Origin of the sequence: Cupriavidus sp. U2 (assembly GCF_009663685.2) — a bacterium.
Lineage (GTDB): Bacteria > Pseudomonadota > Gammaproteobacteria > Burkholderiales > Burkholderiaceae > Cupriavidus > Cupriavidus necator_C.
Map to the genome: position 1 here is coordinate 1 of NZ_RCOG02000034.1, position 47490 is coordinate 47490.

Below are 47490 nucleotides of genomic sequence, written 5' to 3' on the forward strand. Positions count from 1 at the left end.
AGGCCTTCGCACACCACGCGCAGCACTTCCTCCAGCGGCGCTTCGCGCCACAGCGCCAGCGCCATCACGTAATACACCACTGCCGGCGCGGGCAGCAGCCGCTCCCGCTGGCTGGCCTTGCCGGTCTCGGCCAACACTTCTTCGATCAACGTCCGTGGACACACGCTGGCCAGCACCCCGGCGCTGATCAAATGCGCAACGTCAACTCTCGACGGCAGCGTCTTGCGTGTTCTGGCCATCACCCTCATCCATTGAAGCTTCGATGGATGAGGATTATGGCTTTAAAAATACTATCTGAACAGTATTGGGGCAAGGAGTCGATCGCGTTGGAGATACGCACGCCGGCCGGGCGCGCGGTGCTGGAGCGGCTGATTTCAAAAGCCCAGGTGCTGGTGCACAATTTTCGCCCCGACTTTGCCGAGGCCCATGCGCTGAACTACGACGCGGTGCGGCGCATCAACCCGACGCTGGTGCATTACATGGTCAGCGCCTTCGGTGAGCAGAGCGACTACCGGCTCAGGCCCTCGGTCGACAGCGTGGTGCAGGGCATGACGGGGGCCTTTTATGCCAGTGGCGAGGCCGGGGACCCACCGGTCCGCATCGGCTTGCCGATCATCGATGTGGCGTCCGGCATGTGCGGCGCTTTGGGCGTGCTGGCCGCGGTGATGCACCGGCAGCAGACCGGCCTGGGGCAGCGCGTGGAGCTGTCGCTGGTGGACACCATGTTCAATTTCATGGCGAGCAAGGTGGGTGAATATGCGATTGAGCAGCGCGAGCCGATTCGCTCGGTGAACCTGCCGATTGCCGTGCCGAGCCGGCACTTTCGCGGCACCGACGGTGCCTGGTTCAGCGTGTCGGTGGTCAATGAAGCGGCGTTCAAGCGGTTTTGTGGCGTCATCGAGCGGCCCGAGTGGCTCACCGATCCGCGTTACCAGCGCAACGCCGCGCGCATTGCCAACCGGCCGGCGCTGCTGGCCGAACTGGAGTCGATTTTCATCACCCGTCCGGCGGCCACCTGGTTGGCCGCCTTCGCGACGGCCGACGTTCCCTGTGGCCCGGTGAACACGGTGTCCCAGGCCATGGCCGACCCGGTGCTGGCCGCCCGCTTTGTCGAGCATCCGGCGCTGCCGGGCCTGCCGCTGATCCCCTTTCCAGCGCAGCTCGCCGCGGGCATGCGCCGACCCGACGCCATGGCGCCACCGCCCAAGCTGGGCGAGCACAGCCGGAACATTCTCGGCGAGCTGGGTTACAGCCCGGCCGAGGTGGATCAATTCGTGAAAGACGGCGTGGTGGCACCCGAATTGAACCATCGTCATCAGTAGATCCCCCAACTTTTACAGGAGCGCCAGGCATGTCGGACCAGGAAGTCATTTACGAAGTCAAGAACTTCGTCGCCACCATCACCATCAACCGGCCCAAGACGCTCAATGCCTTCACCGGTGACACGATCAAGGACATGGAGCGGCTGCTGGCCCAGGCCGGCAACGACCCGAAGGTCGGCGTGATCGTGCTGACCGGCACCGGCGAGCGCGCCTTTTGCGTCGGCGGCGATGTCAACTGGGAAAAGGGCGAAGGCGGCAAGAGCGGCCTGCAGGACCTGGAGTTCAACTTCAACCGCCAGATCGCCGAATGCCCCAAGCCGGTGATCGCGCGGGTCAACGGCTATGCCATTGGCGCCGGCCACCACATCGCCTACTTTTGTGACTTCACGATTGCCGCCGAGCACGCGATCTTCGGTCAGAACGGGCCCCGCGTCGGCTCGCCGGCGGGTGGCTACATCGTCGCGCACGCGGCCAACGTGCTGGGCCACAAGCGGGCGCGCGAGCTGTGGATGCTGTGCCGCCGCTACAGCGCGCAGCAAGCCTTTGACTGGGGTCTGGCCAACGCGGTGGTGCCGATGGCTCAGCTCGACGCGGAGGTGCGGAAGTATTGCGACGAACTGCTGTCGCTCTCCCCCACCTGCCTGAAGATTGTCAAGCGTTCGTTCTACCACCACATGGCCCCGATCATGGGCCGGGACATGAACGACCTGATCCAGGAAGTGGCGCCCAACTATTTCAACACCGGCGAGCAACAGGAAGGGGCCAGCGCTTTTCTGGAAAAACGCAAGCCCGATTTCAGCAAATTCCGTTGAAGGATATGCGCACTCCAGCCGGCGCTGCCCGGCTGGATCTCTAGAGATTGAACATGACGAACCAAGAACGCCATCCCGAGTTGCGCCAGGCACTGCGCGATCTCTTCAAACGCTTCCCCGATGAGTATTTTCGCAAGATAGACGACGCCCGTGCCTACCCCGAGGCGTGTGTCGACGCGCTGACCCGGGCCGGCTGGCTGGCGGTGATGATTCCGCAGGAATACGGCGGCGCCGGCCTGGGTCTGGCCGAAGCCTCGGTGGTGATGGAAGAGGTCAACCGCTGCGGCGGCAACGCCGGCGCCTGCCACGGCCAGATGTACAACATGGGCACCTTGCTGCGCCACGGCTCGGAAGCACAAAAGCGCCTCTACCTGCCCAGAATCGCCAGCGGCGATCTGCGGCTGCAGTCCATGGGCGTGACCGAGCCGACCACGGGCACCGACACCACCAAGATCAAGACCACCGCCGTCAAGCGGGGCGACCGCTATGTGGTCAATGGCCAGAAAGTCTGGATCTCGCGCATCCAGCACTCCGACCTGATGATTTTGCTGGCGCGCACCACCCCGCTGGCCGAGGTCAAGCGCAAATCCGAAGGCATGTCGATCTTCATCGTTGACCTGCACCAGGCGATTGGCAAAGGCATGACGGTGAACCCAATCCGCAATATGGTCAACCACGAGACCAATGAGCTGTTTTTCGACAACCTCGAAATCCCGGCCGAGAACCTGATCGGCGAGGAGGGCAAAGGTTTCAAGTACATCCTGGACGGCCTCAACGCCGAGCGCACCCTGATCGCCGCCGAGTGCATCGGCGACGCCCGCTGGTTCGTCGAGCGCAGTGCCCGCTATGCCCGCGAGCGCCGCGTGTTTGACCGCCCGATCGGGCAGAACCAGGGCGTGCAGTTCCCGCTGGCCGAAGCCCACATCGAGACCGAAGCCGCCGACCTGATGCGCTGGCGTGCCTGCGAACTGTTCGACGCCCACCAACCCTGCGGGGCCGAGGCCAATATGGCCAAGTACCTGGCAGCCAAAGCCTCCTGGGAGGCGGCCAACACCGCCATTCAGACACACGGCGGTTTTGGCTTTGCCTGCGAATTTGACGTCGAGCGCAAGTTCCGCGAAACCCGGCTGTACCAGGTGGCGCCGATCTCCACCAACCTGATCCTGAGCTACGTGGCCGAGCACGTGCTCGGGCTGCCACGTTCATTCTGAAAGCCATGACCATGCGCCCATTGGAAGGAATGTTGATCGTCACGCTGGAGCACGCGATTGCCGCGCCGTTCTGCACCCGTCAGCTCGCGGACCTCGGCGCGCGGGTCATCAAGGTCGAGCGCCCGGGTGAAGGCGACTTCGCCCGCGCCTACGACACCCGGGCCCACGGCCTGGCCTCGCACTTCGTCTGGTGCAACCGCTCCAAGGAAAGCCTGACACTCGACCTCAAGCATCCCGGCGCCCGTGCCGTGTTGCAAAAGCTGGTCGAGCGGGCCGACGTGCTGGTGCAGAACCTGGCGCCCGGCGCCGCCACGCGCATGGGACTGGACCACGCCAGCCTGGCGCCGGTCCATCCGCGCATCGTGGTGTGCGACATTTCGGGCTACGGCGACGGCGGGCCCTACACCGAGAAAAAAGCCTACGACCTGCTGATCCAGAGCGAAGCCGGTTTCGTGTCGGTGACCGGCACGCCGGAGCAGCCGTCCAAGGCCGGCCTGTCGATTGCCGACATCGCCGCCGGCATGTACGCCTACAGCAGTGTTCTGGCCGCCCTGCTGGAGCGCGGCCGCACCGGTCGTGGCCAACGGCTCGAAATCTCCATGCTCGAAGCCATGTCCGAATGGATGGGCTTCCCGCTCTACTACACGCTGGACGGCCAGCCGCCGCCGCCGCGCGCTGGCGCCTCGCACGCCGCCATTTACCCCTACGGCCCCTTTACCTGCGGCGACGGCAAGCAGGTGGTGCTGGCGGTGCAGCACGACCGCGAATGGGCCACTTTCTGCAACCAGGTGCTGCAACTGCCCGATCTGGCCACCCGGTACCTGGGCAACGCCAAGCGACTGGCCCAACGCGAGACATTGCGCGGCATCATCGAAGGCGTGTGCACCACCTTGACGGCGGCGCAATTGGTCGAACGGCTCGATGCGGCGCAAATCGCCAATGGCCAGCTCAATGAGCTGGCTGACCTGTGGAAGCACCCGCAATTGGCGGCGCGCGGGCGCTGGACCGGGATTGACTCGCCCGGCGGCCCATTGCCGGCGCTGTACCCGCCACACCATCTCAGCCACGGCGAGCCACCGCCCATGGGGCCGGTGCCCGCCCTGGGAGAACACACCGAAGCCATCCTCACCGAACTCGGCTACGGCGCGCCCGACATCGCCCGGCTGCGAGCGGACAAGGCCATCTGAGAAGAGGTGTGAACGAATCATGACCCAAGACAAAACCCCGAGCGCGACGCTGGCCGCCTTTGCCGCCGGTCTGCAATTTGACGCGATCCCGACGCCGGTGCTGCGCCGCGCCGAAGACCTGTTCCTCGACTGGTACGCCTCGGCACTGGCCGGCAAGGGCGCGCGGCCGGTCGAGGCCATCGAGGCTTACGCCCGCGCCATGGGACCGGACTCGGGCCGCGCCGAAGTGTTGATCTCGCGCCGCGCCACCTCGCCCCATTTCGCCGCGATGGTCAACGCGGCCGCCTCGCACTTCGCCGAGCAGGACGACGTGCACAACGGCTCGGTGTTCCATCCCGCGGCCGTCGTGTTCCCGGCGGCGCTGGCCATGGCGCAAGACATCGGCGCGAGTGGCCGTGAGTTTCTGGCCGCCGTGGTGGCGGGCTATGAGGTCGGCATCCGCGTGGGCGAGTTCCTCGGCCGCTCGCACTACCGCATCTTTCACACCACCGCCACCGCAGGCACCCTGGCCGCCGCTGCGGCCGCCGGGCGGCTGCTCAGGCTGGACGCGCCGACCATGCTGCATGCCTTCGGCAGCGCCGGCACACAAGCCGCCGGCCTGTGGGAGTTCCTGCGCGACGCGGCCGACTCCAAGCCACTGCACACCGCGCATGCGGCGTCCAGCGGTTTGGCCTGCGCCTGCCTGGCACGAAGTGGCTTGACCGGCGCGCGCCAGATTCTGGAAGGGCCGCAAGGCATGGCCGCGGGCATGTCCAGCGATGCCGATCCGGCGCGGCTCACCGACCGGCTGGGGCAGCGCTGGGCCACGGCGGATACCTCGTTCAAGTACCACGCCTCGTGCCGTCATACCCACCCCAGCGCCGACGCGCTGCTCGCGCTGATGCAAACGCATGGGCTCAAGGCCGACGATATCGCCGCGGTGACCACCCATGTGCATCAGGGCGCCATCGACGTGCTGGGCCGCGTCACCGTGCCCGCCACCGTGCACCAGGCCAAGTTTTCGATGGGCACGGTGCTTGCGCTGGCGGTCGAGTACGGCCACGCCGGGCTGAACGAATTCGAGCAGCATTTCCTCGCGCCGCGCGTGGCGGCCCTGCGCGATAGGGTCACGATGCAGCTGGACGCCGAGGTGGACCGGGCCTATCCGCAGCGCTGGATTGGCAAGGTGAGCGTGGCGACGCGCGATGGCCGCACGCTGAGCGCGCGCGTCGACGAGCCCAAGGGCGATCCCGGCAACACCCTGACACGCGGCGAACTGGAAGACAAGGCACAGCGCCTGGCGGCCTACGGCAAGGGCGCCACGCCGCAAGAAATGGAGGCGCTGATCGCGCGCGTCTGGACCGTGGCCGAGGCGCCGCGCATGGGCCGCTGGCTGGAAGCGCGCGCATGACAGCCAACACCGCCGCCCCGCGCGCCGTGCCACGCGCCTACCTCTTCGTGCCCGCCGATCGACCCGAGCGCCATGCCAAAGCCCGTGCCAGCGGAGCGGACGTGGTCATCGTCGATCTGGAAGACGCCGTGCCCCCCGAGGCCAAGGTGCGCGCGCGCGAGGCGCTGGCGGCGCAACTGGACGAAGCCACGCCGCTGGTGGTTCGCATCAATGCCGCTGGCACCCCCTGGTTTGAGGACGACCTCGAACTGTGTCGTCATCCTGGCGTGGCGGCGGTGATGCTGCCCAAGGCCGAGGGCATCGACGCCGCCTGCACCGTGGTCGAGGCCACCTACAAGGACGTGTTGCCGATCATCGAGTCGGCGCGCGGTCTGCAGGACATGCACAGCATTGCGCGCGTGCCGGGCGTGATTCGCCTGACTTTTGGAAGCGTCGATCTGGCGCTCGATCTGGGCATCGACTGCGCGCCCGATGGCGGGGAGACCGAGCTGCTGGCTTTCCGCTCCCAAATGGTGCTGGCTTCGCGGCTGGCCGGGCTGGCCGCGCCGGTCGATGGCGTCAGCACCGCGATCGACGACCTGCACCGCTTGCAGGCCGACACCGAACGCGCGCGGCGACTCGGCTTTGGCGCCAAGCTGTGCATCCACCCGAAGCAGGTGCTTGCCGTTCAGGCGGTGTTCACGCCCACCCCCGAGCGGCTGGACTGGGCGCGCCGCGTCTGCGAAGCATTTGCATCGGCTGGCGGCGCCGCCGTGGCCGTGGACGGCCAGATGGTGGACCTGCCGGTGGTCCAGCGCGCGCGCGCCGTGCTGCGCAGCGCCGGCTTGAAAGCCTGATTTTCATTGACCCGACTGGAGCCCCTCATGGCCCGCAAAAACAAGCCCATCCGCTCCGACATCGCCTGGAGCACCCCCGACCGCATCGAAGTGCACGGCAAGAGCCTGCCCGACGAGATCCTCGGCCATCTCAACCTGGGTGACATGGCCTTCCTGCAGATCCTCGGGCGCATGCCGACGCCGCAGGAATCAAACGTGTTCAACGCCATTGCGGTGACGCTGGTCGAGCACGGCATCACGCCGAGCGCATTGGCCGCGCGTCTGACCTACGCCGGTGCGCCCGAATCGCTGCAGGCGGCGGTGGCGGCCGGCTTGTGCGGCCTGGGCAGCGTGTTCGTCGGCAGCACCGAAGGCACCGCCAAAATGCTGTACGAGGCACTTCCGCCGGGCACCCAGGGCGCCGATCTGGAACGCATCGCCCGCGACACCGTGGCCGCCTTTCGTGCCCGCGGCCAGATCATTCCCGGGCTCGGCCATCCCTTGCACAAGCCGGTCGATCCGCGTGCCCCGCGCCTGTTCCAGATCGCCGCCGACAACGGCTTTTCTGGGGACTACATCCGGCTCGAACAACTGATCTGCGCCGAGGCCGAACGCGTCGCTGGCAAGTCGCTTCCCGTCAATGCGACCGGCGCCATCGGCGCCATCAGCTGCGAACTCGGGCTGCCATGGAAAATCGTGCGCGGCATCGGCGTCTTCGCGCGCGCCATCGGGCTGGTGGGCCATATCCTCGAAGAGAGCCACAACCCGATCGCGGTCGAGATCTGGCAACGTGTCGAAGACGAGGCCACCCAGCACATCAGGCCACAAGGCGCCTGAAGCGCCGCGGCTAGCGGCCGCGCTTGCCCTGCGTGGGGCGTACCACTGCATGCCACGGTCCAGCAAGATGGTCAGTGACTCTCGGGATTTGAATGCGGCGTTGTACTCGCTCCAGTTGGTGGTCTTGTCGTGGGGCTGGACTCGATTGGGCTGAAGTGACACTCAACCACAGATCAAGCGGATTCAACGTGGACGGTGTACCTGCCTTGGGCTGGGGATTTGTTCAACAAAACCCTTTCACAAAAAAAAGTTAGATCCCGGCCCGAACAGCGCGGCGATTCTGTCTCTGAACCAACGATGACGGGGGTCCTTGTCATAGCGACGGTGCCAATGTTGCTGGATCGGAAATTGAGGGATGTCGTAGGGCGGAGGGACGAGTTCAACCTGACCAAGCTTTGCAAAGTGTGCGCCGACTGCGGTCGGGACTGTCGCGACAAGATCCGTGGCGGCAACAATTGCTGGAAGTGTGAGATAGTGCGTGGTGCGCATGCGAATTCTCCGGACAACGCCGCGACGATCCAGAAAATTGTCCACGAGTTCCTGACTCCTGATCGGTGTATCGACCAGCACGTGGTCGAGTTCCGAGTACCTGGACTTGCTCATTTGTTGAGCCGCAGGATGTCCTTTGCGCAGCATGCATGAGAAGCCGTGCATCCTCAGCCGCTGCTTGAAAAAGCGGTTGCTTTTGAGGTCAGGAAAATAGCCGAGCGCAATGTCCACCTGCCCCGACTCCATAGCCTGTTCCAGACTTTGCGGATCGTACGAAGAGGTGCGCATTGAGGCATGAGGTGTTAGCTGCTGCAAGGCTTGGATGAGCCCTGGCGCAAAGATCATTTCGGCCACGTCTGGCATCGCTAGGCAAAACTCCGTGGTCGTCTCGGCCGGCGTGAATCGCGGGGCGTCCAGTACGTTCTCATAGACGCGCTGCAGGATGTGGCGAGCCTCCTTTGCTGCTGCCACACCGCGTGGAGTCGGCTGCATACCTTCCGGAGTGCGAACGAACATCGGGTCGTCGAAGTGCTTACGAAGGCGCCCGAGCGCCGTACTGAGGCCCGGCTGACTCATGCCTAAACGCAGCGCGGCGCGGGTAACGCTGCGGCAGTCGTCCAAAGCGACCAAAAGAGACAGCAGATTCAAGTCGAAGGTCTTGGTCATAAGCCCAGCAAAAGCATCCTCATCTGTAGAAACAATACTTGAAATTCTTCGTATTGTATTGGCGGATAAAGCAACGAATCCTACACTGCTTCCAATCAGCATGCGACAGACGCTGCAGATGCCAGGAGACTACGATGAGTACAACTGAAATGATGGCCAGACCCACTGCGCCCGGTAGCAGGTTCGACCTATTCAACCTGCCGGACGCGTATTACCGCGACCCGGCCCCGTTCTATAAAGCCTTGCGTGATAACGAACCGCTTCTCTGGAACAGCGATGGCTCGGTATTGCTGACGCGCTACGACGACGTCAAGACGGTGTGGCGCGACCTGAGCGGTCGGGTGAACCGCGCCGAAGCCTATGCGAAGAAGTTCGGCGAGGGGCCGCTTCTTGAGCATCACACCTCGTCGATGCTGTTCCGCGACCCGCCCGATCACGACCGGTTGCGCGACATCGTCAATCCGTTCTTCACGCCGTCATCGATAGAGCGGCTGCGCACGGCGGTTCGAGAGATCGTCGAACGGCTCATCGAGGAGGTGCGCGAGAAGCGCGAGATCGACTTCGTCGCCGAGTTCTCGTCACGTATCCCGATCCAAGTGATCTGCGACATCTTCGGTGTGCCGCGCAGCGACGGCCCATTGATCCGGGACCTCGGCGCGCAGGTACTGTTTCCCCTCAATCCAGCCGTCAGCGCCGAAGCGATCGCCGCCGGCCACGAAGCGACTCGCAAGTTCAAAGACTACCTGTCCGAGCACTTTAACTATTGGCGCCGACAGCCAGTGGAAGACATGCCGACGAACATTATCAGTGCACTGGTCGCCGCCGAGAAGCGCGGCAACCCGCCAATCAGTGAAGTGGAAATGGCACACATGTGCATCCTCGTTCTCAATGGAGGGCACGAGACCACGACCAACCTGATCGGGCTTTCTACTCTGGCATTGATGAAGCATCCCGACCAAATGGCCCTGCTGGCCAAGGAGCCGTCCGTCATTGGCCCGGGGGTGGAGGAGTGCCTGCGCTACACCACGCCGCTGCAGTTGCAGGGGCGGCGCACGACGCAAGAGGTACAGGTGCCTTCTGGGACGATCCCTGCCGACACTGAAGTCATCTTCGCGCAAGTGTCCGCCAATCGCGACGAGCGTGTGTTCGCCGATCCGGACCGCCTGCAACTCACGCGGCAACCCAACGCCCACTTGGCCTTCGGTGCGGGTATCCATGTGTGCCTCGGCCGACCGCTCGCCCGCATGGAGGCGGCCGAGGCATTGCCGGCGCTCGCACGGCACTTCCCGAGCATGCAGCTCATCGATGAGCCCGTCTTCGCCCGAAGCGCGCGGTTCCGCGGCATCCAGTCGATGCGCGTGCGACTCTATTGACTGCGCCATGAGTGCCGGGATAGTGGTGGTGGGCGCAGGGCAGGCAGCCTGCCAGTTGATCGCATCGCTGCGGCAGCTGGGCCATGCCGAGCCGCTGACCCTCGTGGGGGCCGAGCCTTATTTGCCGTACCAGCGGCCGCCTTTGAGCAAGGACTGTTTGCGCCGCGGAGCGACCTTGGCGGATCTGTTGCTGCGGCCCACGTCCTTCTACGATTCGCAGCGGTGCCGGCAGATTCTCGGCCGCCGCGCTATCGAACTGGACCGCGCCGCGCGCGTTCTGCGACTCGACGATGGTCAGGCTATCGAATATGAGCACTTGGTGCTGGCGACGGGTGCGCGCGCGCGTCGCTGGCCGGGCTTGGCCGACGTTTCGCCACACGTGTTCACACTGAGGAGTTGGGACGATGCGCAGGCCCTCGGCGAGCGGCTCACGAACGTGCGGCGACTTGCCGTGCTCGGTGCGGGTTATGTTGGACTGGAGGTGGCGGCATCAGCGGCGCAGCGGGGCATTGAGGTAGCTGTCTTCGAAGCCGCTCCACGCGTGCTCCAGCGGTCGGTCGGGACAGCCATGTCTGTGGCCGTGCAGCGGCTGCACGCGCAGCATGGCGTGCGGCTGTGCCTGGGGGCCACCGTGCGGGCCGTCGAGGTCTCCGCTGCGACCAATGCCAGGAACCCTGTCCGTTTGACGACCACCGACGAAAGCTTCACCGCCGATGCGCTCGTGGTGGGTATAGGCGCCGCGCCGCGCATTGAACTGGCGCAGCAGGCAGGAATTGCATGTGGGCAAGGAATACGCATCGACGCTGCGTGCCGTACGAGTGATCCGCATGTCTGGGCCATCGGTGACTGCACCGAGCAGGTTCTTGGTGATGGCGAGCCTCCGATAAGGCTGGAATCCGTGCAAAACGCGACGGATCAGGCCAAGTGCGCTGCCGCTGTATTGGCCGGCAAGCCGATTCCCCCAGCCCCGGTGCCATGGTTCTGGTCGGATCAGTTCGGCTGCCGGATCCAAGTAGCAGGCCGCTCGGCTGCCGGCGACGAGATCATTCTTCGATCCGTCGCAGAAAAGCGGTTGGCGTTTGCGGCTTGGCACCTTCGGGATGGGCGCGTCACCGCGGTCGAGACACTTGACGCGCCGGAAGACTTCATGGCCGCTCGACAGCTCATCCGCAGCGGCCGTTTCATCGAACGCGCGACCCTGTGCGACGACCGTGTGTCGCTGCGCGAGCTCGTTACTCAAACTTGACAAGGATCATCCACTCACATGACGACTCTTTACTTTCAAACGGCCGAGGGCGAGACCATTGAGTTGCAGGCCAAGGACGGCGCTTCGGTGATGGAGGCTGCCGTAGCCGCGAATGTGCCGGGCATCGACGCCGAGTGCGGCGGCGCCTGCGCCTGCGCCACCTGCCATGTCTACGTTGACGAAGCGTGGACCGAACGTCTGCCGGCCAAAACAGAACTTGAAATCAAGATGCTTGATTTCGCGGTCATGGTCAAGCCCACCAGCCGTCTGAGCTGTCGTCTCATCGTTGGCCCCGAGATCGACGGCCTTTCGATGTCTATTCCTGAATCGCAACATTGACACACATCCCATGAAGATTTGCCGCTTCGATAACGACCGCCTGGGCTTGGTAGACGGGGACACAGTGCGCGACGTCACTGCCGCGCTCGACGTTCTGCCAAATCACCGCTATCCGCTGCCCATTTTCGATCCCCTGATCGCGCACCTGCCCGAGGTACTCCAAGCAATTCGCCGAATCGCCCCGTCGTCGCCCACGCTGCCGCTCGCGGGGCGCCGGCTGCTGGCTCCGGTTGCGAATCCCGGGAAAGTCATCGCGGCGCCCGTCAACTACAAAAAGCATCTCGAAGAAGCCCGCGAGCAGGCCGAGATCCACCACAACGGCCAGGTCGCCGAAATCCAGAAGATCGGACTCTTCCTCAAGGCGACAAGCTCCGTTGTGGGGCCGGGTCACGGCATCGAGATCCAGCATCCTGACCGCCGAAACGACCACGAGGCCGAACTCGTCGCTGTCATTGGCAAGGCCGGACGCAACATTCCGCGCGAGCACGCGTTCGATCACATTGCGGCCTACATGATCGGCCTGGACATGACAGTTCGCGGCCCGCAGGAGCGCAGTCTGCGCAAGTCCATCGACACGTATTCCGTGGTGGGGCCCTGGCTCGTCACTGCTGACGAGATTGACGACCCGCAGGCGCTCGATTTCTGGCTCACTGTCCAAGGCGAGCCGCGCCAAAAGGCCAACACGCGCGATCTCGTGCTGGACATCCCAGCGTTGATCGAAATGGCCTCGTCCTATTACACGTTGCAACCAGGTGATCTGCTGTTCACCGGCACGCCCGAAGGCGTTGGGCCGGTGGTGCACGGTGACGTGATCACGGTCGATATCGAAGGCATCGGTCGCATGACGGTCGACGTCCGCAACGCCAGGAGAGACACGTGAACACACTAAACCTCCCGACGTCTGCTTATGCAGGCGGCGCAGCAACAGCCGACGTCGCTACCCAGCGCGAGGCCTTCTACGAACGCATCGGACGGGCCCATTGCACGCCGCTGTGGGAAGTTCTGCATGACATCGTCACCAAGGAGCCGATCACGCCGTGCTTGCCCCACCTGTGGCAATGGAAGCAAGTTTGGCCGTGGCTGCAGGAAAGCGGCCAGTTGATTTCAGCCCTGGAAGCGGAACGCCGCGTACTCGTGCTGGAAAACCCAGGCCTTCGCGGAAAAACGCGCATCACGCACAGCCTCTATGCCGGTCTGCAGTTCATCCTACCGGGCGAGATCGCACCGTCGCACCGTCACTCGCAATCGGCCCTGCGTTTTATCATGCACGGCGCGGGTGCCTACACGTCCGTGGATGGCGAGCGCGTCACGATGAACGTAGGCGATTTTGTGATCACGCCATCGTGGACATTCCACGAGCACGGCAACGACAGTGGCGAGCCGATGGTATGGATGGATGGACTCGATCTGCCTATTGTAGAGTTGCTTGATGCCCAGTTCCGTGAGGACGGCCCGCGCACCACCGTGCAGGCGGTTGACCGCGAGGCGGGCCTCACGCTGTCCCGCTTCGGCAACACGATGAAGCCTGTAGGCTATAAGAGCCGGACACGCACGTCACCGCTGTTCTGGTATCCCTACGAACGCACGCGAGGGGCGTTGGAGACGCTGCGCCGCAGCGAAGCACCGCACCCGTGCTGGGGTCACAAGTTGCAATACACCAACCCGGTGACGGGCGACTGGGCGATGCCCACCATTGGCACCTTTATGCAGCTGCTGCCCGCAGGCTTCGTGGGCGAATCCTATCGCGCCACGGACGCCACGGTCTATACCGTAGTGGAGGGCTCTGGCCGCTGTGTGGCCGGTGACAAGGTGCTGACGTTCGGACCGAAGGACGTGTTCGTCTGCCCCTCCTGGCTGCCTTACCGGCTGGAGGCATCGGCCGATACCGTGCTCTTTAGTTTCTCGGATCGTCCCGTCCAGGAGGCGCTGGACCTCTGGCGCGAGCGGTTTTGATTCTTGATCGAACCACCAACACAAACACACCAGGAGACACCAAATGACTTTCACGATGACTTCGGTCAAGACCGTGCTGCTATGCGCCAGCCTGGCCGTCGGCCCCTCCCTGCAAGCACAAACTCCCATCAAGATCGGCTTCCTGGCCGAACTGTCGGGCCCACAAAGTGCGCTGGGGCAAGACCAATATGACGGATTCATGATGGTCGTGCAGCGCAACGGCGGGAAGCTTGGCGGCGTGCCGGTGGAGTTGTTCAAGGAGGATTCGCAACTCAAACCCGACGTGGCGGTGCAGGCCACGCGCAAGCTGATCGATAAAGACAAGGTGTCGATCATCACCGGCATCACCTTCTCGAACATCATGATGGCCGTCCACAAACCCATCACCGAAAAGGGCGTCTTCTTGGTCGGCTCCAATGCGGGACCAGCGCCCATCGCTGGCGCGCAGTGTTCGCCCTATCAATTCATAGTCTCGTGGCAGAACGATATGTTGTCGGAGGTGGTGGGCAAATATGCCGCCGACAAGGGCTACAAGCGGGTCGTCGCGCTGGCACCTAACTACCAGGCCGGCAAGGACTACATCGCCGGCTTCAAGCGCTTTTACAAATCTGAACTTGCCGACGAAGTCTATACGCCGCTGAACCAGCTGGACTTCTCGGCCGAACTCACGAAGCTTGAAGCTATTCGGCCCGATGCCGTGTTCGTGTTCTACCCAGGCGGACTCGGCGTCAACTTCGTACGCCAGTACCAACAGGCGGGCCTCATGGGCAAGATACCTTTGCTGTCCACGGGCACCACCGACGGGGCAACTCTGCCAGCGCTGCGCGACACTGCGCTCGGCGCGATCTCCGGCTCGTTCTGGGGGCCCGATTTCGACAACGCCGAAAGCCGGCGCTTTGTCGAGGAGTTCGAGGCCAGCTACAAGCGCATCCCATCGCAGTACGCGGCGCAAAGCTACGACGCCGCCATGCTGCTCGACGCGGCAATCGCCAAGGTGCGAGGCGACGTAGCCGATAAACCGGCATTCATGGCGGCCCTCAAGAACGCGGATTTCAAATCAGTACGAGGAGCGTTTCGGTTCAACAACAACAACTTCCCGATCCAGGACATACCCGTTTTCGAGATCGCGAAGGATGCAAAAGGCCGCGTCAGCATGCGGACGCTGACGTTTCCCTTGCGCAATCACAAGGATGCGTACCACCAGCAGTGCCCACTGAAGTAGGAGTGATGCGATGAGTGTAAACCTGCTGCTCGCGCAGTTGCTCAATGGGTTGCAGTACGGCGTCCTGCTCTTCCTGCTGGCTGCCGGACTCACGCTCGTGTTCGGAATCATGAGTTTCGTTAATTTGGCCCACGGTTCGCTTTACATGTTGGGCGCCTACTTCTCTGCGACCGTATACAACGCGACGGGCTCGTTCGCGCTGGGTCTGATCGCAGGGTTGGCCGGCACACTTCTCCTGGGCCTTGTGCTCGAGTGGGTGGCCGTCTCGCGGCTCTATCTGCGTGACCACCTAGACCATGTTCTGGCCACCTTCGGCCTGGTACTCTTCTTCAACGAAATCGTGCAGATCATCTGGGGCGCACAACCCTATTTCACGCAGGTCCCCGAAACACTCGACCGTACGATCAACCTGTTCGGTTTTTCCTATCCGGCCTATCGCTTCGCAATCATTGTGGTTGGCGTTTCGGTTGCGGTCGGCGCCTACCTTCTGATCCACAAGACGCGAATCGGCATGTTGATCCGCGCCGGCACAGTGAACCCCAAAATGGTCGCGGCGCTCGGCGTGAACATCAAGCTGCTCAACGCCATGCTGTTCGGACTCGGCGCCATGCTCGCGGGTCTAGCGGGTGTGATGGCCGGCCCGATCCTGTCCGTGCAGTCCGGCATGGGCGAGCCGGTGCTGATAACGACACTTGTCGTGATCGTCATCGGGGGGATTGGATCGGTCGGCGGCGCATTCTATTCGGCACTCATCGTGGGCACAGTCGACACACTCGGGCGCGCGTTCCTGCCAAGCGTTTTGCGCCTCGTGACCGAGCGCTCTTTCGCTGACGCCGCAGGGCCAGCACTTGCATCGATGCTCATTTACGTGCTCATGGCCGCAGTGCTCGCCTGGCGCCCGCAAGGCCTCTTCCCTTCCAAGGGGGGCTGACCATGTTGCAACATCCTCTGGCTCGACCGAGCGCACTGGTGCCGCTCGTCCTTTTCGCAGTGCTGGCCCTGGTGCCCTTCATCGCGCAGGCGATCGGCGAGCCCTTCTATATTGCGCTGTTCGCGCGGATCATCATCTATGCAATCGCGGCAAGCGCGCTGAACCTCGTGCTGGGCTATGGCGGGCTGGTCAGCTTCGGCCATGCGCTCTTCTTTGGCATAGGCGCATACGGCGTCGCGCTGCCGGTCTTTCACGGAATCGACAACGGCTGGGTCCACTTGATCCTCGTGTTTGGAGTATGCGGTGTTGCCGCGGCGGTGACCGGCGCGATAAGCTTGCGCACCTCCGGCATAGCGTTCATCATGATCACGCTTGCCTTTGCTCAGATGGGCTTCTTCCTCTTCGTGAGCCTGAAACGCTACGGCGGTGATGACGGCCTCTCGATAGCCCAAGCCAGTCGATTTGGGCCGCTGAACCTTGGCGACACCGGCGCTGTATACGCTTGCGCCTTCTTGGTGCTGGCACTTGCGACCTGGTGCCTCGCTCAATTGCGCGCAGCACCCTTCGGAATGGTGCTGCGCGCCGCGCGACAAAACCCTCGTCGCGTCGCCACTGTCGGACTGCCGGTCTCGCAGTATCGGCTCACGGCTTACGTGATGTCCGGGATGCTGTGCGGCTTGGCAGGTTTCCTGCTTGCCAACCTGAACGCCTTCGCTTCGCCGAGCACGATGGCATGGACCGTGTCGGGCGAACTCATAGTCATCGTCGTGCTGGGCGGCATGGGCACCGTCTTCGGCCCTTTGCTCGGTGCTTTCGTGCTGCTAGGGCTTGAGGAGATCATCAAGGGGTACACCGACCACTCCATGGTCGTCCTGGGCCCCATGATCCTGTTGATTGCCCTGGCAGGCAAATCCGGCATCATCGGCCTGCTGCAGAAGCTCGACCACGCCGCCGCGCGGCCAGCCCCCGTACCTGCGAAACCCACAAGGGCGACGCACGCAAACGGCGGGGAGGGTTGACATGGCCACCATGCTTCAGACCGAGTCTCTGGTCAAGCGCTACGGCGGCCTGCTGGTGACAGACGCCGTCTCTCTGGACGTCGAGGAGGGCGAGATCCACGCGGTGATCGGCCCCAACGGCGCGGGCAAGACCACCCTGATCAACCAACTCTCTGGCGAACTGGCCTCGAACAGCGGACGCATCGTGTTTGGAGGCTTCGACATCACCAACCTGCCCTGCCACGAGCGAGCCCGCGCGGGACTGGTGCGCTCCTATCAGATCACTTCGGTCTTCGAGGAGTTCACCGTGCTCGAGAACACGGTGCTTTCCGCCCTCGGCGCGCGCGAGCACGCGTTCCGGTTGTGGCGACCCATGCTGTCGCGCACCGAGGCGTGCGGCGCTGCGGAAGAAGCGCTCGAATCCGCTGGTCTCGGTGACCGCGCCAATGTCTGTGCAGGCGACCTGGGCTACGGCGAGCGCCGTCAGCTCGAGCTGGCGATGAGCCTCGCAGCCCGTCCAAAGCTGTTGTTGCTCGACGAACCGATGGCGGGCATGAGCCCGCAGGAATCGTCTTCAGTGATTGCGTTGCTGAAGCGGTTCAAGCGACGCTACTCGATTCTTCTCATCGAGCACGACATGGACGCGGTCTTCGTACTCGCGGATCGCATCACCGTGCTCGTCTACGGCAAGGTCATGTTCACTGGGAGCCCTGCCGAGATTCGCTGCCATCCCGAGGTGCGCGCGGTGTATCTCGGCGAGGAAGCGGTTTGACGGCGCGGGACAACGATATGAGCACTTTCTTCTCCGTCCTTGGGCTGCAGGCCTCCTACGGCCACGCCCAAGCCCTCTTTGACATCTCTTTTGACGTACGAAAGGGGCAGGTAGTCACGCTGCTCGGCCGCAACGGCATGGGTCGGTCGACGACAGTCAAGTGCATCTTCGGGCTGTTGCCCGTCTCGGCCGGCACGGTGTCGATTGACGGCATTCGACTCGACCGACTGCCCATCCACCGCGTGGCGCGCAAAGGTCTCGCATTGGTGCCCGAAGGCCGGCAGGTCTTCCCGAACCTCACTGTAGAGGAGAACCTCGTCGCGACAGCCCGAGTCGGTGAGTCGGCGCCCTTGCCACATTGGACGCTCAGCCGCGTCTACGACCTCTTTCCCCGGCTCCGGGAGCGCCGGCGGAACCTTGCCTCGCAGCTATCGGGCGGCGAACAGCAGATGCTCGCGATTGGCCGCGCGCTGATGACCAACCCACGCCTGCTCGTGCTTGACGAGGCCACCGAGGGCCTGGCACCTCTCATCCGCCAAGAGATCTGGCGTGCGCTCGGCGAATTGAAGGCCAATGGACTCTCGCAGATCGTTATCGATAAGAACGTCGGTGCACTGCTTGATCTGGCAGATCACCACTACGTGATTCAAAAAGGTTGCGTTGTTTGGCAGGGCGGGTCCGAGGCACTTCGCCGCACGCCTGATGTCATCCATCAATACCTGGGAGTGAGCTGATGAGTGCGACCATGAAGACTGCGCTCCCCGCTTGCACATCCACGGAGTTTCGACTCGGGATGGGTTCTAAGGAGCAATCATGAATACACACCGTAAAGACAGCGCACGGTCAAACCTTTCGAAGGATGCTGAGCGAACTGACGGTTCGGATGACACAACCATGAAGAAAAAATCGACCTCTCAGGAGAACGATGAGAGCAAACCTACGTCGGATGTAATGCCGCTTGCGGGCGTCAAGGTACTTGAACTCGGCTCGCTGGTAGCGGGGCCTTACGCCAGCGCGCTGCTGGCTCAGTTCGGCGCGGAAGTGATCAAGATCGAGCCGCCGAAGGACGGGGATCCGTTGCGCAAATGGCGCAAGCTCCACGAGGGTACCTCGCTGTGGTGGTACACGCAAAGTCGCAACAAGAAGTCGGTCACGCTCGACCTCAAGCGCGACGAGGCGCGCGAGATCGTACGTCGCCTGGCCGGCGAAGTCGACATCGTGATCGAGAATTTCCGTCCCGGGACGCTGGAGAAGTGGGGGCTGGGCTGGGAGCAATTGTCGGCCCTCAATCCGCAACTTGTCATGGTCCGCATCTCCGGCTACGGGCAATCGGGCCCGTACAGCCAGCGACCGGGCTTTGCGGCCATCGCCGAGTGCATGGGCGGGCTGCGTCACGTGACCGGATTTGCCGATCGTCCGCCCGTACGGGTGGGTGTAAGCTTGGGCGACACGCTGGCCTCGCTGTACGGCACGATTGGTGCCCTGGTGGCGATGCACCATCTCAAGGCCAACGCGGGCAAGGGTCAGTTCATCGATGTCGCGTTGTACGAGTCGGTATTCGCGGTGATGGAAAGCCTGATTCCAGAGTACGCGGAGTTCGGCTTCGTGCGGGAGCGGTCCGGCGCCAGTCTCCCGGGCATTTCACCATCGAATACCTACCGTTGCGGCGATGGCCACTACGTGGTTATCGCAGGCAACGGCGACGCCATCTTTAAGCGGTTGATGCACGCGATCGGGCGCGACGATCTCGGCGCTGACCCCGCGTTGGTGCGTAATGACGGCCGTGTCAGACACAATGATCGGCTGGATGCCGCTATATCCGATTGGACCGGACTGCACCCGCTTGACGAGGTCTTGAAGGTCCTGGAGGCGGCCGAAGTGCCCAGCGGGCGCATCTACACCGCAGCCGACATCGCGGAAGACCCGCACTTCCACGCGCGCGACATGATCGAGCGCCACGCGCTACCCGACAGCACACCAATCGACTTTCCGGGCATCGTGCCCAAGTTGAGCGCGACTCCCGGGCGCACGAAATGGGTCGGCCCCGAGCTCGGCGCGCACACGCAGGAAGTGCTGGCCTCCCTGGGCATTGATGCCGACGAGCTCGCCCGACTGCGCGCCGATGGCGTGGTTTGAGGGGCAACTCATGCAAAAGGCTAACGGCCAGCGGCTGTACATCCAGGAAGTTTCTGTGCGCGACGGATTCCAGATCGAGTCTCGCTTCGTGCCCACCGAACAGAAAATTGACCTGATCAATGGCTTGAGCCGCACAGGACTGGCCAAGATAGAGGTCACATCGTTCACCTCGCCCAAGGCCATCCCGGCGCTGGCGGATGCCGAAGCCGTGATGCGAGGGATCGAACGGATTCCCGGCGTTGAATACGCCGCACTGGTGCCCAACATTCGCGGCGCTGAGCGCGCGCTCGACTGCGGCGTCGACGAACTGAATCTCGTAATGTCTGCGAGTGAGACACACGACGCCGCCAACCTGCGGATGACCCCTGCGCAGTCGTTGGCGCAGTTTGCCGAAATCGTGAGGCTGGTGGACGGCCGTAAGCAGGTCAACGCCTCGTTGTCCACGGCCTTCGGCTGTCCGTTCGAAGGTGACGTGCCGGACGCGGTCCTGCTGGCGCTCGTAGAGCGCATCGCAGGGCTGGGCATCGCGCGCGTGACGCTGTGCGATACGACCGGCATGGCCCATCCGGGGCAGGTGGAGCGCCTCTGCCGGGCGGTGAAGACTGGTTGGCCGCAACTGACCTTGACGGCGCATTTTCATGACACCCGTGCCATGGGACTGGCGAATGCGTTGGCGGCGCTCGAGGCCGGCATCGACCGCTTCGATGCCTCCCTCGGCGGGCTGGGGGGCTGTCCCTTCGCGCCGGGCGCCAGCGGGAACGTCTGCACCGAAGACTTGGTTCACATGTTCGAGGCCATGGGCTATCGCACCGGCGTCAATCTGGAAGCGCTGCTGGCGCAGGCGCGCCGCATGCCTGAGATCGTCGGCCACGATGTGCCCGGGCAGGTCATGAAGGCGGGTCCATCGAGTCGGCGGTATCCCGTACCGGATGGCGTGCACTCACGCGAACCGCAGCAGCGCCTGGCCGGCGTGGGTTGCCTTGCCGGAAGCCCGGCCAGTCCGGTCCTGAGGGGAACGTAATGGCCGCCGCGACACTTTTCGAAAAGCTGTGGCAACGGCATGTGGTGCACGAGCCCGAGGCCGGCCCTCCGCTGCTGTACATGGACCGCCATCTGGTCTACGAGGTCACCAGCCCGCAGGCGTTTGAGGGGTTGCGCATGGGCAAGCGCAGGCTGTGGCGTCCGCAAACGGTACTGGCGACCGCGGACCACAACGTGCCGACGACATCGCGCTCCGTGGGCATCATAGATCCCTTGTCGCGTATCCAGGTCGAACAGCTCAGCCGCAACTGCAAGGAGTTCGGTGTCACCGAGTTCGGACTCTCGGACCCCCGTCAGGGCATCATCCATGTCGTCGGTCCGGAACAGGGCGCAACCTTGCCGGGAATGACCGTTGTCGCCGGCGACTCGCATACCAGCACGCATGGCGCCTTCGCCGCCCTGGCCTTTGGTGTCGGTACTTCCGAGGTCGAGCATGTGCTCGCGACGCAGTGCCTGTCCGTCAACCCGATGAAGCCCATGCTCGTGCGCATTGAGGGAGCACTGGCGCCTGGCGTAACGGCCAAGGACTTGATCTTGGACGTGATCGGCCGCATCGGCACGGCAGGCGGAACCGGCTACGCCATCGAGTTTGGCGGTGGCGCGGTTCGCGCCTTGTCCATGGAAGGCCGAATGACTTTGTGCAACATGGCGATCGAAGCAGGCGCTCGCGTTGGATTGGTCGCGGTCGATCAAAAAACGATCGACTACCTGAAAGGGCGTCCGTACGCGCCGCGCGGCGAGCGATGGGAGCAGGCGGTGGCGTACTGGCGCACACTGGTCAGCGACGAGGGTGCGCACTTCGACAGAACGCTTGAGATCGATGCGGCTCTTGTGCAACCCATGGTGACTTGGGGCACATCGCCCGAAATGGTGCAGCCGATCGGCGGCCAGGTGCCCGATCCTGCGCGTGAACCGGACCCTGTCAAGCGCTCCGGAATGGCCAATGCGCTGGCGTACATGGCAATCGAGCCGGGCATGCCAATCAAGGCCATTCAGCCGGACAAGGTGTTCATCGGATCGTGCACCAATGCCCGCATCGAGGATCTGCGCGCTGCGGCCGCCGTGCTGAAGGGCGGACATATTGCTCCCACGATCAAGCTAGCCCTCGCGGTCCCGGGCTCGGGGTTGGTCAAGGCGCAGGCCGAAGCCGAAGGCCTTGACCGCGTGTTCACCGACGCGGGTTTCGAATGGCGTGAACCGGGCTGTTCGATGTGCTTGGGTATGAACGAAGACCGGCTGGCGCCCGGAGAGCGCTGTGCCTCCACCTCGAACCGCAATTTCGAGGGCCGTCAGGGGGCGGGAGGGCGTAGCCATCTCGTGAGTCCGGCAATGGCGGCGGCGGCCGCAGTTGCGGGCCACTTCGTTGATGTCCGTAAGGAGTTCAGCTGATGGAACCTTTTACGTTTCTCGACGGCATCGTGGTGCCGCTGAATCGCGCCAACGTCGACACGGACGCCATCATCCCGAAGCAGTTCATGAAGTCGATACGACGCACAGGCTTCGGGGGCAATCTGTTCGACGAATGGCGCTATTTGGACAAGGGCGAGCCCGGGCAGGATTGCGCCGCGCGGCCGACGAACCCGGCTTTCGTGCTGAACCAGCCCCGCTACCAAGGTTCCTCCATCCTGTTGGCGCGAGCGAACTTCGGCTGCGGCTCCAGCCGCGAACACGCGCCGTGGGCGCTGCACGACTATGGCATTCGTGCGCTCATCGCCCCCAGCTTTGCCGACATCTTCTACGGCAACTGCTTGAAGAACGGCATGTTGCCCATCGTGCTGCCCGAGGTTGAGGTGCAGTATCTGTTCGAACAGGTAAAGAGCCAGCCTGGTTACCGCCTGCGCATCAACCTCGAGAGACAGTCTATCGAAGCACCGATCGGCCCTGCTCTCGGCTTCGAGTTCGATCCGTTTCGCAAACGCTGTCTGCTCAACGGCATCGACGACATCAGCCTGACGCTGGAGCATGACGCGGAGATTCGCCGCTACGAGGCTAGGCGGCAATTGGCGGAGCCATGGGTATTTGGAGGGGCTTGAAAAAGCTGGCAATTTCATTCATCAAGCCCAAGAGGATCAACCGTGACCATCGTTCTTCAAATTCAGAGCTCGTTCAGAGCTCGTGCGCAATGTGCTGCGGCACCTTACCAGCATAACCGTCTTACTGGCGACAGTCGTCATCACGGTGCCTGCGGACTCGGCAGAACAGTTTCCCACCAAACCGATCAAGATCCTGGTCGGCAGCCCGGCAGGCAACCTTTCTGACGTGCCTGCTCGTTTCATCGTGCAGAAGGTACCCTTTCCACTGAAGGAACACAACCCATGCCCCAATTCACCCTGCGCCAGAAATTCTTGTTCGGCATAGTCGCCGTGCTCACGGTGTCGCTGCTGGTGATGCTGGGGGGGCGATTCCTCGGCAAGGCCGCGCGCTTCCACCACCTGGAGCGAGACCATCTCAACGTGGTCATGCAGATAGAGCTCGCCATGCAGCGGGCGAGTTCGGGTGACACGGCCCCGGCGGTTGGCAAGGACCTGCTGCTCAAGCCGATCGAGCACGGGCAGTGGCTTGCCGCGCAGGTCGATGTGGAGTTGTTCAAGGTCGAACAGGGGCTGTTCCGCCTGCTCGGCTTCAATGACGTCATTGACTTGCCGCGCAAGGGCATTGACGATCTGGAGCGCATGAAGAAAATCATCGAGCTCGAGCCTGGCAGCACCGTGAGCCCGGCGCTGGTCGAGCGGCTGCGGCCCGACATGGCGGTGGTACAGGAAAACGCCGACCGTTTCGCCCCGCTGGTGGCCGAGGCGGTCGGCTTCATCAAGGCGCTTGTCTTCAGCATCAACCTGCTGGGCGGTCTGGTGCTGCTGGCCTCCTTTTGGGCTATCCGCAAAGCGGTGCTCGGGCCGCTGGAGGAGGCGCTGCGGCTGGCGGGCCAGATTGCCCAGGGCGACCTCACGGGGCAGATCGTGACGCGTTCGAACGACGAAGTCGGCCAATTGATAACCGCCCTGGCGGACATGCAGGGCAGCCTGTCCAGCATGGTGGCCCATGTGCGCCAGAACGCCGAGAGCCTGGAGGCGGCCAGTTCCGAGATTGCCCAGGGCAACCACGACCTGTCGGCGCGCACCGAAAGCCAGGCCAGCTCCCTGGAAGAAACCGCCGCCAGCATGGAGGAGTTGGGCTCCACTGTGCGCCAGAACGCCGACAACGCGCGCCATGCGAACCAGCTCGCGCAAAGCGCCAGCACCGTGGCCGTCCAAGGCGGTGAAGCCGTGGCCCAGGTGGTCAACACCATGACAGGCATCAACGAAAGCTCCCGCAAGATCGCCGACATCATCAGCGTCATTGACGGCATCGCCTTCCAGACCAACATTCTGGCCCTGAATGCCGCCGTCGAGGCCGCCCGAGCGGGCGAACACGGTCGCGGCTTTGCCGTGGTGGCCACCGAAGTGCGCAGCCTGGCCCAGCGCAGCGCCGAGGCCGCCAAGGAAATCAAGACCCTGATCAACGACAGCGTGGGCCGGGTCGAGCAAGGCAGCGCCTTGGTGGACCAGGCCGGCACCACTATGAGAGAGGTCGTGGACAGCATTCGGCGCGTGACCGACATCATGGGCGAGATCAGCGCGGCCAGCACCGAGCAGAGCCAGGGAGTAGCGCAGGTGGGCGAGGCCGTCACCAATATGGACCAGGCAACGCAACAGAACGCGGCGCTGGTCGAGCAGATGGCCGCCGCGGCCTCCAGACTGAAGGGTCAGTCCGAAGAGCTGGTGCAGACGGTGGCGGTGTTCAAACTGGCGGACGATGGCAGTTCCGACCCGGCTGCCTACGCACAAGACCAGTCGCATGGGAGAACTGCGCCGCACCGGTTGGCAGACCACCGACATCCTGATCCTCAGCCATGGCCGACCGCGGCAGTCAATATGGGTTTGCTGGAAGCTTATGCTTCAGAGAAAAGCTCGACGAACAACTGACGTAGCCACATGTTGCCCGGATCCCGGTTGTACTTGGCATGCCAAAACAGGTTGATGGCGATGTCGGGCAGCTTGGCCGGGTGCGGGGATGTCGTCAGACCAAAAGGCACTTCGCAGCGAACGGCAAAACGCTGCGGCACGGTCGCGATGAGGTCGGTGCTGTGCAGAATGGGGCCGATCGCAATGAAATGCGGCACCACCAGCCGCATGCGCCTTTTGATGCCTGCGCGTTCGAGCAGGCCATCGACCTCACCGTGTCCGGTGTTGAGTGCGACCACGCCGACATGCTCCAGTTCACTGAACTGTTTCAGGCTCATGGGGGATTTGGCGCTTGGATGGTCCTTGCGGAACATGCATACGTAGCGGTGGCGAAAGAGGCGCCGCTGGAAGAATCCGGTCTGTAGCTCTGGCAGAAGACCCAAGGCGAGATCAACCGCACCGGACTCCATATCCTCCTTCAGATTGCCAGCATTCGGGCGCAGCGTGCTGATCTGGATGTGAGGAGCTCGTTGCGCAAGCGCTTCCATCAGTGGGGGCATGAAGTACATCTCGCCGATGTCGGTCATTGCCAAGTTGAAGGTGCGCGTGCTGGCAAATGGGTCGAAAGAGTCACGGGTCGTCAGTGCCGTCTGCAGCGTGTTGAGCGCATAGATCACGGGCTCCGCAAGATGCAGTGCATACGGTGTCGGCTCCATGCCTTTTGAGGTGCGCAAGAACAAATCGTCCTTTAGCGCCGCACGCAGCCGTTTAAGTGAATTGCTGACGGCAGGCTGCGTCAGCCCCAGTTTTTCGCCGGCCGTCGATACGCTCCGGTCGAGCAGTAGCTGGTTGAAGACCACCAGCAGATTCAAGTCGATGTCGCGCAGATCCATGATGCCTCACCATTATTCATGCTGGTGATTTTAACTATCAGACTTGATCTATAGCGCTATACCGATCGACGCGCCAGAATCGCAGCCATTCGGAGACAACTGAAAAAAGAGCTTGCATGGAACTGGTAGTAGAACCCCTCAATTTGCATCTGAACGCGGAGACCGGCAGCACCCTGCTTGACGTGCTCAGGTCCAACGAGGTCCCCATTTCTTATAGCTGCATGTCGGGCCGCTGCGGCACTTGCCGTTGCCGTGTGATTGCCGGCCATCTTCGCGATAACGGCCCCGAGACAGGGCGCCCGCAGGCAGGAAAGGGAACCTACGTTCTGGCCTGTCAGGCGGTTCTGACCGAAGACTGCACGATCGAGATTCCTGAATCTGACGAGATCGTGGTTCACCCGGCGCGCATCGTCAAGGGGACGGTCACAGCGATAGACGAAGCCACCCATGACATCCGGCGCCTGCGCATCAAACTGGCCAAACCGCTTGAGTTCAGCCCTGGCCAGTACGCAACGGTGCAGTTCACGCCCGAATGCGTCCGCCCCTATTCGATGGCCGGGCTGCCTAGCGATGCGGAAATGGAGTTTCAGATTCGCGCGGTTCCGGGCGGGCATGTCAGCAACTACGTTTTCAATGAACTGTCCGTAGGCGCTTCGGTGCGGATCAGCGGCCCCCTCGGAACGGCCTATCTGCGGCGCACGCACACCGGCCCCATGCTTTGTGTGGGGGGTGGAACAGGTCTGGCGCCCGTCCTTTCGATCGTTCGAGGCGCACTGGAAAGCGGGATGAGCAACCCCATCCATCTGTACTTCGGTGTGCGGAGCGAGCAGGACATCTATGACGAGGAACGCCTTCACGCATTGGCTGCAAGGTTTCCGAATCTCAAGGTGAATGTCGTTGTTGCAACAGGCCCTGCCGGCCCTGGTCGTCGATCCGGCCTGGTCACCGATCTGATCGGCCGTGACTTGCCCAATTTGGCGGGATGGCGCGCCTACCTGTGTGGCGCTCCGGCCATGGTCGAGGCCCTGAACCTGCTCGTTGCTCGCCTAGGCATAGTACCCGGGCACATCCATGCCGATGCGTTCTATCCCAGCGGCGTCTGAGCGAAGGCACCATGCGAACCCAATTCAACCCAAGGATACCAAGCCATGAGTGAACCCCAACGATTAAAACCCGTGTTTCCCCAAGATCCGAAATGGCCGGGCGAAGGTAGCAGCCGCGTTCCCTTCTGGGCCTACACCCGCGAAGACCTGTACAAGCGCGAATTGGAGCGCCTGTTCTATGCAAACCACTGGTGCTATGTAGGCCTGGAAGCCGAGATTCCGAATCCAGGCGACTTCAAGCGAACGGTGATCGGTGAGCGCTCGGTCATCATGGTGCGTGATCCGGATGGCGGCATCAACGTGGTGGAGAACGTCTGCGCCCACCGTGGCATGCGCTTTTGCCGCGAGCGCCACGGCAACGCCAAGGACTTCTTCTGCCCCTACCACCAGTGGAACTACAGCCTCAAGGGTGACCTGCAGGGCGTGCCCTTCCGCCGTGGCGTCAAGCAGGACGGCAAGGTCAACGGCGGCATGCCCAAGGACTTCAAACTCGAAGAACACGGCCTGACCAAGCTCAAGGTGGCCGCCCGAGGCGGTGCAGTGTTTGCCTCTTTTGACCACGATGTCGAGCCCTTCGAGGAGTTCCTGGGCCCAACCATCCTGCATTACTTCGACCGCGTCTTCAACGGCCGCAAGCTCAAGATCCTGGGCTACCGCCGCCAGCGCATCCCGGGCAACTGGAAGCTGATGCAGGAGAACATCAAGGACCCCTACCACCCGGGCCTGCTGCACACCTGGTTCTCGACCTTCGGGCTCTGGCGCGCCGACAACAAGTCGGAACTGAAGATGGACGCCAAGTTCCGCCACGCCGCAATGATCTCCACGCGCGGTCAGGGCGGCAAGAACGAGGAGGTCGTGTCCGGCGTGGACAGCTTCAAGGAACAGATGAAGGTGAACGACCCGCGCCTGCTCGACATCGTGCCCGAGCCCTGGTGGGGCGGTCCGACTGCGGTGATGACCACGATCTTCCCCAGCGTGATCATCCAGCAGCAGGTCAACAGCGTATCGACCCGCCACATCCAGCCCAACGGTCACGGCTCCTTCGATTTCGTCTGGACCCACTTCGGCTTCGAGGACGACAACGAGGAGTGGACCCAGCGCCGCCTGATCCAGGCCAACCTGTTCGGGCCGGCGGGCTTCGTGTCGGCCGATGACGGCGAGGTGATCGAGTGGTCGCAGGAAGGCTTTGAGCAAAAACCGACGCACCGCACCGTGATCGAGATGGGCGGTCACGAAATCGGCGACACGGACCACATGGTCACCGAGACGCTGATCCGCGGCATGTACGACTACTGGCGCAAGGTGATGGGGGAATAAACATGGTCGACTTCAAAACCTATTTCGAACTGCTGAACCTGTACAGCGACTACGCCATGGTGTGCGACTCCGCCAATTGGGAGAAGTGGCCTGATTTCTTCATCGAGACCGGCACCTACCGCCTGCAGCCGCGCGAGAACTTTGAGCAGGGCCTGCCGCTGTGCCTGCTGGCGCTGGAGAGCAAGGCAATGATCCGCGACCGGGTGTACGGCGTCAAGGAAACCATGTACCACGACCCCTACTACCAGCGCCACATCGTGGGCACGCCGCGCGTGCTGTCAGTGGAGCGTGACGCGGATGGCGAGCGCATCACCGCCGAAGCCAGCTATGCCGTGATTCGCACCAAGTACGACGGCGATTCCACGATTTTCAACGCCGGCTATTACCGAGACGTGATCGTGCGCACGCCCGAGGGCCTCAAGCTGAAGTCGCGCCTGTGCGTTTACGACAGCGAAATGATCCCCAACTCTGTGATCTATCCAATCTGAGGCGACGCACATGACTCAGAACTGGATTGATGCAGCTTGTCTTGACGACATCCCTGAAGGCGATGTGGTCGGCGTCAAAGTTAACGGCAAGGAAATTGCGCTCTACGAGGTCGAGGGGGAGATTTATGCCACCGATAACCTGTGCACGCACGGCGCTGCGCGCATGAGCGATGGCTTTCTCGAAGGCCGGGAAATTGAATGCCCTCTGCACCAAGGTCGATTTGATGTCTGCACAGGCAAAGCCTTGTGCACCCCCCTGACAAAGGACATCAAAACCTACCCCGTCAAAATTGAAAACATGCGCGTGATGCTCAAAATGGAGTAAGACTGCTTTCAATCAGGAGGCTGAATTCGGACCAATCAACCAAACCATCCAATCCACCCATTAGCCAAAAAACGGAGACATTAATCATGATTTATGAAAATTTGGTGAGTGAAGCAGGGCTGACGCAAAAGCACCTGATTCATGGCGACAAAGAACTTTTCCAGCACGAATTGAAGACCATCTTCGCGCGAAACTGGCTTTTTCTGACCCATGACAGCTTGATTCCCTCCCCCGGCGACTATGTCACAGCCAAAATGGGTGTCGATGAAGTCATCGTCTCCCGCCAGAACGATGGCTCGGTGCGAGCCTTTTTGAATGTTTGCCGTCACCGGGGCAAGACACTAGTTCACGCTGAAGCCGGAAATGCGAAAGGCTTTGTGTGCAGTTACCACGGCTGGGGCTTTGGCTCCAACGGCGAACTGCAAAGCGTTCCCTTTGAAAAAGAGTTGTACGGCGATACGATCAAAAAGAAGTGCCTGGGCTTGAAAGAAGTCCCCCGCATCGAAAGCTTTCATGGCTTCATTTACGGTTGTTTTGATGCAGAGGCCCCCACGCTTGTCGATTATCTGGGTGATGCAGCCTGGTACTTAGAACCCATCTTCAAGCACTCTGGTGGCCTGGAACTTGTAGGCCCCCCCGGCAAAGTGGTGATCAAGGCCAACTGGAAGGCTCCTGCGGAAAACTTTGTGGGTGACGCGTACCACGTTGGTTGGACGCACGCATCGTCTTTGCGCTCAGGTCAGTCGATATTTACCCCTCTTGCGGGCAACGCTATGCTTCCACCCGAAGGCGCGGGCTTACAAATGACCAGCAAGTATGGCAGTGGAATGGGCGTATTGTGGGACGGCTACTCCGGTGTCCACAGTGCTGACCTGGTTCCCGAAATGATGGCATTCGGCGGCGCAAAACAGGAAAAACTCGCCAAGGAAATCGGCGATGTCCGGGCACGGATTTACCGCAGCCATCTAAACTGCACGGTTTTCCCGAACAACAGCATTTTGACCTGCTCCGGTGTCTTCAAGGTCTGGAACCCGATCGATGAAAACACGACCGAGGTTTGGACGTATGCCATCGTAGAAAAAGACATGCCTGAGGACTTAAAGCGTCGCTTGGCTGACGCGGTTCAGCGCACTTTCGGACCAGCAGGATTCTGGGAAAGCGACGACAACGACAACATGGAGACGGAGTCGCAAAATGCCAAGAAATACCAATCCAGCAACAGTGATCTGATTGCCAATTTGGGTTTCGGCAAGGACGTCTACGGCGACGAATGCTATCCGGGCGTCGTTGCCAAATCGGCAATCGGCGAAACCAGCTATCGCGGATTCTACCGTGCCTACCAGGCTCACATCAGCAGCTCCAATTGGGCCGAGTTCGAAAACACCTCCCGAAATTGGCACACCGAACTCACCAAGACGACTGATCGCTAATCCAGGAGCCAACCATGATGATCAATACCCAGGAAGACAAGCTGGTCTCCGCGCACGACGCCGAAGAATTTCATCGTTTCTTCGTCGGGCACGACAGCGATCTGCAGCAAGAAGTCACCACACTCCTGACCCGAGAAGCACATCTGTTGGACATTCAGGCCTACAACGCCTGGCTTGAACACTGCGTTGCCCCCGAGATCAAATACCAAGTGATCTCGCGAGAACTTCGCTCCACTTCCGAGCGTCGATACCAACTGAATGATGCGGTGAACATCTACAACGAGAACTATCAGCACCTGAAAGTTCGAGTTGAGCATCAGATGGACCCGCAGAACTGGGCCAACAGCCCGAAGATCCGTTTCACCCGCTTCGTCACCAATGTCACAGCGGCCAAGGACAAGATCGTACCGGATCTGCTGCATGTGCGTTCCAACCTCATTCTCCACCGCGCCAGACGCGGCAATCAAGTTGACGTCTTCTATGCAACGCGGGAAGACAAATGGAAACGCATCGAAGGTGGTGGCATCCAACTGGTGGAACGTCTTGTGGACTACCCGGAGCGCATTCTCCAGACCCACAATCTGATGACCTTCCTGTGAACCCTGGGGATGCCTGCCTTGATGGCGGTCATCCTTGATTGTTTTAAACAGAAATTTATTGCCATGAACATACAGCAAGTTATTGCCATTACTGGCGCCGGTTCAGGCATCGGGCTGGAACTGGTTCGATCCTTCAAAGCAGCTGGCTATTGCGTGTCCGCACTTGTTCGCAACGAGGAACAAGAGGCGGGCCTTCGCAGTGAATTCAAAGATGCCATTGAGATCGTAGCGGGCGATGTTCGTGATCACGCCACCAATGAAAAGCTGGTCAACAAGGCGGTCGCCAGGTTCGGACACCTCGACTGCTTCATCGGAAATGCCGGGATATGGGATTACATGCTGGGCGTCGACGAGCCATGGGAGAAATTATCCGGCAGTTTCGAGGAGATATTTGATATCAACGTCAAAAGCTATTTCAGCGGCATCAGCGCGGCCTTGCCGGAACTCAAAAAAACGAACGGATCGGTCGTAGTGACGGCTTCCGTTTCTTCCTATGCGGCCGGCGGCGGCGGCTCTTGCTACATTGCCAGCAAGCATGCAGTGCTGGGTATGGTCAAGGCGTTGGCCTACGAATTGGCCCCGCACATCCGGGTCAATGGCGTTGCGCCAGGTGGTACGGTCACTTCTTTGGCTGGGCCGGCAAGCGCCGGTTTCGACAAAACCAAAATGAAAGACATGCCCGGCATCGATGACATGATCAAGGGCCTGACCCCCTTGGGGTTCGCAGCAAGGCCCGAGGACGTGGTGGCACCGTATCTTTTGCTGGCCTCCCGGGAACAAGGGAAGTTCATCACTGGCACCGTAATCGGCATTGATGGCGGCATGGCGCTCGGTCGAAAGTGAATTTTCAATCAAATCAGATTTTTCAACCCCATTCCCAGGAGACAACCCATGAAGACGAAATTGTTCATCAACAACACCTGGAGCGCTTCGAGTGACAAAAAGTCATTCGATCGCAAGCACCCTGTCAGTGGCGAGGTCGTGACCCAATGCGCGAACGCCACGGTGGACGATGCGGTCAATGCGGCTCGAGCCGCTCAAGAGGCGTTCAAGTCCTGGAAGGCCGTCGGACCCTCGGAGCGGCGGCGCCTTCTTTTGAAGGTGGCAGACGTCATGGAGAGCAAAACGCCCGAGTTCATCGAAGTGATGGCCAAGGAAGTGGGAGCCTCCGCGCTGTGGGCGGGGTTCAACGTGCACCTGTCGGCCAATGTATTCCGGGAAGCCGCCTCACTGGCCACCCAAATTCAAGGCGAAACCATTCCGACGGACAAGCCTGACACCCTGTCAATGACGCTGCGTCAGCCTGTCGGCCCCATCTTGAGCATCGTTCCCTGGAACGGCACCGCCGTGCTCGCGGCGCGGGCCATCGCTTATCCGCTGGTCTGCGGCAATACCGTTGTGTTCAAAGGCTCCGAGTTCAGCCCCGGTACGCACGCTTTGATCACCAAGTGCCTGCAGGAGGCCGACCTGCCTGCTGGCGTGCTCAACTATCTGAACTCCTCCCCGGACCGGTCGCCCGATATTGCAGATGCGCTGATTTCGTCTAAAGAGATTCGTCGCATCAACTTCACAGGCTCCACTCGCGTGGGGCGCATCATCGCCCAGAAATCGGCCCAGCATCTCAAGCGCTGCTTGCTGGAGTTGGGTGGAAAGTCCCCGCTGATCGTTCTGGACGACGCTGACATCGACGCGGCAGTCAAGGCCGCGGTGTTCGGCAGCTTCCTGTTCCAAGGCCAGATCTGCATGTCCACCGAACGCCTGGTGGTCGACGAAAAGATCGCGGACGAATTTGTCGCGAAGTTCGTCGAGAAAACCAAGCAGTTGAGCGCAGGCGATCCATGCGTCACAGGGGACTGCATCATCGGCCCGATGGTGTCGCCCAACTCGGGTGACCGAATCAATGGTCTGTTCAAAGATGCCATCAGCAAGGGCGCCAAGGTCGTGTGCGGCGGCATCGCCGAGGGTGCGGTCATGCCCGCCACGATCTTGGACCACGTGACAGCCGACATGCAGATCTACGATGAGGAAACCTTCGGTCCCATCACTGTGGTTATCCGGTGCAAGAGCGAAGCGGACGCCATCCGCATTGCCAATGACAGCGCCTACGGCCTGTCATCGGGCGTGTTTGGCCGGGACGTGAACCGGGCTCTGCGCGTGGGCATGGCGATCGAATACGGCTCGGTCCATATCAACGGCTCCACCGTACAGAACGAGGCTCAGGCGCCTTATGGCGGAACAAAGGCCACCGGTTATGGCCGCTTCGACGGACGCGCGGTGATCGACGAGTTCACGGAACTCAAGTGGCTGACCATTGAACCATTCGAGCAGCAGTATCCCTTCTAAGCTGAAGCAACAAAGGAGTTAAACCATGAACAAGCCAGCAACTGTCATTGAATTGGGGTACATGGGCATTTCGGTCAAGGATCCCGCAGCGTGGAAATCCTTTGCCGCAAACATGCTGGGACTTCAAGTCCTCGATGAGGGTGACAAGGATCGCTTCTATCTGCGAATGGACAATTGGCACCATCGGATCGTGGTTCATCACAACGGTCAAGATGACCTTGAATACCTGGGCTGGCGTGTCGCCGGTCAACCGGAATTCGAGGCATTGGGTCAAAAGCTCGTGGACGCAGGCTACAAAGTCCGCGTGTGCGACAAAGCCGAAGCACAAGAACGGATGGTGCTGGGCCTGATGAAGACAGAAGATCCGGGGGGCAACCCGACCGAGATTTTCTGGGGACCCCGGATTGACCTGAACAACCCCTTCCATCCCGGTCGTCCCTTGCACGGGAAATTTCTAACCGGTGATCAGGGCCTGGGCCACTGCATCGTGCGTCAGAACGATGTTGAAGCGGCACGTAAGTTCTATAGCTTGCTGGGATTTCGTGGAGATGTCGAGTACCGCCTTCCTTTGCCCAACGGCATGACGGCTGAGTTGACGTTCATGCATTGCAATGCTCGCGATCATTCCATCGCTTTCGGTGCAATGCCTGCGGCCAAGCGCCTCAATCATCTGATGATTGAATACACTCATATCGAAGATTTGGGTTGCACACACCAGCTTTTCACGAAGGAAAAGATTGACATTGCCTTGCAATTGGGCATCCATTCCAACGATAAGGCGCTGACGTTCTACGGGGCAACACCTTCCGGCTGGCTGATAGAACCTGGGTGGCGAGGCGCCCCCGCCATTGCTGAATCGGAATATTACGTCGGCGACATTTTCGGCCACACCATCGAGGCCACCGGTTATGGATTGGACGTCAAACTGAGCTAGCCATGTAACAGATGCGAAATCGATCGCATCTGTTTTCCCCATTCAGTTCCATATAAAAAAAAGGAGACAATGATGATCAAAGAAGCCATTTCCCTCGCAGGACTTGGGATGCTGATGCTCAGCACCGCATATGCCGAGGATTCCCGTTGGTCATATCGCATCGGCGCCACCAACGTAGCCTTCGATGCGAGCGCCAAAGTTTCGATTGACGGAACAAGGGTGCCGGGTGGAAGCGCTGACGCCAGTGACAACAACGCTTTGACATTTGACTTCGGTTACATCATTAACGATAACTGGAACGCGCGATTAATTGTTGGCATTCCACCCACCACAAAAGTGACGGGCGCAGGCACGCTGCCTCCGATTTTGCTGGGCCGTGTCCAATATGCTCCTGCAGTTTTGTCGGCGACCTACAACCTGCCACAGATGGGATTGGTTCGCCCGTACGTGGGGGCGGGGATCAACTACACTCGAATTCTGAAAAGCAAAGATGCCAATCTGACCTCATTCGATGCAGATCATGCGTGGGCACTTGTGCTCCACATCGGTGCAGAAGCGAACATCAACCGCGACTGGTTCGTCAGCTTTGATATCCGAAAACTTTATCTAAAAACAGATGCATCGGGGTTTCTTGGGCCTCAAGTTGCTACAGCCCGCGTAACGTTGAATCCGCTGCTGACGTCGATTGCGATTGGCCGGAGATTCTGATCGGTCCACATTGATTCCAAAATTCTGTTTGCATCACCATTTTCAAAGGAAATTTGAATGACAAGAAAGACGAGCAAAGCGGTGCGCCTGACCGCCGCGGATATTCAAGGCGCATGGGTCATCATGCCGACCCCGTCCACGCCGGATGCCTCGGACTGGCGCAGCACGCACACGGTCGATCTCGACGAGACGGCCCGGATTGTCGAGGAGTTGATTGCGGCCGGCGTCAATGGCATTCTGAGCCACGGCACCTTTGGCGAATGCGCGACGCTGACGTGGGAGGAGAAGCGGGATTTTGTTTCAACGGTCGTGGAAACCGCGCGCGGTCGAGTGCCCTACTTCTGCGGCACAACGGCCTTGAATACCCGTGAAGTCATACGCCAGACCCGCGAATTGATCGACATTGGCGCCCAAGGAACAATGCTCGGCGTGCCGATGTGGGTGAAGATGGATCTGCCTACTGCCGTGCAATTTTATCGCGATGTGGCGGAAGCAGTGCCAGATGCAGCCATCGCTGTCTACGCCAACCCGGAGGCTTTCAAATTTGATTTTCCTCGCCCGTTTTGGGCCGAAATGTCCAAAATCCCGCAGGTTGTCACAGCCAAGTACTTGGGCATCGGGATGCTGGACTTGGATCTGAAATTGGCCCCAAATATTCGCTTCCTTCCGCATGAGGATGACTACTACGCTGCGGCCCGGATCAATCCCGAGCGCATGACTGCTTTCTGGTCTAGCGGTTCCATGTGCGGCCCAGCGACCGCCCTTGTGCTGCGCGATGAGGTGGTAAAGGCCAAAAATACAGGTGATTGGGCCAAGGCCAAGGCTATTTCAGATGACATGCGCGCAGCCGATGCCACACTGTTTCCACGCGGCGATTTCTCGGAATTCTCAAAATACAACATTGGCCTCGAAAAAGCACGAATGGACGAGGCCGGCTGGCTCAAGGCGGGGCCGTGCCGGCCACCCTATACGCTGGTTCCCGACGAATACCTTGCAGGTGCCCGAAAATCAGGCAAGGCCTGGGCCGCACTGCATACCAAGTATGCCAAGGAATTGAGGAAAACCAAAACGGCAACCAACTCGAAAAAGAAGTAAGTCCAGGCCCTGAGTCAGACATCTCCGATCAGCACAACCTGCTGATCTGGAGGTTTTCTGGATTAGTGCAGTCGGCGAGTTAAAAATATGCCAGTACAGAGTGGAAGCGCCACAAGCGCAGGGTGCACCGATCGCCCTGAAGCAATCTCACACTATTGCCATCTTCTCTTTGTTGGGAGTGCATGATCGTGATGGTCGATTTTTATTTCGATTTTTTGAGCCCATTTTCGTATCTGGCCAACCACCGTTTGTCGGTGCTCGCCGGGCGTTATGGATTCTCCATCCAGTATCACGCCATTGATTTGGCGCGAGCAAAAACGGCCATTGGCAACATCGGGCCATCCAATCGGGACCTCAAGGTCAAGCTTGACTACTTAAAGGTGGATTTGCAGCGATGGGCCGATCTCTATAGGATTCCGTTGGTTTTCCCCCCTAACTTCAACAGCCGCCGGGTGAATGCCGGACTGTATTACCCGGCAGCCAGGGAGCGAGCCGCTGAATATGTTCGCCTTGTTTTCGATTCGGCTTGGGGGAAAGGGTGGGCACTGGATGCTGATAGCTTGCTGGCTGAGGTATGCGACAAGCTAAACTGGGATCTCGGTGAATTTGAAGATTTTTTGAACAGCGAAAATGCCGCCAAGGCATACGACGAAGAGACGCAGGCGGCCATTGACCGAAAGGTTTTCGGGGTTCCCACCGTGTTTTGGGATGATCAAATGTGGTGGGGAAATGACCGCCTTTTCATGCTTGAGAGCAGGTTGCAAAAGGAAACGCAACCATAAATTCTCAGTGCATCGATTTTTCTGATTTTTCAACCACGCCTTGATTTTAAGGAGTCTCATGAAGCTTTATTACAGCCCCGGCGCATGTTCATTGTCGCCTCACATCATCCTTCGTGAAGGTGGATTTGACTTTCAGCTAGAAAAGGTTGATCTCGGCACCAAGGTGACTGAGACTGGTGTTGATTACAAGACCGTCAATCCCGTGGGCAGTGTCCCCGCTTTGCAAATGGATGATGGGCAGGTGCTCACCGAAGGGCCGGCCATCGTTCAATACCTCGCTGACCGTGTGCCAGAAAAATGCCTGGCACCGGCAGCTGGCTCGCTGGAGCGTTACCGACTGATGGAATGGCTGAATTTCATCTCCACCGAATTGCATAAAAGCTTCGGAGCGCTGTTCAGCCCGGTGTTTCCACAGGATGCCAAGCCAGTCATCAAGGCCCAATTGGAAAGCCGTCTTGCCCATACCGAGCAGATGCTCGGTGACAAGGTTTGGGCCATGGGGAACGACTTTTCCGTGGTGGACGCCTACTTGTTTACTGTGCTTGGCTGGGGGGCTTACGTGAATGTGGACCTTTCGCCTTGGCCCGGCCTGCAAGGCTACCTCAACCGCGTGGCTGAACGTCCAGCAGTCCGGGCCACATTGTCGGCTGAAGGTTTGATCTGATTTTTTTAGAGAAATAAATAAAGCATGGCCAGCCTCCATGAGCGGCCAGCCATGCCGCGGGGCAGCCGTGGGCAGCGGCCTCGATCAAATTTCGATGCACACAGATTACGAGCCCCTTTTTCCGACTGCGGTCGGATTCAGAAATTGCCGATACTTGCTTTGGTCTGATCGAAGCGTGAGGGATATCGGCTTCCCCTATCCACATGCTTGATGAAGAGGAGCGTATCACCATGAGTCACGAACTTGGCCGACTGGAAGACCTGCCGCAGGACTACCGAGACGAACTCAAACAACTTAACCTGGTGCCGCTATGGCCCAGCCTACGCGCGGTGCTGCCGCCCAATGTCCCGACCCGCCAGACGCAGCCGACTTACTGGTCCTACCAGACGCTCAAGCCGCTGCTGCTCAAGGCCGGTGAGCTGACCCCCATTGAGAAGGCCGAGCGCCGCGTGCTGGTGCTGGCCAACCCCGGCCACGGCCTGGAGAAGATGCAAGCCAGCGCCGCCATATACCTGGGCATGCAGTTGCTGCTGCCCGGCGAGTGGGCGCCCAGCCACCGCCACACCCCCAACGCGGTGCGCATGATCGTGGAGGGCGAGGGCGCCTACACCACCGTGGATGGCGAGAAGTGCCCCATGAGCCGGGGTGACCTCATCCTCACGCCCACCGGCCTGTGGCACGAGCACGGCCACGACGGCAACGAGCCCGTGGTGTGGCTCGATGTGCTGGACCTGCCGCTGGTGTACTACATGGAGGCCAGCTACCACATCGACGGCGAGCGCCAGCAGGTCGACCCCGGCCGGGGCGACTGCGCCTGGACCCGTGCGGGCGTGGTGCCAACCCCCGTGTTCCAGCGCAGCGACAAGCGCTATCCTCTCTTGCGCTACCCTTGGGCCGACACCCGTGCCGCCCTGCTGTCGCTGGCGGCCGACCAGCCTGAGCAGGAATGCGTGCAGGTCACCTACGTCAACCCCGAAACGGGTGACGACGCCGAGAACATCCTGGGCTTCTACGCCCTGATGCTCAAGCCCGGCCAGACCCTGCGCCTGCCCGTGCGTTCGCCCGCCGTGGTGTTCCACCAGATCGAAGGCCGCAGCGAGGCGCGCATCGCCGAGTCCACCTTCGCCCTGAGGGAAGCCGATACCTGCTGCGCCCCCGGCTACACCGAGGTGACGCTGAAAAACCTCTCAGCCGACCAGCCGTCCTTCATCTTCATGGCCGACGAATCGCCCCTGCACCGCAAGCTGGGCGTCTTTGAAAACCGCGGCTGAGCCGCCGCGAAGCACCACACAACAGGAAAGCAAGTGAGCAACTACCTCTGGAACCCGCCTCCCGTCCAGTCTCTGCCCGTTCGTGGCAAGACCGAGCGCTTCCCCATCAACCGCATCTTCTGCGTCGGCCGCAACTACCACGCCCACGCGGTGGAAATGGGCCGTCCGGTCGACAAAAGCGTCGAACAAGCGTTCTACTTCACCAAATCGCCACAAACCCTGGTGGAAAGTGGTGCGACCGTGGCCTACCCGCCGCGCACCAGCAACTACCACTACGAGATGGAGCTGGTGCTGGCGATCGGCAAGCCCGGCTTCCGCGTCAGCGAAGACCAGGCGCACGAGTTGATTTACGGCTACGCCGCCGGCCTGGACATGACCCGGCGCGACCTGCAACTGGTGGCACGCGACAAGGGCCGCCCCTGGGACACCGGCAAGGACATCGAGGAAGGCTCGGTCTGCTCCGAGATCGTGCCGATGCAAGGCGTGGTGGTGGAGCAGGGCGCGATCGCCCTGGAAGTCAACGGCCAGACCAAACAGTCGTCCAACGTGGACAAGCTGATCTGGAACGTCCGCGAGATCATTGCCGACCTCTCCACCTACTACCACTTGCAACCCGGCGACCTGATTTACACCGGCACGCCCGAAGGCGTGGGCGCCGTGGTGGCGGGTGACAAGATCATCGGCCGTGTGGAAGGCATTGCCGAGATCAGCCTGACCGTCGGCCCGGCCGAGTGAGCCTGCACGCGATGAAGCTGTACAACTTCTGGCGCAGCGGCACGTCACACCGGCTGCGCATCGCGCTCAACCTCAAGGGCGTGCCCTACGAGTACCTGGCCGTGCACCTGGGCAAGGAAGAGCACCTAAAGGACGCCTTCAAGGCGCTGAACCCACAGCAGTTGGTGCCCGCGCTGGACACGGGCGCGCAAGTGCTGATCCAGTCGCCGGCCATCATCGAATGGCTGGAGGAACAGTACCCCACGCCCGCGCTGCTGCCGGCCGACGCCGACGGCCGCCAACGGGTGCGCGCGCTGGCCGCCATCGTGGGCTGCGACATCCACCCCATCAACAACCGCCGCATTCTGGAGTACCTGCGCAAGACGTTCGGCGCCGACGAGGCCGCCATCAACGCCTGGTGTGGCACCTGGATCAGCGCCGGTTTCGATGCCTACGAAGCACTGCTGGCGGTCGACCCGAAGCGCGGCCGCTACAGCTTTGGCGACACACCCACGCTGGCCGACTGCTACCTGGTGCCGCAGGTGGAAAGCGCCCGCCGCTTCCAGGTGGACCTGACGCCCTACCCCCTGATCCGCGCAGTGGACGCGGCCTGCGGCGAGTTGGACGCATTTCGGCGCGCCGCGCCAGCTGCTCAACCTGATTCGGCTTGACGAAAAATACGCCGCCTTCGCCCTAATAAACAGTTCGTAGCCCTGCCCAGTGACAAGTATCAATGAGCAATAGTGAAAATGTAAGGGGAAAGATTATGAAACATATTCTGACCCGACGAGCAGCCCTGAGCACTTTGGGCTCCCTTGGAATCGGGGGCCTTCCGGGCATGAGCTTGGCGCAATCCGGCCCTGGCGTGGCCACGATCGTGATTGGACTCGCCGCAGGCGGAGCGACCGATATGGCTGCCCGCCGGTTGTCTGAGGGAATGCGCGGTGCCTATGCTTCCAGTGTGCTCGTCGACAACCGCACGGGGGCGGGTGGTCGAATTGCGATCCAGCATGTTAAGGCCGCGGCACCAAACGGCGCGACACTTCTGCTGACGCCTGCATCCATGATGACGCTATACCCTCACACGTACAAAGATCTGGGATATGACCCGGTCAAGGACTTTGTGCCGGTCGGTATGGTTTCGACAAGCGAGGTTGGGTTTGCGATCGGGCCCGCTGTCCCGGAATCGGTTGGTAGCCTCAACGACTACTTGGCCTGGATCAAGAGTAACCCTGATTCTGCCACGTTTGGCCATGGTGCCACCGGCTCTGGACCGCATTTCTTGGGCGAGCTGCTCGGGCGGCTTTTGGGCGTGAAAATGGTGCAGACAGGCTTCCGCGGTTCCCAGCCTGCGATTGTGGACCTGTTGGGGGGGCACATCCCGGCGGTGGCCGCGCCCTTGGGTGAGTTCCTCCCTCACATGAAGACCGGCAAGATCCGGGTGCTGGGCGTGACTGGCGCCAACCGCTCTCGTTTCCTGACCAACGTCCCGACCTTCAAGGAGCTCCACATCGCCTTGAGTGAGATGACCGAGTGGTTCGGGGTATTCATGCCCGCAGGCACGCCCGCGCAAGCGGTCCAGCAAGCCAGCGCTGCCATGAAGTCGGCTGTTGCAAACCCGGAACTGGTCAAGGCCTACGCCATGATGGGCATGGAGGCTGGTTGGAGTTCGCCTGAAGGCTTGTCCGATCGATTGAAAAACGACATCAAACGCTGGCAAGCAGTCGCTGAGAAAATTGGTTTTACCGCGCAGTCTTGAGCAGAGGGGGGGCACCATGATCAAACGCCGTGAGTGGATGAAAGCCGCGGGATTTGCCACCTTATCGCTCGGCACTGTAAGAAGCGTCAAAGCCCAACCGGTACCAAAATTACTCAAGATCATCAACGGCTTCCCACCCGGAGGAGTCGTCGATGCGGTTGCACGCCGGGTGGCAGAAGGATTGGCGGTGACGGAACCCGGGGTTAACGTGATCGTTGACAACCGTGTCGGAGCGGGTGGGCGGATAGCTGTGTCCGCCGTCAAGGCAGCCGTCGACGATGGCAGCACCTTGTTGTTCACACCAGACGCCGTGCTGTCCTTGTACCCTTTCGTCTACAGCAAGTTGGACTACGATCCGTTCGCGGATCTGGCTCCCGTAGCCACCGTAGCCACTACGACTGACGCCCTTGCGCTGGGTCCCTTGGTACCGCCTTCCGTGCGTGGGCTCCGGGATTTCCTGGCCTGGGCCAAGGAGCACCCTGAACACGCAAGTTTCGGATCTCCCGGTACCGGTACACCATTGCATCTCTTGGGGGCGCTGGTAGCCAAGGAGGCTGGCGTCTATCTCAGGCACGTGGCTTATCGTGGCGCCGCGCCTGGAGTTACCGATCTGATCGGTGGGCAGATTGCATGCATGGCTGCGCCTACGGGGACGTTCTTGTCTTTCCAAAAGGCGGGGAAATTGCGCATCATCGCAACCTCTGGGCCGCAGCGAACACCCTTCACGCCCGACACTCCCACATTTGCAGAGCAAAAGTTCGGTGCAGACTACCCCGCTGGCGATCAGTGGCTCGGCTTTTTTGCTCCATCAGGCGTTTCGCCCCAAACCGTTTCACGCCTTCATCAAATGGTTGCCGAAGCCGTCAATCGCAAGGCGGTTGCGGAGGCTCTTGCCTCCCTGGGCTTGGTAGCACACAGCTTAACGCCGCAGGCCATGGCGTCCAGCCTGCGAAAACAACATGAAAAGTGGTGGGAAGTTGTCAGACGCGTGGGCTTCACCGCCGAGTCTTGAGATGCCATTAACCTCTCGTTTCATCCGCCCACTTTCGCGGCACGCAGTGCTTCGATCTGCTCCTCCAGCGGGCCCCAAACGGGCGAACTCGACATTGCCGCAGTGCTTGCACGCATCGAGCACCGCCGCACGCTTGTCCGTCAGGACCTGGGCTTCCCAGCGCTCGTTGAAATTGCCGACCTTCTGGGCACCTGGCGCAGTTGAATCGGGCTAACTGTCATGACCCTGGCGGGTCACCCTGGATGATGGAAGACACTGTGGGCGTGCAGGCCAGCACGGGTAGAGGTCGGTCAATTCTTTGATGGCACTCGACCGCGATCGCTAACTTGCCCCGTTGCCGACCACTCCTACCCAGTCGGCCCTGAACAACTCGTTTTAGCCGCGAGCCAGCGCGGAGCGGCGCGAAGTCAAGGCGGTGAGCGGCGATGTTGACGTGGGTGCCGGCAAGGCCAGCGTGGCGGTCATGGCGATCAGTCCGAGCAAGGCGCAATAAAGCACCCGCAGGTGCCGCAGGATCATCCGCAAGTTGTGCCCGGCGCCGCACAGCAGAGCGTGCAGCGCGTCGCCACCCGCGCCCTTGAGCCAGTTCTTGCCCAGTAGGCCGTCGGCCTTCATGTGTCCGATCATGGGCTCGACCACCTGACGCCGCTTGAGCAGCTTCTTCAGCCGCTTGGGCAACTTGCGCGTATGACTGATCAGCAGTCGCGCCCAACACGCGGGCTCGACACCGCGGTAGCCACGGTCGGCCAGCGCGATCTTGGGTGTGTGGCCGGTGAGGATCTCGACCAGCTCGAGCTGGCTGTCCACCGTGTGGCCGTCATACGGGTTGCCGGGCATGGAGCGCATGCCCACCACCAGGCCCTCTTTGGCCGTCACTGCGATGGACACTTTCACGCCGAACTCGTAGGGCGTTCTGGCTTTGCCCTTGGCGATGCACTCTGCCTCGGGCGCGTGCAGCGCATACAGCTTGTTCTTGTCGCCGCGCTTTTGCGCGTGCAGTCGAGTGGCGATGTCGAGTTTGGCCTTCAGCCCAGCTCCGATCTCACCGGCCTTGCGTTGCACGTCGCGGATGACCCGGCCCAGCCAAGTCCTCAGCTTCCTGATCTCGCGCTGCATGCGCCGGTACTGCTTGGCATGGGCGTAGCGGCCGGCCTGGTGCTCGGCAGCCTTGCCGACCCGGGCGTAGCTCTGGCGCAGGTCGATCCGGGGTCTCCTCGTTTTCAGTGCAATAAGTGACGGTACGCAAAGCTAGCACTGGCGCGGGGGTGGTCTGGGTAGACCGTTGATTTCATTGACTTTCCTGTTCGCTTTGTAAACGGGTATGGTGGCCTCCCACTTTTGAGGTTCACGATGCAGGGTTGGCACACAACGTTTTTGGGGATGCGTGGGCTCCCCCGCGATATCAGCGACTTCGAGATGAAGGCATTTTTCACCTTCGATGGTGCCGAGCGCGACGCAATCAATGCACGCCGAGGTGATTCCCACAAGCTTGGTCTGGCGCTCCATATTGGTTTCCTGCGCATGAGTGGGCGTTTGCTCGGTGCCTTTCGGGTAATTCCAGTAGCCTTGTGGCGCCACCTTGGCAACGAGCTTGGCATTGCAGCACCAGAAGTCGCCTCGCTGAGAGCCATGTATGAACGCGGGCGCACGCTATTCGATCACCAACAAGTAGCCTGCACGGTCCTTGGATTCCAGTGGATGAGCGAGCACCAGCGCCGCTCACTGGTACGTGAACTGCGCGACGAAGTGGCGCGCTGCGCCGACCGCGATCAGCTACTCGTGCGGGCGCGTCAATGGCTGTACAAGAACAAGCTGGTGATCGTGCACGAGCGGGCAATTCGGACACTGATTGCGGCGGCACTTGCCCAGCTTGAAGTTGAAACAGGCACCGCCATCGCCGCCAGCGTTGATCCAGCAACACTTGATCGCTGGCGAGCCTCAGTTTCAGAGCTGCGCCCAGATGGACAAACCCAGCAGAGTTGGCTATGGGCTGCACCGGCGAAACACTCAACCCGCCAAATCAGCGAGGTACTGGAGCGCATCGACCTGCTTTACACGCTGGACGTTCATAAGCACCTGGCAGACATCCCCGATCTCATCTTGCGCCGCTACGCGCGCCGACTTGTCTCCAGGCCGCCCTCAGCCGGAGCCAAGATCAAAGAGCCAGCGCGCACCGTGGAGGTCGCATGCTTTCTTCGGTATTGCCTGTTCACCACCACAGACCAGTTGATCCTTATGGTGCAGCGCCGGATCGCCGATCTGTGGCGTCAGGCTGCCGCCGATGTCCCCGCTACCGTCAATTGGGCCGCAATGTACAAAACGCTGCTCGGCGAACTTGTTGCCTTGAGCGCGCAAGGTGCGGTGCCAGATGCTGAGTTGCGTGCCCGTCTTGAAGCCTTGATCACCGAAACCCAGAAACGCAAACCACCGAGCAGGGCCTCCCTGGTCCGCGAGGGATTGATTGATGGAATTCGCCCCGTGCGGTCGTTGCTCGTCGCCATTGCAAAGCTGCCCTGGCAGGCCACCGGCGAGCATCCTGCCATCGAGTACCTTGCCAAGCTGCAAGCTTTATATCTCAAAGGATCCAGAAAGCTGCCAGTTGAAGTGGTGGCACCAAGTCTGGGAATGATCTGGCAGGTTTCGATCTCCAGCCCAGACCGGGAACGGGCGTTTCAGGCGTTGGAGGTGGCCACCCTGTTTGCCCTGCGCCGCGCGGTGCGCAATGGCTCGGTCTGGATTGAGCACAGCCTGAGCTTTCGGGGTCGTGCGCGCTTGTTCTTCACGGACGAGCGTTGGCAGGCAGAGTCCAAGAAACACTATGCCCGTCTATCGTTACCCAGCAAGGCTGCCACTTTCTTGAAGCCTTTGCTGGCCAGAGTAACTGCCGGTGTCGATGCGGTGGCCGCTGCAGCCCGCAGTGGCGTACTGCGCGTGGATGATGAACTCCATTTGTCGCCATTGCCCGCAGAGGACGAAGACCCAGAAGTGACCAAGCTGCGCGCGGCTTTGGATCACCGCATCGGTGAGGTTCAATTGCCGGAAGTGATTCTGGCCGTTGACGCCCAGGTGCGCTTTAGCTGGATCATGCTCGGACGTGAGCCGCGCTCTACCGACGAGCTGCTGATGGTCTATGCCGGCATCATGGCCCACGGCACCAGTCTGACTGCGGTCGAATGCGCGCGCATGATTCCGCAATTGTCTGCCACCAGCATTCGCCAGGCCATGCGCTGGGCGCGGGACGAACGGCGTCTGAGCCAGGCCTGCCAGGCTGTGCTGGAATTCATGCAGCGACACCCGATTGCCGCCACCTGGGGGCGGTCCGATTTGGCATCTTCTGACATGATGAGCATGGAGACCACCAAACGGGTGTGGCAAGCCCGGCTTGATCCTCGGCGCAACACACCTTCCATTGGAATCTACTCCCATGTAAAAGACCGGTGGGGCATCTTCCATGCGCAGCCCTTTGTGCTCAATGAGCGCCAGGCGGGCGTGGCCATTGAAGGTGTCATCCGCCAAGAAAAGCTGGAGACCAGCCAGCTTGCTGTGGATACCCATGGCTACACCGACTTTGCCATGTCACATGCCCGTTTGCTTGGTTTTGATCTTTGCCCGCGGTTGAAGGAACTCAAACAGCGCCACCTCTTTGTGCCACGCGGCACCAAAGTGCCCGCAGAAATCGCTGCGGTGTGCGAAGCCAATGTCGACGTCGCTTTGATCGAAAAGCATTGGGATAGTCTGGTGCACCTGGCAGCCTCGGTCATGAGCGGACATGCCAGTGCGGTGGCAGCTCTTGCGCGGTTCGGTTCTGCCGCCCAGGGCGATCCAATCTATGAGGCTGGCGTGCAATTGGGGCGGTTGCTGCGTACGGCGTTTTTGGCTGACTACTTTGTCAAGGACGCTTTCAGGAACGAGTTGCGCCGGGTGCTCAATCGGGGCGAGGCTGTTAACGCCCTCAAGCGCGCCATTTATACCGGCCGGATCAGCCCGGCGCAGGCCAAACGTGTCGATGAAATGCAGGCTGTGGCCGATGCGTTGAGCCTGATGGCCAACATCGTGATGGCGTGGAATACCTCACAGATGCAGGCGGTCCTGGATCGCTGGTCGAACCGCCGCCAGGTCATTCCACCGGAACTGATCGGGAAGATTGCGCCCACCAGGCTGGAGAGCATCAACTTGCGGGGTGTGTTTCGCTTCCCGGTTGACCGCTATGCTGACCAAATCCTGCCTTCGCGGCCAAATGCATCGATAACTGGCACCAATGGATGAAACCGACCACGGTTTGACGCCACGAATCGCAGATTTGAAAGTGAACAGGAAAGTCAATGAAATCAACGATCTACCAACACCACCTCCGCGCCAGTGCTAGCTTTTCGTACCGTCACTTATTGCACTGAAAACGAGGAGACCCCGATCCCAGCGTCTTGCGCAGCCTCGACGAGTTGCTCACGCGCGCGGTTGAGCAGCCGGCTGTCGGTCGGGTGGGCGATGGCCTTGGGCTGCACCGTGGTGTCCAGCACCACATGCTCCAGGCTCTGGCGCTTGATCACTCCGCCCTTGCGTGCAGCTTCGATGGAATGGGCCAGCAGCCACTCGCAGCCGGCCTCGCCAATGCGCTGGCGCCAGCGCACCAAGCTGGAGGGATCGCAGGGCAGCTCGTGCTGGAAGTACCGCTCACCACTGAAGTGCTGCCAGTACGGGTTTTCTCGCCAGCCCTCACACACGTCCTCGTCGCTGAGTGCGTACACGTGCTTGAGGTACAGCAGAGCGGCCATCAGCCGCGTGGGCAGAGCCGGCCGGCCCGTGGTTGAGACGAACTCCGGACTCCATTCGGCTTCAAACGCCTGCCAGTCGATCAGTGCCGCCAAGCGAACCAGCTCGTGACGCTGGTTGATCAGGTTCAGCAGCTCGCTGCGGAACAAGTCGTGATCGGCGCGTTCGTCGGCTGGCTTCGGACCCATCAACACCTCGATGCAGTTTGCAAGGAATTGATATCAATTCGACCTGAACCCTGCAAACCACACCATCGGCATTCACCCCGAAAGCTCAGTGTTCATGCGGGTTAGCGGAAATACTGTTCAGATACGAAGCACCGGCACTGGCTGATGCCGCAAATGGAGCGCTGCGCCGCGATGCCGAACATTGAAGTTGCTCATCTTGCGCTTGACGCCGCGCGGGTTCAGGCGCCCACGACTGCTCACGCAGCGCCCGCGCGCGATCTCGGCCAGCAGGGCCTCGCGCCAGGCAGGCAAACGCTCAGGGGGAAACGGCCGCAGCTTGCGGCATCTTGCGCTTGATCACGCGCACGGCGTGCATGAAGCTCAGGCGATCCGGATCGAGTTCGCGCGCCCAGGCCGCCTGCGCCATCAACTGGC

At 61.2% G+C, this 47490-nt stretch carries 45 protein-coding genes and 2 pseudogenes; 41 read left to right on the forward strand and 6 right to left on the reverse strand.

Annotated features, from left to right (window positions below):
• The coding region (locus tag D9X30_RS28600) for a transposase domain-containing protein (RefSeq protein WP_194946524.1) at nucleotides 1-248 on the reverse strand (248 nt) is incomplete at its 3' end.
• An 18-nt stretch (nucleotides 249-266) separates the two neighbouring features.
• Between D9X30_RS28600 and D9X30_RS28605 the strand changes: the two genes are divergently transcribed.
• The 7 genes from D9X30_RS28605 to D9X30_RS28635 are packed head-to-tail and all read left to right on the forward strand — an operon-like array spanning nucleotide 267 to nucleotide 7574.
• Entirely contained in the window at nucleotides 267-1322 is a 1056-nt protein-coding gene (locus D9X30_RS28605; RefSeq protein WP_194946615.1) for a CaiB/BaiF CoA transferase family protein, read from the forward strand.
• A 29-nt stretch (nucleotides 1323-1351) separates the two neighbouring features.
• Nucleotides 1352-2134 carry an enoyl-CoA hydratase-related protein gene (locus tag D9X30_RS28610; RefSeq protein ID WP_026437475.1) on the forward strand — a complete coding sequence of 261 codons (783 nt, stop codon included), beginning with the start codon at nucleotides 1352-1354 and terminating at the stop codon, nucleotides 2132-2134.
• A 53-nt stretch (nucleotides 2135-2187) separates the two neighbouring features.
• On the forward strand, nucleotides 2188-3345 hold the full coding sequence (locus tag D9X30_RS28615; RefSeq protein WP_122172629.1) for an acyl-CoA dehydrogenase family protein: 1158 nt from the start codon (nucleotides 2188-2190) through the stop codon (nucleotides 3343-3345).
• A gap of 11 nt (nucleotides 3346-3356) precedes the next feature.
• Nucleotides 3357-4532 carry a CaiB/BaiF CoA transferase family protein gene (locus D9X30_RS28620; RefSeq protein WP_026437477.1) on the forward strand — a complete coding sequence of 392 codons (1176 nt, stop codon included), beginning with the start codon at nucleotides 3357-3359 and terminating at the stop codon, nucleotides 4530-4532.
• A 19-nt stretch (nucleotides 4533-4551) separates the two neighbouring features.
• Complete coding sequence (locus D9X30_RS28625; protein ID WP_026437478.1) at nucleotides 4552-5922, forward strand: MmgE/PrpD family protein; 1371 nt, start codon at nucleotides 4552-4554, stop codon at nucleotides 5920-5922.
• Complete coding sequence (locus tag D9X30_RS28630; protein WP_026437479.1) at nucleotides 5919-6758, forward strand: HpcH/HpaI aldolase/citrate lyase family protein; 840 nt, start codon at nucleotides 5919-5921, stop codon at nucleotides 6756-6758. Before D9X30_RS28625 ends, D9X30_RS28630 begins: the two co-directional genes overlap by 4 nt.
• A gap of 27 nt (nucleotides 6759-6785) precedes the next feature.
• Nucleotides 6786-7574, forward strand: a complete 789-nt coding sequence (locus D9X30_RS28635; RefSeq protein WP_026437480.1) for a citryl-CoA lyase — start codon at nucleotides 6786-6788, stop codon at nucleotides 7572-7574.
• 13 nt (nucleotides 7575-7587) lie between these two features.
• Here the strand turns inward: D9X30_RS28635 and D9X30_RS28640 are convergent.
• Nucleotides 7588-7736: pseudogene (locus tag D9X30_RS28640) on the reverse strand (IS5/IS1182 family transposase); the annotation flags it as partial.
• A 75-nt stretch (nucleotides 7737-7811) separates the two neighbouring features.
• A complete protein-coding gene (locus tag D9X30_RS28645) occupies nucleotides 7812-8831 on the reverse strand; it encodes a LysR family transcriptional regulator (protein WP_080746172.1) in 1020 nt (339 codons plus the stop codon).
• Between the two features lie 32 nt (nucleotides 8832-8863).
• On the opposite strand from D9X30_RS28645, the gene D9X30_RS28650 reads away from it, so the two are divergent.
• From D9X30_RS28650 to D9X30_RS29765, 15 genes are all read left to right on the forward strand, one after another.
• On the forward strand, nucleotides 8864-10102 hold the full coding sequence (locus D9X30_RS28650; RefSeq protein WP_228771121.1) for a cytochrome P450: 1239 nt from the start codon (nucleotides 8864-8866) through the stop codon (nucleotides 10100-10102).
• 7 nt (nucleotides 10103-10109) lie between these two features.
• Complete coding sequence (locus tag D9X30_RS28655) at nucleotides 10110-11348, forward strand: NAD(P)/FAD-dependent oxidoreductase (RefSeq protein ID WP_026437483.1); 1239 nt, start codon at nucleotides 10110-10112, stop codon at nucleotides 11346-11348.
• 18 nt (nucleotides 11349-11366) lie between these two features.
• A complete protein-coding gene (locus D9X30_RS28660; protein ID WP_026437484.1) occupies nucleotides 11367-11687 on the forward strand; it encodes a 2Fe-2S iron-sulfur cluster-binding protein in 321 nt (106 codons plus the stop codon).
• A 10-nt stretch (nucleotides 11688-11697) separates the two neighbouring features.
• A complete protein-coding gene (locus D9X30_RS28665; RefSeq protein WP_026437485.1) occupies nucleotides 11698-12567 on the forward strand; it encodes a fumarylacetoacetate hydrolase family protein in 870 nt (289 codons plus the stop codon).
• Complete coding sequence (gene gtdA, locus D9X30_RS28670; RefSeq protein WP_048805396.1) at nucleotides 12564-13640, forward strand: gentisate 1,2-dioxygenase; 1077 nt, start codon at nucleotides 12564-12566, stop codon at nucleotides 13638-13640. Before D9X30_RS28665 ends, gtdA begins: the two co-directional genes overlap by 4 nt.
• Nucleotides 13641-13683: 43 nt before the next feature.
• Nucleotides 13684-14862 (forward strand): ABC transporter substrate-binding protein, encoded by a 1179-nt coding sequence (locus D9X30_RS28675; RefSeq protein ID WP_026437486.1) that lies wholly within the window; start codon nucleotides 13684-13686, stop codon nucleotides 14860-14862.
• 10 nt (nucleotides 14863-14872) lie between these two features.
• The gene (locus D9X30_RS28680; protein ID WP_026437487.1) at nucleotides 14873-15793 is read left to right on the forward strand and encodes a branched-chain amino acid ABC transporter permease; all 921 of its coding nucleotides are present in this window, start codon (nucleotides 14873-14875) and stop codon (nucleotides 15791-15793) included.
• Between the two features lie 2 nt (nucleotides 15794-15795).
• On the forward strand, nucleotides 15796-16812 hold the full coding sequence (locus D9X30_RS28685) for a branched-chain amino acid ABC transporter permease (protein ID WP_084217244.1): 1017 nt from the start codon (nucleotides 15796-15798) through the stop codon (nucleotides 16810-16812).
• Between the two features lies 1 nt (nucleotide 16813).
• A complete protein-coding gene (locus tag D9X30_RS28690) occupies nucleotides 16814-17563 on the forward strand; it encodes an ABC transporter ATP-binding protein (RefSeq protein ID WP_038211654.1) in 750 nt (249 codons plus the stop codon).
• A gap of 17 nt (nucleotides 17564-17580) precedes the next feature.
• Nucleotides 17581-18297, forward strand: a complete 717-nt coding sequence (locus D9X30_RS28695; protein ID WP_026437489.1) for an ABC transporter ATP-binding protein — start codon at nucleotides 17581-17583, stop codon at nucleotides 18295-18297.
• Nucleotides 18298-18514: 217 nt separating this feature from the next.
• Nucleotides 18515-19699, forward strand: a complete 1185-nt coding sequence (locus tag D9X30_RS28700) for a CaiB/BaiF CoA transferase family protein (protein ID WP_026437490.1) — start codon at nucleotides 18515-18517, stop codon at nucleotides 19697-19699.
• A 10-nt stretch (nucleotides 19700-19709) separates the two neighbouring features.
• Nucleotides 19710-20720, forward strand: a complete 1011-nt coding sequence (locus D9X30_RS28705) for a hydroxymethylglutaryl-CoA lyase (RefSeq protein ID WP_153950172.1) — start codon at nucleotides 19710-19712, stop codon at nucleotides 20718-20720.
• Nucleotides 20720-22129 (forward strand): 3-isopropylmalate dehydratase large subunit, encoded by a 1410-nt coding sequence (gene leuC / locus D9X30_RS28710; protein WP_026437491.1) that lies wholly within the window; start codon nucleotides 20720-20722, stop codon nucleotides 22127-22129. Before D9X30_RS28705 ends, leuC begins: the two co-directional genes overlap by 1 nt.
• Nucleotides 22129-22773, forward strand: coding sequence for a 3-isopropylmalate dehydratase small subunit (leuD, locus tag D9X30_RS28715; RefSeq protein ID WP_026437492.1), 645 nt, complete (start codon nucleotides 22129-22131; stop codon nucleotides 22771-22773). Before leuC ends, leuD begins: the two co-directional genes overlap by 1 nt.
• 282 nt (nucleotides 22774-23055) lie before the next feature.
• Complete coding sequence (locus D9X30_RS29765) at nucleotides 23056-24702, forward strand: methyl-accepting chemotaxis protein (RefSeq protein WP_080746175.1); 1647 nt, start codon at nucleotides 23056-23058, stop codon at nucleotides 24700-24702.
• Here the strand turns inward: D9X30_RS29765 and nagR are convergent.
• Nucleotides 24669-25574 (reverse strand): naphthalene degradation transcriptional regulator NagR, encoded by a 906-nt coding sequence (gene nagR / locus D9X30_RS28725; protein WP_026437493.1) that lies wholly within the window; start codon nucleotides 25572-25574, stop codon nucleotides 24669-24671. The two genes, D9X30_RS29765 and nagR, sit on opposite strands and share 34 nt — an antisense overlap.
• 116 nt (nucleotides 25575-25690) lie before the next feature.
• Here nagR and nagAa point away from each other — a divergent pair, with 116 nt between their 5' ends.
• The 18 genes from nagAa (at nucleotide 25691) to D9X30_RS28815 (ending at nucleotide 42118) form a co-directional block, all read left to right on the forward strand.
• Nucleotides 25691-26677 (forward strand): naphthalene 1,2-dioxygenase/salicylate 5-hydroxylase systems ferredoxin--NAD(P)(+) reductase NagAa, encoded by a 987-nt coding sequence (gene nagAa, locus D9X30_RS28730; protein ID WP_032489817.1) that lies wholly within the window; start codon nucleotides 25691-25693, stop codon nucleotides 26675-26677.
• A gap of 45 nt (nucleotides 26678-26722) precedes the next feature.
• Nucleotides 26723-27994, forward strand: a complete 1272-nt coding sequence (gene nagG / locus D9X30_RS28735; RefSeq protein ID WP_026437495.1) for a salicylate 5-hydroxylase large oxygenase NagG — start codon at nucleotides 26723-26725, stop codon at nucleotides 27992-27994.
• A gap of 2 nt (nucleotides 27995-27996) precedes the next feature.
• Entirely contained in the window at nucleotides 27997-28482 is a 486-nt protein-coding gene (gene nagH, locus D9X30_RS28740; RefSeq protein ID WP_026437496.1) for a dalicylate 5-hydroxylase small oxygenase NagH, read from the forward strand.
• 10 nt (nucleotides 28483-28492) lie between these two features.
• Nucleotides 28493-28807, forward strand: coding sequence for a naphthalene 1,2-dioxygenase/salicylate 5-hydroxylase systems ferredoxin NagAb (gene nagAb / locus D9X30_RS28745; RefSeq protein ID WP_026437497.1), 315 nt, complete (start codon nucleotides 28493-28495; stop codon nucleotides 28805-28807).
• 86 nt (nucleotides 28808-28893) lie between these two features.
• The gene (gene nagAc / locus D9X30_RS28750; RefSeq protein ID WP_026437498.1) at nucleotides 28894-30237 is read left to right on the forward strand and encodes a naphthalene 1,2-dioxygenase system large oxygenase NagAc; all 1344 of its coding nucleotides are present in this window, start codon (nucleotides 28894-28896) and stop codon (nucleotides 30235-30237) included.
• 14 nt (nucleotides 30238-30251) lie between these two features.
• Nucleotides 30252-30836 (forward strand): naphthalene 1,2-dioxygenase system small oxygenase NagAd, encoded by a 585-nt coding sequence (gene nagAd / locus D9X30_RS28755; RefSeq protein WP_153950173.1) that lies wholly within the window; start codon nucleotides 30252-30254, stop codon nucleotides 30834-30836.
• A 63-nt stretch (nucleotides 30837-30899) separates the two neighbouring features.
• Entirely contained in the window at nucleotides 30900-31679 is a 780-nt protein-coding gene (nagB, locus tag D9X30_RS28760) for a 1,2-dihydroxy-1,2-dihydronaphthalene dehydrogenase NagB (protein ID WP_150564863.1), read from the forward strand.
• A 48-nt stretch (nucleotides 31680-31727) separates the two neighbouring features.
• Nucleotides 31728-33179: an aldehyde dehydrogenase gene (locus D9X30_RS28765; protein ID WP_153950174.1), complete on the forward strand. Its 1452-nt coding sequence runs from the start codon at nucleotides 31728-31730 to the stop codon at nucleotides 33177-33179.
• Between the two features lie 25 nt (nucleotides 33180-33204).
• Nucleotides 33205-34113, forward strand: coding sequence for a 1,2-dihydroxynaphthalene dioxygenase (gene nahC, locus D9X30_RS28770; RefSeq protein ID WP_026437502.1), 909 nt, complete (start codon nucleotides 33205-33207; stop codon nucleotides 34111-34113).
• 72 nt (nucleotides 34114-34185) lie between these two features.
• Nucleotides 34186-34821 carry an OmpW/AlkL family protein gene (locus D9X30_RS28775; protein ID WP_153950175.1) on the forward strand — a complete coding sequence of 212 codons (636 nt, stop codon included), beginning with the start codon at nucleotides 34186-34188 and terminating at the stop codon, nucleotides 34819-34821.
• 57 nt (nucleotides 34822-34878) lie between these two features.
• Nucleotides 34879-35916, forward strand: a complete 1038-nt coding sequence (locus D9X30_RS28780) for a dihydrodipicolinate synthase family protein (protein WP_032489822.1) — start codon at nucleotides 34879-34881, stop codon at nucleotides 35914-35916.
• Between the two features lie 188 nt (nucleotides 35917-36104).
• The gene (locus D9X30_RS28785) at nucleotides 36105-36698 is read left to right on the forward strand and encodes a 2-hydroxychromene-2-carboxylate isomerase (RefSeq protein ID WP_026437505.1); all 594 of its coding nucleotides are present in this window, start codon (nucleotides 36105-36107) and stop codon (nucleotides 36696-36698) included.
• 58 nt (nucleotides 36699-36756) lie between these two features.
• A complete protein-coding gene (gstA, locus tag D9X30_RS28790; protein WP_026437506.1) occupies nucleotides 36757-37362 on the forward strand; it encodes a glutathione transferase GstA in 606 nt (201 codons plus the stop codon).
• 230 nt (nucleotides 37363-37592) lie between these two features.
• A complete protein-coding gene (locus D9X30_RS28795) occupies nucleotides 37593-38633 on the forward strand; it encodes a cupin domain-containing protein (protein WP_228771123.1) in 1041 nt (346 codons plus the stop codon).
• 33 nt (nucleotides 38634-38666) lie between these two features.
• The gene (locus tag D9X30_RS28800) at nucleotides 38667-39368 is read left to right on the forward strand and encodes a fumarylacetoacetate hydrolase family protein (RefSeq protein WP_026437508.1); all 702 of its coding nucleotides are present in this window, start codon (nucleotides 38667-38669) and stop codon (nucleotides 39366-39368) included.
• An 11-nt stretch (nucleotides 39369-39379) separates the two neighbouring features.
• Nucleotides 39380-40018 carry a maleylacetoacetate isomerase gene (maiA, locus tag D9X30_RS28805; protein ID WP_026437509.1) on the forward strand — a complete coding sequence of 213 codons (639 nt, stop codon included), beginning with the start codon at nucleotides 39380-39382 and terminating at the stop codon, nucleotides 40016-40018.
• Between the two features lie 95 nt (nucleotides 40019-40113).
• Complete coding sequence (locus tag D9X30_RS28810) at nucleotides 40114-41106, forward strand: Bug family tripartite tricarboxylate transporter substrate binding protein (RefSeq protein ID WP_034303884.1); 993 nt, start codon at nucleotides 40114-40116, stop codon at nucleotides 41104-41106.
• A gap of 16 nt (nucleotides 41107-41122) precedes the next feature.
• Nucleotides 41123-42118 (forward strand): tripartite tricarboxylate transporter substrate-binding protein, encoded by a 996-nt coding sequence (locus D9X30_RS28815; protein WP_026437511.1) that lies wholly within the window; start codon nucleotides 41123-41125, stop codon nucleotides 42116-42118.
• Between the two features lie 375 nt (nucleotides 42119-42493).
• Here the strand turns inward: D9X30_RS28815 and D9X30_RS28820 are convergent, their stop codons facing one another.
• On the reverse strand, nucleotides 42494-43234 hold the full coding sequence (locus tag D9X30_RS28820) for a transposase (protein ID WP_153950176.1): 741 nt from the start codon (nucleotides 43232-43234) through the stop codon (nucleotides 42494-42496).
• 234 nt (nucleotides 43235-43468) lie between these two features.
• Here D9X30_RS28820 and D9X30_RS28825 point away from each other — a divergent pair, with 234 nt between their 5' ends.
• Complete coding sequence (locus tag D9X30_RS28825) at nucleotides 43469-46384, forward strand: Tn3-like element IS1071 family transposase (protein ID WP_003049965.1); 2916 nt, start codon at nucleotides 43469-43471, stop codon at nucleotides 46382-46384.
• Between the two features lie 152 nt (nucleotides 46385-46536).
• Here D9X30_RS28825 and D9X30_RS28830 read toward each other — a convergent pair.
• Nucleotides 46537-47076, reverse strand: a pseudogene (locus D9X30_RS28830) (transposase); the annotation flags it as partial.
• Between the last annotated feature and the right edge of the window lie 414 nt (nucleotides 47077-47490).

Coding starts and splice junctions, on each gene's coding strand:
- D9X30_RS28605 (WP_194946615.1), top strand. CDS start 267: ATGAGGATTATGGCTTTAAAAATACTATCTGAACAGTATTGGGGCAAG.
- D9X30_RS28610 (WP_026437475.1), top strand. CDS start 1,352: ATGTCGGACCAGGAAGTCATTTACGAAGTCAAGAACTTCGTCGCCACC.
- D9X30_RS28615 (WP_122172629.1), top strand. CDS start 2,188: ATGACGAACCAAGAACGCCATCCCGAGTTGCGCCAGGCACTGCGCGAT.
- D9X30_RS28620 (WP_026437477.1), top strand. CDS start 3,357: ATGCGCCCATTGGAAGGAATGTTGATCGTCACGCTGGAGCACGCGATT.
- D9X30_RS28625 (WP_026437478.1), top strand. CDS start 4,552: ATGACCCAAGACAAAACCCCGAGCGCGACGCTGGCCGCCTTTGCCGCC.
- D9X30_RS28630 (WP_026437479.1), top strand. CDS start 5,919: ATGACAGCCAACACCGCCGCCCCGCGCGCCGTGCCACGCGCCTACCTC.
- D9X30_RS28635 (WP_026437480.1), top strand. CDS start 6,786: ATGGCCCGCAAAAACAAGCCCATCCGCTCCGACATCGCCTGGAGCACC.
- D9X30_RS28645 (WP_080746172.1), bottom strand. CDS start 8,831: ATGCTGATTGGAAGCAGTGTAGGATTCGTTGCTTTATCCGCCAATACA.
- D9X30_RS28650 (WP_228771121.1), top strand. CDS start 8,864: ATGAGTACAACTGAAATGATGGCCAGACCCACTGCGCCCGGTAGCAGG.
- D9X30_RS28655 (WP_026437483.1), top strand. CDS start 10,110: ATGAGTGCCGGGATAGTGGTGGTGGGCGCAGGGCAGGCAGCCTGCCAG.
- D9X30_RS28660 (WP_026437484.1), top strand. CDS start 11,367: ATGACGACTCTTTACTTTCAAACGGCCGAGGGCGAGACCATTGAGTTG.
- D9X30_RS28665 (WP_026437485.1), top strand. CDS start 11,698: ATGAAGATTTGCCGCTTCGATAACGACCGCCTGGGCTTGGTAGACGGG.
- D9X30_RS28675 (WP_026437486.1), top strand. CDS start 13,684: ATGACTTTCACGATGACTTCGGTCAAGACCGTGCTGCTATGCGCCAGC.
- D9X30_RS28680 (WP_026437487.1), top strand. CDS start 14,873: ATGAGTGTAAACCTGCTGCTCGCGCAGTTGCTCAATGGGTTGCAGTAC.
- D9X30_RS28685 (WP_084217244.1), top strand. CDS start 15,796: ATGTTGCAACATCCTCTGGCTCGACCGAGCGCACTGGTGCCGCTCGTC.
- D9X30_RS28690 (WP_038211654.1), top strand. CDS start 16,814: ATGGCCACCATGCTTCAGACCGAGTCTCTGGTCAAGCGCTACGGCGGC.
- D9X30_RS28695 (WP_026437489.1), top strand. CDS start 17,581: ATGAGCACTTTCTTCTCCGTCCTTGGGCTGCAGGCCTCCTACGGCCAC.
- D9X30_RS28700 (WP_026437490.1), top strand. CDS start 18,515: ATGCCGCTTGCGGGCGTCAAGGTACTTGAACTCGGCTCGCTGGTAGCG.
- D9X30_RS28705 (WP_153950172.1), top strand. CDS start 19,710: ATGCAAAAGGCTAACGGCCAGCGGCTGTACATCCAGGAAGTTTCTGTG.
- leuC (WP_026437491.1), top strand. CDS start 20,720: ATGGCCGCCGCGACACTTTTCGAAAAGCTGTGGCAACGGCATGTGGTG.
- leuD (WP_026437492.1), top strand. CDS start 22,129: ATGGAACCTTTTACGTTTCTCGACGGCATCGTGGTGCCGCTGAATCGC.
- D9X30_RS29765 (WP_080746175.1), top strand. CDS start 23,056: ATGCCCCAATTCACCCTGCGCCAGAAATTCTTGTTCGGCATAGTCGCC.
- nagR (WP_026437493.1), bottom strand. CDS start 25,574: ATGGATCTGCGCGACATCGACTTGAATCTGCTGGTGGTCTTCAACCAG.
- nagAa (WP_032489817.1), top strand. CDS start 25,691: ATGGAACTGGTAGTAGAACCCCTCAATTTGCATCTGAACGCGGAGACC.
- nagG (WP_026437495.1), top strand. CDS start 26,723: ATGAGTGAACCCCAACGATTAAAACCCGTGTTTCCCCAAGATCCGAAA.
- nagH (WP_026437496.1), top strand. CDS start 27,997: ATGGTCGACTTCAAAACCTATTTCGAACTGCTGAACCTGTACAGCGAC.
- nagAb (WP_026437497.1), top strand. CDS start 28,493: ATGACTCAGAACTGGATTGATGCAGCTTGTCTTGACGACATCCCTGAA.
- nagAc (WP_026437498.1), top strand. CDS start 28,894: ATGATTTATGAAAATTTGGTGAGTGAAGCAGGGCTGACGCAAAAGCAC.
- nagAd (WP_153950173.1), top strand. CDS start 30,252: ATGATGATCAATACCCAGGAAGACAAGCTGGTCTCCGCGCACGACGCC.
- nagB (WP_150564863.1), top strand. CDS start 30,900: ATGAACATACAGCAAGTTATTGCCATTACTGGCGCCGGTTCAGGCATC.
- D9X30_RS28765 (WP_153950174.1), top strand. CDS start 31,728: ATGAAGACGAAATTGTTCATCAACAACACCTGGAGCGCTTCGAGTGAC.
- nahC (WP_026437502.1), top strand. CDS start 33,205: ATGAACAAGCCAGCAACTGTCATTGAATTGGGGTACATGGGCATTTCG.
- D9X30_RS28775 (WP_153950175.1), top strand. CDS start 34,186: ATGATCAAAGAAGCCATTTCCCTCGCAGGACTTGGGATGCTGATGCTC.
- D9X30_RS28780 (WP_032489822.1), top strand. CDS start 34,879: ATGACAAGAAAGACGAGCAAAGCGGTGCGCCTGACCGCCGCGGATATT.
- gstA (WP_026437506.1), top strand. CDS start 36,757: ATGAAGCTTTATTACAGCCCCGGCGCATGTTCATTGTCGCCTCACATC.
- D9X30_RS28795 (WP_228771123.1), top strand. CDS start 37,593: ATGAGTCACGAACTTGGCCGACTGGAAGACCTGCCGCAGGACTACCGA.
- maiA (WP_026437509.1), top strand. CDS start 39,380: ATGAAGCTGTACAACTTCTGGCGCAGCGGCACGTCACACCGGCTGCGC.
- D9X30_RS28810 (WP_034303884.1), top strand. CDS start 40,114: ATGAAACATATTCTGACCCGACGAGCAGCCCTGAGCACTTTGGGCTCC.
- D9X30_RS28815 (WP_026437511.1), top strand. CDS start 41,123: ATGATCAAACGCCGTGAGTGGATGAAAGCCGCGGGATTTGCCACCTTA.
- D9X30_RS28820 (WP_153950176.1), bottom strand. CDS start 43,234: ATGCAGCGCGAGATCAGGAAGCTGAGGACTTGGCTGGGCCGGGTCATC.
- D9X30_RS28825 (WP_003049965.1), top strand. CDS start 43,469: ATGCAGGGTTGGCACACAACGTTTTTGGGGATGCGTGGGCTCCCCCGC.